At 37.2% G+C, this 57671-nt stretch carries 52 protein-coding genes, 2 pseudogenes and 1 riboswitch (2 of these 55 cut by a window edge); of the genes and pseudogenes, 24 read left to right on the top strand and 30 right to left on the bottom strand.

Annotated features, from left to right (window positions below; all coding sequences use genetic code 11):
- Together BAQ49_RS01545 and speD are read left to right on the top strand one after the other, a co-directional pair.
- Nucleotides 1-952 carry part of the coding region annotated (locus tag BAQ49_RS01545) for a polyamine aminopropyltransferase (protein WP_071743928.1) on the top strand (this coding region is incomplete at its 5' end). 160 nt of the annotated region lie to the left of the window's left edge, so 952 of the 1112 annotated nt are shown.
- 18 nt (nt 953-970) lie between these two features.
- Nucleotides 971-1342: an adenosylmethionine decarboxylase gene (gene speD / locus BAQ49_RS01540; RefSeq protein ID WP_071743927.1), complete on the top strand. Its 372-nt coding sequence runs from the start codon at nt 971-973 to the stop codon at nt 1340-1342.
- A gap of 352 nt (nt 1343-1694) precedes the next feature.
- On the opposite strand, the gene BAQ49_RS01530 is transcribed toward speD, so the two are convergent.
- Genes BAQ49_RS01530 through BAQ49_RS01520 form a run of 3 tightly spaced genes read right to left on the bottom strand, consistent with a single transcriptional unit; the run spans nt 1695 to nt 3640 of the window.
- Nucleotides 1695-2012, bottom strand: coding sequence for a PTS sugar transporter subunit IIA (locus BAQ49_RS01530; protein WP_000379630.1), 318 nt, complete (start codon nt 2010-2012; stop codon nt 1695-1697).
- A 9-nt stretch (nt 2013-2021) separates the two neighbouring features.
- A complete protein-coding gene (gene celB, locus BAQ49_RS01525; protein ID WP_071743926.1) occupies nt 2022-3323 on the bottom strand; it encodes a PTS cellobiose transporter subunit IIC in 1302 nt (433 codons plus the stop codon).
- A 14-nt stretch (nt 3324-3337) separates the two neighbouring features.
- A complete protein-coding gene (locus BAQ49_RS01520; RefSeq protein ID WP_071743925.1) occupies nt 3338-3640 on the bottom strand; it encodes a PTS sugar transporter subunit IIB in 303 nt (100 codons plus the stop codon).
- A gap of 225 nt (nt 3641-3865) precedes the next feature.
- Here BAQ49_RS01520 and BAQ49_RS01515 point away from each other — a divergent pair, with 225 nt between their 5' ends.
- The 3 genes from BAQ49_RS01515 (at nt 3866) to BAQ49_RS01505 (ending at nt 6891) form a co-directional block, all read left to right on the top strand.
- Nucleotides 3866-5083: a dicarboxylate/amino acid:cation symporter gene (locus tag BAQ49_RS01515; protein WP_000649358.1), complete on the top strand. Its 1218-nt coding sequence runs from the start codon at nt 3866-3868 to the stop codon at nt 5081-5083.
- Nucleotides 5084-5311: 228 nt separating this feature from the next.
- A complete protein-coding gene (locus BAQ49_RS01510; RefSeq protein WP_071743924.1) occupies nt 5312-6469 on the top strand; it encodes an acyltransferase in 1158 nt (385 codons plus the stop codon).
- Nucleotides 6470-6510: 41 nt separating this feature from the next.
- Complete coding sequence (locus BAQ49_RS01505; RefSeq protein WP_071743923.1) at nt 6511-6891, top strand: VOC family protein; 381 nt, start codon at nt 6511-6513, stop codon at nt 6889-6891.
- Nucleotides 6892-6930: 39 nt separating this feature from the next.
- On the opposite strand, the gene BAQ49_RS01500 is transcribed toward BAQ49_RS01505, so the two are convergent.
- A complete protein-coding gene (locus tag BAQ49_RS01500) occupies nt 6931-8931 on the bottom strand; it encodes a YhgE/Pip domain-containing protein (RefSeq protein ID WP_071743922.1) in 2001 nt (666 codons plus the stop codon).
- A gap of 135 nt (nt 8932-9066) precedes the next feature.
- Between BAQ49_RS01500 and BAQ49_RS01495 the strand changes: the two genes are divergently transcribed.
- Nucleotides 9067-9951 (top strand): LysR family transcriptional regulator, encoded by an 885-nt coding sequence (locus BAQ49_RS01495; RefSeq protein ID WP_071743921.1) that lies wholly within the window; start codon nt 9067-9069, stop codon nt 9949-9951.
- A gap of 66 nt (nt 9952-10017) precedes the next feature.
- Here BAQ49_RS01495 and BAQ49_RS01490 read toward each other — a convergent pair whose 3' ends face one another.
- The gene (locus tag BAQ49_RS01490) at nt 10018-11103 is read right to left on the bottom strand and encodes a transcriptional regulator (RefSeq protein ID WP_071743920.1); all 1086 of its coding nucleotides are present in this window, start codon (nt 11101-11103) and stop codon (nt 10018-10020) included.
- A gap of 90 nt (nt 11104-11193) precedes the next feature.
- Nucleotides 11194-11343: a hypothetical protein gene (locus tag BAQ49_RS32700; protein ID WP_000283176.1), complete on the bottom strand. Its 150-nt coding sequence runs from the start codon at nt 11341-11343 to the stop codon at nt 11194-11196.
- Between the two features lie 268 nt (nt 11344-11611).
- Between BAQ49_RS32700 and cydA the strand changes: the two genes are divergently transcribed.
- The 3 genes from cydA (at nt 11612) to BAQ49_RS01470 (ending at nt 15564) form a co-directional block, all read left to right on the top strand.
- The gene (gene cydA / locus BAQ49_RS01480; RefSeq protein WP_071743919.1) at nt 11612-12967 is read left to right on the top strand and encodes a cytochrome ubiquinol oxidase subunit I; all 1356 of its coding nucleotides are present in this window, start codon (nt 11612-11614) and stop codon (nt 12965-12967) included.
- On the top strand, nt 12960-13985 hold the full coding sequence (locus tag BAQ49_RS01475) for a cytochrome d ubiquinol oxidase subunit II (RefSeq protein WP_000544179.1): 1026 nt from the start codon (nt 12960-12962) through the stop codon (nt 13983-13985). The genes cydA and BAQ49_RS01475 overlap by 8 nt, the downstream gene beginning before the upstream one ends.
- Before the next feature lie 220 nt (nt 13986-14205).
- Nucleotides 14206-15564: an arsenic transporter gene (locus BAQ49_RS01470; protein ID WP_071743918.1), complete on the top strand. Its 1359-nt coding sequence runs from the start codon at nt 14206-14208 to the stop codon at nt 15562-15564.
- A 101-nt stretch (nt 15565-15665) separates the two neighbouring features.
- On the opposite strand, the gene thiC is transcribed toward BAQ49_RS01470, so the two are convergent.
- Together thiC and lldP are read right to left on the bottom strand one after the other, a co-directional pair.
- Nucleotides 15666-17426 (bottom strand): phosphomethylpyrimidine synthase ThiC, encoded by a 1761-nt coding sequence (gene thiC, locus BAQ49_RS01465; protein WP_071743917.1) that lies wholly within the window; start codon nt 17424-17426, stop codon nt 15666-15668.
- A gap of 113 nt (nt 17427-17539) precedes the next feature.
- Nucleotides 17540-17655: riboswitch (TPP riboswitch) on the bottom strand.
- 71 nt (nt 17656-17726) lie between these two features.
- Complete coding sequence (gene lldP, locus BAQ49_RS01460) at nt 17727-19385, bottom strand: L-lactate permease (RefSeq protein WP_071743916.1); 1659 nt, start codon at nt 19383-19385, stop codon at nt 17727-17729.
- Between the two features lie 285 nt (nt 19386-19670).
- Here lldP and BAQ49_RS01455 point away from each other — a divergent pair, with 285 nt between their 5' ends.
- Complete coding sequence (locus BAQ49_RS01455) at nt 19671-19988, top strand: magnetosome magnetite crystal formation protein family (protein ID WP_071743915.1); 318 nt, start codon at nt 19671-19673, stop codon at nt 19986-19988.
- Nucleotides 19989-20151: 163 nt separating this feature from the next.
- Here the strand turns inward: BAQ49_RS01455 and BAQ49_RS01450 are convergent, their stop codons facing one another.
- Together BAQ49_RS01450 and BAQ49_RS01445 are read right to left on the bottom strand one after the other, a co-directional pair.
- Nucleotides 20152-20643, bottom strand: coding sequence for a metal-binding protein (locus BAQ49_RS01450; protein WP_071743914.1), 492 nt, complete (start codon nt 20641-20643; stop codon nt 20152-20154).
- 50 nt (nt 20644-20693) lie between these two features.
- Nucleotides 20694-21059 carry a YkvA family protein gene (locus tag BAQ49_RS01445; protein WP_000810366.1) on the bottom strand — a complete coding sequence of 122 codons (366 nt, stop codon included), beginning with the start codon at nt 21057-21059 and terminating at the stop codon, nt 20694-20696.
- 547 nt (nt 21060-21606) lie between these two features.
- Between BAQ49_RS01445 and BAQ49_RS01440 the strand changes: the two genes are divergently transcribed.
- The 6 genes from BAQ49_RS01440 to BAQ49_RS01415 all read left to right on the top strand — a co-directional run bounded on the left by BAQ49_RS01440 (nt 21607) and on the right by BAQ49_RS01415 (nt 30800).
- The gene (locus BAQ49_RS01440) at nt 21607-23535 is read left to right on the top strand and encodes an LTA synthase family protein (protein ID WP_071743913.1); all 1929 of its coding nucleotides are present in this window, start codon (nt 21607-21609) and stop codon (nt 23533-23535) included.
- Between the two features lie 566 nt (nt 23536-24101).
- Nucleotides 24102-24986 carry a D-amino-acid transaminase gene (locus BAQ49_RS01435; RefSeq protein WP_071743912.1) on the top strand — a complete coding sequence of 295 codons (885 nt, stop codon included), beginning with the start codon at nt 24102-24104 and terminating at the stop codon, nt 24984-24986.
- A gap of 210 nt (nt 24987-25196) precedes the next feature.
- Entirely contained in the window at nt 25197-26915 is a 1719-nt protein-coding gene (locus tag BAQ49_RS01430) for a C40 family peptidase (RefSeq protein ID WP_071743911.1), read from the top strand.
- Nucleotides 26916-27278: 363 nt separating this feature from the next.
- The gene (locus BAQ49_RS01425; protein WP_001101995.1) at nt 27279-28490 is read left to right on the top strand and encodes a NupC/NupG family nucleoside CNT transporter; all 1212 of its coding nucleotides are present in this window, start codon (nt 27279-27281) and stop codon (nt 28488-28490) included.
- Between the two features lie 256 nt (nt 28491-28746).
- Nucleotides 28747-29502 (top strand): diguanylate cyclase domain-containing protein, encoded by a 756-nt coding sequence (locus BAQ49_RS01420; protein ID WP_071743910.1) that lies wholly within the window; start codon nt 28747-28749, stop codon nt 29500-29502.
- Entirely contained in the window at nt 29499-30800 is a 1302-nt protein-coding gene (locus BAQ49_RS01415) for a glycosyltransferase family 2 protein (RefSeq protein WP_071743909.1), read from the top strand. The genes BAQ49_RS01420 and BAQ49_RS01415 overlap by 4 nt, the downstream gene beginning before the upstream one ends.
- Before the next feature lie 220 nt (nt 30801-31020).
- On the opposite strand, the gene BAQ49_RS33835 is transcribed toward BAQ49_RS01415, so the two are convergent.
- Nucleotides 31021-31155, bottom strand: a complete 135-nt coding sequence (locus BAQ49_RS33835) for a hypothetical protein (RefSeq protein ID WP_000833065.1) — start codon at nt 31153-31155, stop codon at nt 31021-31023.
- A 248-nt stretch (nt 31156-31403) separates the two neighbouring features.
- The gene (opuD, locus tag BAQ49_RS01405) at nt 31404-32921 is read right to left on the bottom strand and encodes a glycine betaine transporter OpuD (RefSeq protein WP_071743908.1); all 1518 of its coding nucleotides are present in this window, start codon (nt 32919-32921) and stop codon (nt 31404-31406) included.
- 676 nt (nt 32922-33597) lie between these two features.
- Between opuD and BAQ49_RS01395 the strand changes: the two genes are divergently transcribed.
- Nucleotides 33598-34485 (top strand): cell wall-binding protein EntA, encoded by an 888-nt coding sequence (locus tag BAQ49_RS01395; protein ID WP_071743906.1) that lies wholly within the window; start codon nt 33598-33600, stop codon nt 34483-34485.
- 80 nt (nt 34486-34565) lie between these two features.
- Nucleotides 34566-34868, top strand: coding sequence for a DUF3910 family protein (locus BAQ49_RS01390; RefSeq protein ID WP_071743905.1), 303 nt, complete (start codon nt 34566-34568; stop codon nt 34866-34868).
- Nucleotides 34869-35101: 233 nt separating this feature from the next.
- Here BAQ49_RS01390 and BAQ49_RS01385 read toward each other — a convergent pair whose 3' ends face one another.
- The 3 genes and pseudogenes from BAQ49_RS01385 to BAQ49_RS32695 form a co-directional block, all read right to left on the bottom strand.
- Entirely contained in the window at nt 35102-36481 is a 1380-nt protein-coding gene (locus BAQ49_RS01385) for a zinc ribbon domain-containing protein (protein WP_071743904.1), read from the bottom strand.
- A 12-nt stretch (nt 36482-36493) separates the two neighbouring features.
- Nucleotides 36494-36880: pseudogene (locus BAQ49_RS01380) on the bottom strand (zinc ribbon domain-containing protein); the annotation flags it as partial.
- Nucleotides 36838-36969 (bottom strand): annotated as a pseudogene (locus tag BAQ49_RS32695) (zinc ribbon domain-containing protein); the annotation flags it as partial. The pseudogenes BAQ49_RS01380 and BAQ49_RS32695, both read right to left, overlap by 43 nt.
- A gap of 158 nt (nt 36970-37127) precedes the next feature.
- Here BAQ49_RS32695 and BAQ49_RS01375 point away from each other — a divergent pair.
- Both BAQ49_RS01375 and BAQ49_RS01370 read left to right on the top strand, forming a co-directional pair.
- Nucleotides 37128-38747 (top strand): SWIM zinc finger family protein, encoded by a 1620-nt coding sequence (locus BAQ49_RS01375; RefSeq protein WP_071743903.1) that lies wholly within the window; start codon nt 37128-37130, stop codon nt 38745-38747.
- Nucleotides 38731-41487 carry a DEAD/DEAH box helicase gene (locus tag BAQ49_RS01370; protein ID WP_071743902.1) on the top strand — a complete coding sequence of 919 codons (2757 nt, stop codon included), beginning with the start codon at nt 38731-38733 and terminating at the stop codon, nt 41485-41487. The genes BAQ49_RS01375 and BAQ49_RS01370 overlap by 17 nt, the downstream gene beginning before the upstream one ends.
- 29 nt (nt 41488-41516) lie before the next feature.
- Here BAQ49_RS01370 and BAQ49_RS01365 read toward each other — a convergent pair whose 3' ends face one another.
- Entirely contained in the window at nt 41517-42002 is a 486-nt protein-coding gene (locus BAQ49_RS01365) for a VanZ family protein (protein WP_016130893.1), read from the bottom strand.
- A 111-nt stretch (nt 42003-42113) separates the two neighbouring features.
- On the opposite strand from BAQ49_RS01365, the gene BAQ49_RS01360 reads away from it, so the two are divergent.
- Nucleotides 42114-42338, top strand: coding sequence for a DUF1659 domain-containing protein (locus BAQ49_RS01360; RefSeq protein ID WP_000257694.1), 225 nt, complete (start codon nt 42114-42116; stop codon nt 42336-42338).
- 97 nt (nt 42339-42435) lie between these two features.
- Complete coding sequence (locus tag BAQ49_RS01355) at nt 42436-42651, top strand: DUF2922 domain-containing protein (protein WP_071743901.1); 216 nt, start codon at nt 42436-42438, stop codon at nt 42649-42651.
- Nucleotides 42652-42671: 20 nt separating this feature from the next.
- Here the strand turns inward: BAQ49_RS01355 and BAQ49_RS01350 are convergent, their stop codons facing one another.
- Nucleotides 42672-43070 (bottom strand): DUF4359 domain-containing protein, encoded by a 399-nt coding sequence (locus BAQ49_RS01350; RefSeq protein WP_002191205.1) that lies wholly within the window; start codon nt 43068-43070, stop codon nt 42672-42674.
- Between the two features lie 190 nt (nt 43071-43260).
- On the opposite strand from BAQ49_RS01350, the gene BAQ49_RS01345 reads away from it, so the two are divergent.
- On the top strand, nt 43261-43767 hold the full coding sequence (locus BAQ49_RS01345) for a competence protein ComK (RefSeq protein ID WP_071743900.1): 507 nt from the start codon (nt 43261-43263) through the stop codon (nt 43765-43767).
- A 54-nt stretch (nt 43768-43821) separates the two neighbouring features.
- Here the strand turns inward: BAQ49_RS01345 and BAQ49_RS01340 are convergent, their stop codons facing one another.
- From BAQ49_RS01340 to BAQ49_RS01320, 5 genes are all read right to left on the bottom strand, one after another.
- Nucleotides 43822-44292 (bottom strand): sigma-70 family RNA polymerase sigma factor, encoded by a 471-nt coding sequence (locus tag BAQ49_RS01340; protein WP_071743899.1) that lies wholly within the window; start codon nt 44290-44292, stop codon nt 43822-43824.
- Between the two features lie 217 nt (nt 44293-44509).
- Entirely contained in the window at nt 44510-45190 is a 681-nt protein-coding gene (yknW, locus tag BAQ49_RS01335) for a YknW family membrane protein (protein WP_000425723.1), read from the bottom strand.
- A 127-nt stretch (nt 45191-45317) separates the two neighbouring features.
- Complete coding sequence (locus tag BAQ49_RS01330; RefSeq protein ID WP_071743898.1) at nt 45318-46520, bottom strand: ABC transporter permease; 1203 nt, start codon at nt 46518-46520, stop codon at nt 45318-45320.
- Nucleotides 46517-47197 (bottom strand): ABC transporter ATP-binding protein, encoded by a 681-nt coding sequence (locus tag BAQ49_RS01325; protein WP_000631628.1) that lies wholly within the window; start codon nt 47195-47197, stop codon nt 46517-46519. Before BAQ49_RS01325 ends, BAQ49_RS01330 begins: the two co-directional genes overlap by 4 nt.
- Entirely contained in the window at nt 47194-48384 is a 1191-nt protein-coding gene (locus tag BAQ49_RS01320; RefSeq protein WP_016130899.1) for an efflux RND transporter periplasmic adaptor subunit, read from the bottom strand. The genes BAQ49_RS01325 and BAQ49_RS01320 overlap by 4 nt, the downstream gene beginning before the upstream one ends.
- 762 nt (nt 48385-49146) lie before the next feature.
- Between BAQ49_RS01320 and BAQ49_RS32635 the strand changes: the two genes are divergently transcribed.
- Nucleotides 49147-49413 (top strand): hypothetical protein, encoded by a 267-nt coding sequence (locus BAQ49_RS32635; protein ID WP_131802703.1) that lies wholly within the window; start codon nt 49147-49149, stop codon nt 49411-49413.
- A gap of 310 nt (nt 49414-49723) precedes the next feature.
- Here BAQ49_RS32635 and pgtP read toward each other — a convergent pair whose 3' ends face one another.
- From pgtP to tagU, 8 genes are all read right to left on the bottom strand, one after another.
- Nucleotides 49724-51058 carry an MFS transporter gene (pgtP, locus tag BAQ49_RS01315; protein ID WP_016130900.1) on the bottom strand — a complete coding sequence of 445 codons (1335 nt, stop codon included), beginning with the start codon at nt 51056-51058 and terminating at the stop codon, nt 49724-49726.
- A gap of 19 nt (nt 51059-51077) precedes the next feature.
- Nucleotides 51078-52112 (bottom strand): ABC transporter substrate-binding protein, encoded by a 1035-nt coding sequence (locus tag BAQ49_RS01310; RefSeq protein ID WP_071743897.1) that lies wholly within the window; start codon nt 52110-52112, stop codon nt 51078-51080.
- The gene (locus BAQ49_RS01305; protein WP_016130902.1) at nt 52109-52891 is read right to left on the bottom strand and encodes a DUF3919 family protein; all 783 of its coding nucleotides are present in this window, start codon (nt 52889-52891) and stop codon (nt 52109-52111) included. Before BAQ49_RS01305 ends, BAQ49_RS01310 begins: the two co-directional genes overlap by 4 nt.
- A gap of 66 nt (nt 52892-52957) precedes the next feature.
- Complete coding sequence (locus tag BAQ49_RS01300) at nt 52958-54388, bottom strand: HAMP domain-containing sensor histidine kinase (RefSeq protein WP_070145540.1); 1431 nt, start codon at nt 54386-54388, stop codon at nt 52958-52960.
- A gap of 11 nt (nt 54389-54399) precedes the next feature.
- A complete protein-coding gene (locus BAQ49_RS01295; RefSeq protein WP_002184613.1) occupies nt 54400-55071 on the bottom strand; it encodes a response regulator transcription factor in 672 nt (223 codons plus the stop codon).
- A 120-nt stretch (nt 55072-55191) separates the two neighbouring features.
- Nucleotides 55192-56184: a UDP-glucose 4-epimerase GalE gene (galE, locus tag BAQ49_RS01290; RefSeq protein ID WP_071743896.1), complete on the bottom strand. Its 993-nt coding sequence runs from the start codon at nt 56182-56184 to the stop codon at nt 55192-55194.
- Nucleotides 56185-56258: 74 nt separating this feature from the next.
- Complete coding sequence (locus BAQ49_RS01285) at nt 56259-57062, bottom strand: SGNH/GDSL hydrolase family protein (protein WP_071743895.1); 804 nt, start codon at nt 57060-57062, stop codon at nt 56259-56261.
- A 95-nt stretch (nt 57063-57157) separates the two neighbouring features.
- Nucleotides 57158-57671, bottom strand: the 3' portion of a protein-coding gene (gene tagU, locus BAQ49_RS01280) for a polyisoprenyl-teichoic acid--peptidoglycan teichoic acid transferase TagU (protein ID WP_071743894.1). Its footprint extends 392 nt past the window's final position; the window shows 514 of its 906 coding nt (coding positions 393-906); its start codon lies beyond the right edge, outside the window — the gene reads right to left on this strand; the stop codon is at nt 57158-57160.

The raw sequence follows: 57671 nt of genomic DNA, 5'->3' as shown, positions 1-57671 counted from the left end.
ACAAGACAAACAGGATAAGCAAGTACAATCGGAAAATGTAATGATAGTACCCACAGATTCGCACAGCTTAGATATATGGGATGAAATTTCGCTAAAAGAAATACAAGCTGGCGAACATACAAGTTTACTTGAAAAAAAAAGTAATTATCAAAACATTAATTTACTCCAAGTAAGCGACATTCGTCTATATTTGGATAAGCAACTACAATTTAGTTCCGTCGATGAGCAAATCTATCATGAAGCACTTGTTCATCCAATTATGTCAAAAGTAATAGATCCAAAACGCGTTCTCATCTTAGGCGGTGGCGATGGTCTTGCTTTAAGAGAGGTTTTAAAATATGAAACGGTTACCCATGTAGACCTCGTCGACTTAGACGAAGAAATGATTACGATGGCTCGCAATGTTCCAGAATTAGTTTCTTTAAACCAACGTGCATTTTTTGATGATCGTGCAAATGTACATGTATGTGACGCGAAAGAATTTCTGAAATCTCCTTCCTCTTTATATGATGTAATTATTATTGATTTTCCTGATCCAGCGACAGAGGTGCTAAGCACTTTATATACAAGTGAACTTTTTGCCCTTATAGCTACATTCCTAACTGAAGATGGAGCATTTGTCTGCCAATCTAATTCACCTGCTGATGCACCTCTTGTATATTGGAGCATCGGTAATACAATTGAAAATGCCGGATTAATTGTAAAAAGCTATCATACAATTGTTCCTTCTTTCGGAACTGACTGGGGATTTCATATTGCTGCTAACTCCTCGCTTGTACTCAATCAAATCGAACAATTTTACGTAGTACCATCCCCTCGAACATTGCCTTCTCTTCTTACTCCTTTATTTCAATTTAAAGAAGAACAGTTAGAGCACCGTAATAATGCCGTTTTAAATTTAGAATCTGATCTTACCCTACATCATTGCTATCAAATAGAAATGGAGTTTTAACAAGGAGGCTACAAATATATGAACTATTCTACATTTGGGCGTCATATAATAGTAGATTTATGGGGCGTAGATTTTTCTCTATTAAATGATATTCATTTTTTAGAGCATCATTTAATTGCTGCTGCGAATCGCTCTGGTGCTCACGTTTTAAATGTAAGTAACAAAGAATTCCACCCATATGGAGTGACGGTATTAATTTTATTATCAGAAAGCCATCTCTCTATTCACACTTATCCTGAAAAGGAATTTGCAGCCATTGATTGTTATACTTGCGGCACATCTGTTGATCCTCAAAAAGCCATTGATTCTATAATAAGCGTTTTAAAACCAGACCGTATGCATATAAAAAAATTAATTCGTGGTGTAGGAGAATTTGTTACTATCGATTAGTTATCACCCCCATTTATCCATGAAAAAGGAGGCTTGTTAATATAAAAATACCATCAGTGGAAATTATAACACTCCACTGATGGTAAGCACACATACATAGTTTATTCACCCCGCTATTCGCCGGGCAGTAAAACCCCCACTGATTAAAGTTTCACTTTATCTTAATTGATGATTTAATTTTGCTATTTTTCGTTTCCAATATAAAGTCATCATAAACCATATAATGAAGCTCACTTTACCCTTTCATTTTTACATAAACCTGGAAATAACACATGCAATCCTGCGTAAGTGGCCCTCTTATTGTCATAACTGTCTCTTTTAAAAACATAAAAAAACCTTGCATAAGCAAGGTTCATTCAGCTACTGACATCTTCCTATATAATTCTACAAACTCACTCGCCAATTCCTTCACTGTAATTGCGTTCATTAAATGATCTTGTGCATGCACCATCAGCAGGGTAACTTCGGTTTTTTCCCCGGCAGCCTCTTTCTGTATGAGCTCTGTTTGTAAGCGGTGCGCCTCTTGCAGTTCATTTAAAGCTTCTTGTAGTTTCGCTTCTGCTTCCTGAAATTCACCGCGCTTTGCGCAATCAATTGCTTCCATTGAACAGCTTCTCGCATTACCACCATGCAAAATCAAGTGAAAAGCTTTCGTCTCTATCGTATCCATTTTAGTTCTTTACTCCCCCTTTTCTTCCGCTACTTTTTGGTTATCCCATATTTTTAAGAATGGAAAATAAATAAGAAATGCAAGTGCAAAGTTAACGACCTGCAAAACAACCCCTGAAATTTTTCCGCCTGATCCTAAATATCCACTAAAAAGAATAGGTGTAGTCCAAGGTACAGCAGCTCCGCTCGGACGTGCAACCCATCCCCATTCCATTGCAAAATAAGAAACAACCGTTAACACGACTGGCACCAATATAAATGGAATAAGTAAAAGTGGGTTCATTACAATCGGCATACCGAAAGTCACCATTTCATTAATATTAAAAATACCTGGCGCAATCGATAATCGTCCGATACTTTTTAATTGCTGACTTCGTGCAAATAATAACATTCCTACAACTAAAGCAAGTGTTGCACCAGAACCGCCCATATAAATCCATAAGTCAAAGAACTGTGCAGTAATCGTATTCGGTACGTCTTGCCCAGCCTGAAAAGCAATTCGATTTTGGTCCATTAACGACAACCAAATCGGACTCATTACACCACCAACAATTGCAGCTCCATGAATTCCACACGCCCAAAGTACATGGACAATGATAACTGCGATTACCGCACCCCAAAGGCTAGCCCCAAGTACACTAAGAGGCTCCTGTAAAAGCTTTCCTATAACATTATGGATGCTACCGAAAGTCGTATGTTCAAAAATTAATCTAATGATCCAAACAACCGTCACAACAATAAAGCCTGGAATAAGCGCAGCAAATGAACGCGTTACTGCTGGCGGAACTGTCTCTGGCATCTTTATAATCATCTTTTTCTGTACAACAAATCGATAAATTTCAGTAGATATAATTGCAATAATCATCGCTACAAACAACCCTTGACTTCCCATTAACGCAGCTGGTATTGCTCCATCTATCAGTATACTTTCTTTCGTACTTGGTACGATATATGCAACTTGAAATGGCGTTGCAAGTAAAAATGTCACAAGTGATAATGCACCAGATGCTAACGAATCTACTTTATAGTATTCACCCAATCTGTAAGCGATTCCAAAAACAGCTATCAAAGACATTATATTAAAAGTAGCCCCCACTGGGTACCCTAATGCTACATTCCAATTCTTTCCGAAGATTCCTGCCATAAAATCATTATACCCGGGTATCGGAAGAGCACTAATAATTAGAAAAAAAGATCCAATAATCAAGAAAGGCATCGTTAAAACAATTCCATCACGAATCGCTTGCAAATGTCTCTGTTCTGCAACCTTTCCTGCCACTGGCATCACATATTTCTCTAAAAACCGTATCATCTATCCCACTCTCCTCATGGTTTCATTGACAAAGCTGCTTGTAAGATAGCTTCTCCATTACAAAGCCCGTAATGGACGGATTGAATTACATCAACAGGTATTCCCTTCTCTTTACATAATTCTTTCATTTTCGGTAATAAATAGCGCACTTGCGGCCCAAGTAAAAGTACATCTGCATCATCAATATGATTTCGTACTTCTGAACCTGATACAGCCCAAATCTTTACCTCTATCCCCTTTGCCCCTGCTGCTTTCTCCATTTTTGTAACTATCAAACTGGAAGACATTCCCGCTGCACAGCAAAGTAAAATATTCATCTCGCTTCCCTCCCCCTTTTTCTACACCTAATTTATGGTGCAGCCCTTGCCACCACTAGGTTACAAATATATATGTCTAGATTTCTAACTGTATGCCGAGCTTAAAAATAAAAATTTCTTGGTTTTCACGCTATTCCATCTATCGTATTTTCCTAGTAAAGACGTCTCTAACTCGCTATAATGATTCAGTATGATTTTTTTTATAATCGATAGGAGGGTTTATTTATGAAGGCATATCGCTTTCCACTTATTTTATTATCTTCTATCCTAATTGGTGGTTTCATTGGTTATTTCATGGGTGCCGATGCAGTTGCTTTAAAGCCGCTTGGTGACATTTTCTTAAACTTAATGTTTACGATTGTTGTACCTTTAGTATTCTTTAGCATCGCGTCATCTATTGCTAATATGGATGGATTAAAACGTTTCGGTAAAATTATGTCTAGTATGGCTGGAACTTTCTTATTTACAAGTATTTTAGCTGCTATTTTTATGATTATTATCGTGAAAGTATTCCCGCCAGCACAAGGTGTTGTATTAGAACTAACACAGCCTGATAAAGCTGAAAAAGCAGTTAGTGTTGCGGATCAAATCGTCGGTATCTTAACAGTATCTGACTTCTCGAAGTTACTATCTCGTGAAAATATGTTAGCCCTTATTTTCTTCTCTATCTTAATGGGGATTGCAACTTCAGCAGTTGGTGAAAAAGGTAAACCGTTCGCTACATTCCTACAAGCTGGTGCAGAAATTTCAATGAAAGTCGTATCTTTCATTATGTACTACGCTCCAATCGGACTTGCTGCTTACTTCGCAGCATTAGTTGGTGAATTCGGGCCACAACTTCTTGGAACTTACTTCCGAGCAGCAATGGTATACTATCCTGCATCTCTAATTTACTTCTTTGTATTCTTTACGTTCTATGCATACCTTGCAGGTCGCAAGCAAGGTGTTCAAATATTTTGGAAGAACATGGTCTCTCCTACAGTTACATCACTTGCAACTTGTAGTAGCGCCGCAAGTATTCCAGCGAACTTAGAAGCAACGAAGAAAATGGGTATTTCTTCAGACGTTCGTGAAACAGTTGTCCTTCTTGGGTCTACACTTCATAAAGACGGATCTGTTTTAGGCGGCGTACTAAAAATTGCTTTCTTATTCGGTATTTTCAACATGGAATTCGAAGGACCGAAAACATTGGCAATCGCACTTGTCGTTTCTCTATTAGTAGGAACTGTAATGGGTGCTATTCCAGGCGGCGGTATGATTGGTGAAATGTTAATCGTTTCTCTATACGGATTCCCGCCAGAAGCATTGCCGATTATCGCGGCAATTAGTACAATTATTGATCCTCCTGCAACGATGTTAAACGTAACAGCAGATAACGCTTGTGCCGTAATGACAGCTCGCCTTGTAGAAGGTAAAAACTGGATCAAAAATAAATTTGCTTAATATATAGAAAGAGGGTGCTCGTTTGGAGCATCCTCTTTTTGTCGTTATTTGTCAGTGAATCAATATATTTGGAAAATCGTTGATACATTTCAAGTTACGATAGATAGATTAGCAAAAACGTTAATATAATCCCATTCCGCCACAAATTTGTTATAATCTTCACAAATATTCCACACCTATCATCCATTCTCCGTACTATAATCATGTATGGAAAAGGAGATGGACACAATGACACAAAGCGCACCAGAATTTAAAGTTTTGCAAAGCATTGCATTTCTTGCTGTCGTTTTGCAAAGTTCCTTATTATATACAATGAATCAAGGAAATGTTTTACTCGAGCAATCCCTCATTATGGGCATGCTATTTAATCTTGCAAAATTTTCAGCACCTGCATTCATATTTATCGTCGGCTTCCATTTAATTCGGCTATATACGAAGCAACTCGTTTACAGAGAATATATTTATGAAAAAGCCGCACATTTACTCATTCCTTATTTCTTCTGGTCTATTCTTTATCTATTAACAACAAACGATGTCATTACACTACAAGACGGAATAAAAAGTTTATTACTCGGAACGGCTGCACCTCATCTTTGGTACGTTATTATGATGTTCCAAATTCACTTATTGTTCCCTTTACTATGCACACTATTTTATTGGTTTCAAAAACGAACAGAAAATAAAAAAGACATCTACAAATATATGACCATTTTCGCTTGCCTATATTTCCTTTTAATGTGGTACTCTTCTCACTACATTTTTAATGGAGAGAAATTGACGAGCTCAACCATTTTACATTATACAGATCGTTCCTTCTTCTTCTACTCATTCTATTTCGTCATGGGAGGAATAGCTGCTGTAGCATTAAAAACTTGGCGTTTATTCGTCATGAAACATATCCCGCTTATAACAATCTTATTCTTTATTTTATTTTTATTTATCAATTATGAGTTATTTAGTTTTTACGGCGTGAACTCTATTCATTTAACTGTTTCTACTTACTTAAAACCATCTATGTTTCTATATATCGTATGCGAAATTATCATACTATACGTGCTATCTATTACAATTGTACAGCGACGCGGTTTCTTATATAAAGCTTTACGATTTATCGGAAATTACACGTATGGTGCTTATTTAGCTCATTTTTTCTTCTTACAACTATGTACAAAATTTCTTTCTTTATTCACATTGCAAGAAAACACAATATTATATAGCCTATTATTATTTATACTAACAGCCACAATCTCTATTTCAGCAATGGTCATTTGCAGCATACTACCCTTTCATACTTGGATTACAGGGCCTTCCCCTACGACAAATATGAAATGGGCTAAGATTGCCATTCGGAAGAATCATGAAAAAGTATTTAAACCATATATTTGATATAATAATACCTATATAAAAAAAGAAAGCAGGCGACACCTATGATTACTCAAATCGGACAAATTATGTTATATGTAAATAACCAAGATGAATCAGTGCAATTCTGGACAGAAACAGTAGGATTCCAAATCGTTGCGGAAGAAAATAACGGACAAGGATTTCGCTGGATTGAAATTGCGCCGGCAAAAGAAGCTGGGACAAGCATCATCCTTCACGATAAAGCGTTAATTGCGAAGATGCAGCCTGAATTAAATCTTAATACACCTTCACTTATGTTCTTCTCAAATGACTTAGACCGTCTATATAAAGACCTATCTGAGAAAAACGTTACAGTTGGACAAGTTGTAGATTTACCTACTGGTAGAGCATTCAATTTTGCTGATAATGAAAATAATTACTTTGCGGTTATGGAAAAAAAATAAGAAAAAGCTATCCGGAAAAATCGGATAGCTTCTTTTATTTTAAGAAACTTGTTCTGCACTTTTTTCTCTATGCTGTATATGACTCGTGATCCAAGCAATCCCTCCAGCAACAACGAGGTAGCATAACAATATTAAAATTTGCATTTGTAATTGCGACCAATCTCCTAAAGAGATAACATCTTGTAATCCTCTAAGGGAATGAGACATTGGGAGAAACTGTCCAATTTTGCTAAGAACAGCTACGTTTAATTCTCCTGGGAAAGTCCCCCCACTCGTCGCTAATTGCAGGACAAGGAGCGTTACCGCTGCGAACTTCCCAACAAGACCAAATACCGTTACTAACATAAGAATAAACGTCATGAACGTAAAGGGAATAACAATACTTGATAAAACAAAGAGTGGCACACTGGCAACTTCTAATTTCATAACGCCTAGCACAACTACATCTACAAGTAGCGCTTGAATAAGTCCAATTAAATATACCAATCCTAGTTTATTAACAAAGTGTACCGTTCCACTTACCTTCATATTTTGTCTACGGCCAAGCGGTAAAATATTCGATGCCATAATTCCGCCAACATAAAATGCAAGTGATAAGAAATATGGTGCAATACCTGAACCGTAGTTAGGCACGTCAGAAACTGTTGACTTCACTAATTGAACTGGTTCTGCAAACATCGTATTGCGTGCATCATCATTGCGAACATCTGCTATCTTCTCTGCGCCCTCTCCCAATTTCGTGGAGAGTTCTTTCGCACCCTCGTCAAGTTTAACAAGTCCGTTCGTTAACTTCTCAGCACCGTTATTTAGCTCCGTTCCACCACTCGCAAGCTGATTTACACCTTCTTGTAGAGAAGTAAATCCATTCCCCCACTTCGCAAATCCATCAGCTAAATTCGAAGTGCCATCTGCTATCTTTTTCGTTCCAGCAATAGCTTCACTTAACTTAACTCCGAATGTATTCATGCCTTCTTCAACCTTATGCTGACCGTCAGCAAGCTTCTTCGCGCCTTGTGTCAATTGTTGTTGGCTATTATTCAAAGTATTTGTTGCTTTAGCTAATCCATTAGAAGTAGCAACGATTTTTTGAAAAGCAGGATCTTGCTGTGCTTCTGGATGACTTTTCATGTACTCCTCTAATTGCTTCTTCATACTACTTGCCGCATCATCCGCTTTTACTTGTCCCTCAGCAAGTTTCTCACTTCCGTTCACCCATTCATTTGTACCGGCACTTAATTCACTAACTCCTGATTGTAAAGTTTTTTCACCTTGCGCTAGTAACTCCATACCACTATGAAGTGATGTCGCTCCTTGACTAAGCTCATTTGCTCCCCCTGTTAACGCCGATTGGCTAGAGGCAAGCTTACCACTTCCTTCTTCCAACTTCACTGTCCCGTCACTTAAACGATTAATACCATCTGCAAGCTGATTCGCCCCATTTTTCGCATCCGTCGTTCCTTCATGTAACTTCCCAGCACCGTTACTTGCATCACTCAACCCTTGTGCCAAATCTTGAAACTTTGAAAAGACACCTTCTGTATAAGATTTCGTAATACTATTTGAGATTTTTGTTTTCATATTTTCAACAGCTGTCGTTCCAATTTGAGCTGCTACAAAGTTTTTACCCGGATTTACTTTGTACTGCAACTTTGCCGGCTCTGGTTTCTCATCCATAAGTGTACTTACCTTTTTAGAGAAATCCTCTGGAATCGTAACAACCATATAATACTTATCTTCTTTTAGCCCTTCATCAGCATTTTTTTCTGATACGAAATGAAAAGCCAGTTCCTTATTCTCTTTTAAATTTTTAACAAAATCGTCTCCTGCATGAATTGTTTTTTCATCCATCGCAGCACCCTTATCTAGGTTCACAACTGCAACAGGTAATTTATCTAATCGTCCGTATGGATCCCAATATCCAGCTATGAAAAATCCTGAATAAATTAAAGGAACGATTAACAAAAAAATTAAAGCGATACGTCCATGTTTATGGTTCCACATCGCCTTCCAATCTTTAAATATAAGTTGAATTCCCTTCATAAAACATACTCCTTCTCCTAATTTAACACCCTTCGAATGGTTTAACAGATTCACTATACACGTCACTTTCCATACTGTATAATACATCTTTAATTATAAATTCATTCCTTTTGGTCTATAGAAAGGAGATTCGAAATGGAACTTCTTCAATTAAAATACTTTCAGACAGTCGCACGACTAGAACATATGACAAAAGCAGCTGAAGAATTGCATATCGCGCAGCCTTCACTCAGCAAAACAATTGCTAGACTAGAAAAGGACTTAGGCGTCCCATTATTTGATCGCCAAGGTCGACAGATTACATTAAACTCTTTCGGAAAAGTATTTTTAAAACGAGTAGAACGTATTCTTCATGAATTAAGTGAAGGAGAACGAGAAATTAAAGATTTAGCTGAATTACAACAAGGCTCTATTACACTTGCAGTTTCTATTCCGAGAATATTACCCGAGCTACTCGGTTCTTTTTTACTAGAACATCCTAATGTTCGATTCCAGCAATTTCTCGCATCTACTCCTTCTATGAAAAGACAACTAGATAATATGGAAATCGACTTTTGTATCTCATCTGTGCCAATTGAAGGAGAGGAAATAGTTTGGGAACCACTTATCACAGAAGAAATTTTCTTAGTCGTTCCTTCAGGCCATCGGTTATCAAACCGTGAAAGTATTCATCTACATGAAGTAAAAGACGAACCGTTCATTAGTATGAACACTGGTTACGGATTTCGGCACTTAACAGATGAATTTTGTAAAGAAGCTGGTTTCACTCCGCATATCGCTTTTGAAGTAGATGAACCAACCGTGATTAGCGACCTCATTAAGCAAGGTCTTGGCATCGCATTTGTTCCAAGCTTAACTTTATTAAAAAACTCTACTTTAGCACCAAATAAGTTACGTATTATTGAACCTAATTGCGAGCGGACCATTGGCTTAAGTTGGTCGAAGAATCGTTACTTATCAAAAACTGCCCAGCAATTTCGTGAATTCGTGATTGATTACTTCTCCAATATTAGGGCGTAAAATTATATCGCTTTACAAACAAATAACGACACAAATAGAAGGTGCCACCCTATAGGATGGCACCTTCTATCTCTTGCTCTTCTCTAATTCCATTTCAGCTAAAAGTGGTAATACATTATCGAAAATATGTGTATTATTATTCTCACCTGTTACATATCCACCATAATATCTACTAAATACATTATCATTTCGGAATGTAGTCATCCGGTCATACAATTCCTTCGCAAACTTTGTATCACCTGTTTGTAATACGTACAAAATTGTTAATCCATAAGATGCTGGTGATTCATAGTTTACAGTTTGTTTTCCCGTTTCTAGGTTATAACGACCGTATAACTTTCCGTCCTCATGAATTTTTTTCTTTATAAATTCCAAATAAGCATCTGATGAAAGACCACCTAAGCTACGATGATACGCAACGTAGGATTGATCAATAAGATTCACTTCTTTATCGTATATAAATGTACCATCTTCTTTATACTCTTTCGGAAACGCCCAACCCTCTCTCGGATAATCTGCTAAAAACTGAACTACTTCCTGATACTGCTGTACAGAAATTCTTCCGTACTTTTTCATATACGAGAATGCATGAGGATTTATGTAAGATGTTGTTGTAAATTTATTTTGTTTACCTGCATCTGCATCATAATAATCCACGTAATAATTATCTTTTTTATTATAACGAAGTACAGCATTGCTCAATTGATCAGCAAGGTTTTTATAGCGCTCTTCCTTATATATTTCATAAGCACGATATAATTGTTCAATAATACGAAGATCATCTATAAGTGCATTGGTGGCTGACTGCATTTCTCCCTTTTCAGAGATTTTCCATACAACGATGTGATCCTTATGTACAAAATTATTTTGAATAACCTTTACTTGTTCATCGAATAGCAACTGATCATCTTTATCAAGCGTATATTGTAACCATAGTCCTGCCGATTCTGATAAAGCTTCACGGCCCTTCGCCTCACCTGTTCCTGCCTTTGTATCTGCTAAACGGTAGGTTGCAAGTGTTCCATTTTCATTTACCATATGCCTTAAAATAAAATGCTCCGTACGGTTTCCTTGTAAAGCTGACCAAAATACAATTCCGCCTAAAGCGATTAACAGAATAACCCCAATCCCTATATATAAACGTTTTCGCAAACTTTTCACCTCTTTAGTAAGGCTAACCTTAATTTTATCAGAACATACGCGAATATAAAAAAGACAATCCTTTAGATTGTCTTTTTCGCATTACCCCTCACAAACCTCTTTAGAAGGTCTATATAGCGATTCCACAAGTCGATCATATTCACGACGCGTAATTTCTTTATTATATAACTTTAATAATAAATCTCTATGCTCTTTTGAAAATGCCATCTTTTTAATGACTTCAGGATACATAAGACACCCTCTCCATTTCACATAAACTTCTTCATTTCATAAACGTAACACGCTGAATCAGAACTTATGTTCGCATAAAAGATTATAAAATATTCTTCTTTAAAAAACAAACAAAATATTACCTAATATACATTTCTTTCTTTTTCGAATATTCAAAACTATATTAACACATTCTCTTTTTTTAATGCATATATATTTTTGGCATTTTATTGAATAAATCTTCCAATTCAATCAGAAAATAATGGCAAAAAAGAAGAGGAGTATACATATGGATACCGTAACATTAGCAAGAGCATTTTTTGGTTCTTCACTAGCATTCCACATTATCTTTGCAACACTTGGAGTCGGGCTTTCATTGATGATTTTTATAAGTGAAATACTCTATCACTGGAAGAAAGATTCCGACTATGCCATTATGGCAAAAAGATGGACGAAGGCTTTTGCTATCCTTCTCGGTGTAGCAATTCCAACTGGAACAATTGTTGGTGTACAAATTTCACTTCTTTGGCCTGGTTTCGCTAAAATTGTTGGCCAAGTTATTTCCGTTCCGTTTCAAATTGAGATTTTCGCCTTCTTTTTAGAGGCTTTATTCATGTCTATTTATGTATATGCAGCTGATAAATTACCTCCATTTATGAGGTTAATCTCGTTATTTTTCGTTATGATTGGCGCCACTGCATCCGCCGTGCTTATTACATCAGCAAACACATGGATGAATACACCTGCGGGCTTTTCAATGGGACCAGATGGCTCAGTTTTTAACGTTGATCCGTGGAAAGCTTTCTTTAATCCAAGCTTTGGCACAAGTGCATTCCACGTCGTTATTACAGCTTATGCAGCCGGAGCAGCCGTCATCGCTTCCATCGCTGGATTTAAATTATTAAAGAAAAATTTAAGTGCGCGTGAAATTGCTTATCATAAAAAAGGATTACTGTTAGGGCTTGTCGTTACATTTATCACAGGTGCTACGATGTGGATTTCAGGACACGAATCAGCTATTGCCTTACATAAACATTCACCTGAAAAACTAGCATCTGCTGAAGCTTTGTTTGAAACGACATCACACGCCCCTTTATCGATTGGCGGGGTTGTGGATCCTAATACACTTGAACTAAACTATGCACTCGAAATTCCGAACATGCTCAGCTTACTAGTAGGACTCGATCCTAGCACTGTTGTAAAAGGGCTAAATGAATTTCCACAAGAAACGTGGCCACCATTTTATACACATACACTTTTCAATTTAATGGTCGGAGCTGCTGCCTTTACCTTTGCTGTCGCAGCTGTGGCTCTCTTATATTGGTACTTTGTTTATCGAAAAAAAGGGGCGGAGTTACCGAAGTGGCTTCTTTGGGGCACTGCAGCATGCGGACCAGTTATGATGCTCGGTATTGAATTTGGATGGATTTTCAGTTGTAGTGGTCGTCAACCATGGACAATTTATGGCATGCAACGCACAATAGATGCTTCTACACGCGCTGATTTCGTCGGACCTTTATTTGTTCTATTCATCATTTTATATATCGGACTCGCTATTTTAACAGTCTTTGTACTACGGACATTCTTTAAGAAACATCCGTTAAAGAATGACTTACATCACCAAGGAGGCGATTCTCGTGCATGAGGAAAGCATTGCAATCATCATCTTATGGGCTCTTATTTTCGTATATAGCATACTAGGGTCCATTGATTTTGGAGCTGGTTTTTGGGGCATGGTATACGCTAAACATCCGACGCTCGCTGCGAAGCTTGCTAATCGGTACTTATCACCAACTTGGGAAGTAACAAATACGTTTCTTGTCTTTGTCGTTGTCGCTTTTCTCGGTTTCTTTCCAAAAGCGGCCTTTACCCTTGCAACCGTTATGTTTGTACCTGTTATGTTAATTTTAGTACTCGTTGCGATTCGCAGTACATTTATGGTATTTGCTTACTCCCTGCCGAAGTACCAACACCTTCTTCGGATTATTTCAGGTATTACTGGGCTCTTAATCCCAGCTCTATTAATTACCGTTCTACCGGTTACAGAAGGTGCCTATATTACGATGTCTGAAGGAAAAGAAGTGCTCCTTTACGGAAAACTTCTTTCTAGTCCTGTTATTTATTGTTATATGCTCTTTGGACTAACTTCGGAACTATTTCTATCATCTCTCTTTCTTGCTGATTTTGCGAGAGAACAAGGTTCAGAAGATGCATATAGAATTTATAGAAGAAATGCCATCATACTTGGTCCAGCAACGCTCGTTACTGCTATTATCGCTCTCGTTGTAATGGACCCTGAAACACACTGGCTTATGCAAGGATTAATAAAGCAATTCCCATGGTTTACAGTCTCTATCGTTTTATTTGTTATCGGGTATTCCTCCCTTTGGTGGACAAATAAGAAGTATGGCACACTAGGATTTCCTCGCATTGCAGTTTTAGCTGTCGTCGCTCAATATGCATTTGCAAGCTACGCTTACGGCGTCGCCCATTTACCGTATATCATTTACCCGGACGTAACTGTATTTACAAGCTTTACGACGGTCGAAACATTCTATGCACTTCTTATTCTTTACGCAATCGGAATTGCAATTTTACTACCCGGATTCATTTTCTTCTGGAATTTATTCTTGAAGGATCGAACTTTTTTGAAGGAAAAATAATAAATGAGGGGCATTCGTACATAGAATGCCCCTCATTTATTAGACGTCTATCTTAATAGTTATTACACTACCACTTATACTTGTCCTATAGCTCCAAAAACACATATTCACTCCATCCCATTATATGTCTAGTTCCTCTTATTCCCTGCTGAATATACTATCAATATAAACTTGAGACAAACTACATCTGTTCAAGGAAAAATAGAAAGGTAGGCAGAATATGAGCATTGAAATATGGATTACTATTATTGTATTCTTCTTAACGATGATTGTTATTTTTTGGCGACCTCGTGGTTTAAATGAGGCGTGGCCGGCAGCAATTGGCGCTGGCATTATCTTGATTACTGGACTTGTATCAAAACCAGACGTCATGGACATTATCAGTAAAATTGGCGGTGCCTCCATAACAATATTAGCGACCATCGTTATGGCGGTTATATTAGAAAGCTTCGGCTTCTTCCACTGGTCCGCAGCGAAACTTGCAAATTTAGCAAAGGGCTCCGGTCACCGTTTATACTGGTATATTCAATTACTTTGTTTTCTTATGACTCTTTTATTCAATAACGACGGTAGTATTTTAATTACAACACCAATCCTAATTTTACTACTAAGAAACCTTAAATTAAAACCTCATCAACAAATCCCTTATTTATTAAGCGGTGCTTTAATTGCCACTGCATCTAGTGCACCAATTGGTGTAAGTAATATCGTAAACTTAATCGCATTAAATATTGTTCATATGACTCTTTATATGCATACAGCTATGATGTTTGTACCTGCAACATTAGGATTATTATTTATGTCATGGCTCATGTATACAGTTTTAAAGAAAAAACTTCCGAAAAAATTACCTGTTTCTTCATATGATATCGAAGAAATTTTCTTCACGAAAAACTTCCATCCGTTAAAAGGAAAAAATTCTGTTGATACAAAACAAAAACGTACAAAATTCATGTTAAAAGTATTAGGCTTCGTCTTCCTTATGCGCTGTCTTCTATTCGTTGCATCCTTCTTATCGATTCCAATCGAAATTGTTGCCGTACTCGGTTCACTCGTTCTTCTCATCTGGAGATGGTACTACTTACGAACAAACCCAGTCGATATTTTGAAAAAAACACCGTGGCACATTTTAATTTTCGCTTTCTCTATGTATGTAATTATTTACGGGCTTCACAACGCAGGGTTAACAACGGCACTTGTAAATTGGCTTGAGCCAGTTGTAAGTCAGCATCTACTCTATGCTAGCTTTGCAATGGGTGGGCTTGTATCTATCCTCTCTAACATATTCAATAATCACCCTGCACTTATGATTGGTACCATTACGTTAACGGAAATGGGCCTAGATCCAGTCACATTAAAAACTATCTATCTCGCAAATATCATTGGTAGTGACATCGGTTCACTATTATTACCAATCGGTACGCTAGCTTCCCTCATTTGGATGTATATCCTAAGACAAAATAAAATTAAAGTGAAATGGAAAGATTATTTAAGCGTATCTCTCATCGTAATCCCACTCACAACAGCCGTCACATTATTCCTCTTATACTACTGGGTACAATTATTCTTCGCCTTATAGACAATAGAAGCCCCCTTTGCTACCGTCTTAGCAAAGGAGGCTTCTTCTATAATTAAGTTAGGTACTACAATGTGATCAATCAAGTAAAGAGGTGTAACGTGTTATTGGTATAAATGACTACCAGTGTCTTTAAATTCTTTCGCTTTCTCTTTCATACCTTTTTCAATTGCTTCTGTCGTTTCTAAATCATTTTCTTTCGCATATTCACGAATATCATGCGAAATTCTCATACTACAAAACTTCGGTCCACACATCGAACAGAAATGAGCTGTTTTCGCTCCTTCTGCTGGCAACGTTTCATCGTGATACTCCATCGCGCGCTCAGGATCTAAAGATAAATTAAATTGATCGCGCCAGCGGAATTCAAATCGTGCTTTCGAAAGTGCATCATCACGCTGATGAGCCGTTTTATGCCCTTTCGCAAGATCAGCTGCATGTGCAGCGATTTTGTACGTAATAACACCTTCGCGAACATCATCTTTATTCGGTAAACCTAAATGTTCTTTCGGTGTTACATAACAAAGCATCGCCGTTCCAAACCAGCCAATCATCGCAGCACCAATCGCTGATGTAATATGGTCATAACCTGGTGCAATATCTGTCGTTAACGGCCCAAGTGTGTAGAACGGCGCACCCTGACAAATATCAAGTTCTTTCTCCATATTTTCTTTAATTAAATGCATCGGTACATGCCCAGGTCCTTCAATCATAACTTGCACATCATGTTTCCAAGCAATTTTCGTTAATTCACCAAGTGTCTCAAGCTCAGAGAACTGCGCTTCATCATTTGCATCTGCAATCGACCCTGGACGTAATCCATCTCCAAGAGAGAACGAAACATCGTACTGCTTCATAATTTCACAAATCTCTTCAAAATGAGTATATAGGAAGTTTTCTTTATGATGGAATAAACACCATTGTGCCATAATCGAACCACCACGAGAAACGATACCTGTCGTACGCTTTGCAGTAATTGGAATGTAACGAAGTAATACACCAGCGTGAATCGTAAAGTAATCCACGCCTTGCTCCGCTTGCTCAATTAACGTGTCACGATACACTTCCCACGTTAAATCCTCTGCTATTCCATTTACCTTTTCAAGCGCTTGATAAATCGGCACTGTTCCAACTGGTACCGGAGCATTACGAATAATCCACTCACGCGTCGTATGAATATTTTTACCTGTAGATAAATCCATAATCGTATCTGCACCCCAGCGTGTTGCCCACGTCATCTTCTCTACTTCTTCTGCAATAGAAGAAGATACGGCAGAGTTTCCAATATTCGCATTTACCTTCACATGGAAATTACGTCCGATAATCATCGGTTCTGCTTCCGGATGGTTAATATTCGCTGGTAAAATCGCGCGACCTTCCGCAATTTCCTTACGAACAAATTCAGGCTCTACCCCTTCACGAATCGCAACATATTCCATCTCAGACGTAATAATACCATTACGCGCATAATGCATTTGCGAAACATTTGCACCTTGCTTCGCCCTAAGCGGCTTGCGATCCATTTGCGGGAAAACAGGTGTATGTTTTGAAGCCACCTTGACACCGTCATCCTCTGGTTTTACTTCGCGCCCTTCGTATGCCTCTACATCCTCGCGCTCCATGATCCAAGAATGGCGCGGCGTTGGAATCCCCTTTTCCAGCTCCACTTTATACGCAGGATCTGTGTAAGGGCCACTCGTATCATACACACGAATCGGCTTGTTTGGAACACCATTTGTATCGCTTTGTTCAATCTCACGCATCGGCACTTTCATACCTTCACGTGGTCCATCCACATATACTTTCTTACTTCCTGGTAAACTCGATTTCAATTCAATTTGCTCAGCTGAAACAGATTGTTTCATAACCTTTGTTGCCCCCCTGTTCGTGACAAGGACGAGATATGGCCAGCGCATGCCAAAATAAAAAGAGCCAGGTCCATAAAAAAATAAGGACCTGGCTCATAAAAGGCATCATTATGTAAAGCCGTTAACTTCCCTACGCTGGTACGAGCCAGATCAGGTCCAAAGGGTTAAGAAGTTCACGCGCTTCTCTCTCAGCCTACGCATACGTTAGGCACCCCTAGTTTATCACTGATTTAATTTTCAATACTTTCCCATCATACACGATAATCTGAAAAATGCAAAGTCTATTTCTTTTGCTGTTTAAGGAATCATCCAAGTTAAGTAATAAGCCTGTACATAAGTCATAATCCCAACAATAATTACGAAGAATAAACTATGCTTCACTGTAAAGCGGAACAGATCTGATTCTTTCCCAGCAAGACCAACTGCCGCACAAGCGATTGCAATCGATTGCGGAGAAATCATTTTACCTGTTACACCGCCCGTTGTATTTGCTGCAACGAGAAGCACTTCAGGCACGCCAATTTGCTGTGCTGTAATTGCTTGTAAATTCGAGAACAGTGCGTTCGCTGACGTATCTGATCCTGTTAAGAATACGCCGATCCAGCCTAGGAATGGTGAGAAGAACGGGAATAACCCGCCAGTTCCTGCTAGTGCTAACGCTAATGTAGAAGATAAACCCGAATAGTTTGCGATAAATGCGAATCCTAATACGAATCCGATAGATAGAATTGGCATTTTTAGTTCGTTTAACGTTTCTTTAAATGTTGCTACTGCATCTTTTGCACTCATTTTTAAAATAAAGATAGAAATGATACATGCAATTAAAATCGCTGTTCCAGTTGCTGATAAAATATCTAATTTCAGGACTGCTTCATAAGGCGTTGGCTTATTTACTATCGGCTCTGCTTTCATTACTAAATTGTGCAATCCTGGAATTTCAAACTTAACTACAAGGCTTTCTAAAGCCCCTCCTGGAGCGAATAACGCCTTAAAGAAACTTTGGCTCCAAATCACAACCATCACCGTTAAAATAATGAACGGAGACCATGCTTTTACTACTTTTCCTACTGTTAGTTTCGGCATAGATGTCGCAGCCGTTGCTGCTACTTCACTATTTGCTTGTTTAGACTGATAGATTTCTTTCGGCTGCCAAACTTTTAAGAAGAGCGATAAACTTACTAAACTTACAAGTGCCGATGTAATATCCGGAAGTTCTGGCCCTAAGAATGTCGCTGTAATAAACTGCGTAATTGCAAATGAACTACCCGCTACAAATAGAGCAGGCCATGTTTGTCTTATCCCTTTAAATCCATCCATTAAAAATACGATAAAGAACGGAACAAATAATGATAAGAACGGTAATTGATGTCCAGCCATTTGTCCGATTTTATGCGGATCAATACCAGTTACTTGTCCAGCTACTGTAATCGGAATTCCCATCGCTCCGAATGCTACTGGTGCAGTATTTGCGATCAAACAAAGACCAGCCGCATATAAAGGATTTAAGCCAAGACCTGCAAGAAGCGCTGCCGTAATCGCTACTGGTGCACCAAATCCTGCTGCTCCTTCTAAAAATGCTCCAAATGAAAAACCGATCAAAATAACAAGTAAACGATGGTCATTCGTAATTGATAATACAGATGCACGAATAACATCAAATTGACCTGTTTTCACGGAAATTTTATATAAAAATACTGACATAATAATAATCCACGCAATTGGCCATAATCCGTATAAGAAACCGTATCCGGTCGCTGCCATTGCCATTGTGAATGGCATTTTATAAGCGAATAAAGCCACTAAAATTGTAAGTACAACTGTAATAAATCCTGCCACATACCCCTTCATGCGGAAAACTGCTAAAGCTAAGAAAAAAAAGATAATCGGAATAAGTGCGACCGCTGCAGAAACCCAAATATTCCCGAACGGATCATAAACTTGTGTCCATGTGTTCATTGTTCTCTCCCCCTCAATAATCCCCTTTTAAATAAACATAACCCCATCAATAGACTATCAGGTCATCATACCTTTAAGTCTAAAATAAAAAACGTTTAAGAAAACGTTTTCATTAATTTTATCACAACAATTTTCATTTAAAAAGATTTTTTTGAAAATTTTATCATTTAAAACAGAAATCTTACAAAAGAGTCACGTTCTTGTAATGTTAATCGATAGGAAGCTCGCCAAATTTACTGCATACTAAAGGTATAAACAACGGACATTACTTATGAGGTGATATATATGAACGGAAACAAAATATTAGCAGCTTTATCATACTTTAGTGTACTATTCGCGCCTATCTTATTCCCTATTATCGTGTGGATTGTAGGCGATTCGGAAACAAAACCACATGCAAAACGTGCTCTATGGACACATATCATTCCAAGCATCGCTTCATTTATTGGATTAGTTATTTTAGGAATTATGGGCATCGGATCTGATCAGCCAGATGTAACTCTTGGAATCGGAGCAATGATTGTTCTATGTATTTGCGGAATCATTAGCTTATACTACTTCATTTGGAATATCGTAAAAGGTGTTAAAGTACTGAAAGCTTAACTTTAAACAAACGTTTGATTAAAAAGAAACTGTCGCATGATGATAAATGAAATTTTATTAGCGATTCGACAAGGAATATCGACTTAACTACAAAATGCGACAAGCATAACCTTACCTATTAATAAGAAAAAACCGTCCCAAAATACCTTTTGGGACGGTTTCTTTATCTTCTGCGTTTCTTCTTTTTTCTCATCATTTTCTTTCGGCGTGTGTTCACTTTATCCGCTATAATGTGGAGCGTACTCGCCACTACAATGCCCATTACGAACGTTACAATTTCAACCTCATATTTCTTCGCAATTTCTATTAAATTCCCATCGAGTGCGATTACATTTAATAGGAATAAAAACGGAGAAAATACGATTAACATGTATGCGATACGAATAATATCACCAATTATAATCGTATGTGTGAAGAAGGAACGATGGGGCATTACGCTCCTATATGGATACCAAAAAATACGGAGTAACCCCCATTTATTATACGCATTACTATACGTATCTAAATCAGGTGTTAAAAATGAAGTACCTACTAAAAATCCGATTGCAAAAGTTAATAAAAAATCAAAATTTGTTAATCCATACGAAAAGAGCATAAACAAAACAACCGGAAGGGATATTAAGTTTATTTTCGTATGCGTTCTTCCTGATGGCATAATGCACTTCCTCGCTTACGTTCGCCCTGTCACTCTATGACAGTTCTCACCTATTGATCTAATTTCTGATCGATAAATGATGTGTCTATATCCGAACCAAACCATTCTGCCAACTTCACTCGTGCCTTATCTTTCACATCTTCATTAACGTATAACGACGCTTGTAATAATGCAGCCGTTAACGCCCCTAAATCATCCGTATAACCAACTCCAGCAATGAAATCTGGAATGGCATCAATCGGTGCAATGAAATAAGCAAGTGCTCCAATTACAATAATTTTCACTCGTTTTGGAACATCAGGTCTTTGCAAAACGTAAAACAACAATAAACTCGCATAAATTACCGACTGCCCTGCCTGCTTCGCAACATGTTTTATTTTTTTCCAAAACGCTTCAACTGAAAATTTTTGTTTCATTTAAAAGCCTCCCTATTTTTCAAAAAAAATAAGCTACAATATGTTATCAGTAAAAGTTCATCAAAATTACACATAATCTATCAATGAAATTTCATTGTAACAAACAAAACCAAGAAGAACAAGTGTTCGTTGATTTTTCTGCATTTTCCTTCATATAATAGTTTTCTAGACACCGATTTTAAAGTTTCTATTCCATATTTCTCAACCAAAAAACTTTCAATTTCACTTAACATTCTTTTCTATTTTTGTTATATTTTCTAGTTGACGGGTATATAAACGAATGTTAAAGTTTTCTCTGGTAGTGACAAATCACATACAAAAAATGTAAAATGTTATAGTGTTTCTCAGAAATGAATTTTGTTGTATAATACAGAAATGACGTTATGCTTATGAGCAGCAAAAGAAACCAGAAAAGGGTATGCATAGTTAAAGTCGTATATGGGTGAATATAGAAGCTCTAATTATGGCAAAAGAAACTATGTATTTTTTATTTTAACATTTTTCGCTCCAAAATCGACCAAGCCTGATAGAGAAAGGGTGGAAATGAATGAAAGAAACCTTGAAATCACAATTTCAAAATGTGCGTTTCACTTTATTCGTAGCTTTGGCCGTATGGCTAAAAACCTACATCATTACACGCACTAGCTTTGATTTAAAACTTGAATCTTTCATGCAAGAATTCATTTTATTCATTAGTCCATTAGCAGCATCATTACTGTTTGTGGGACTTGCGTTATTTGCAAAAGGTAAAAAACGTAACTATATAGCACTAGGAATTAACTTTATCTTAACGTTCATTCTCGTTGGTAACGTAATGTTCTACGGATTCTACAATGACTTCGTTACTTTACCAGTACTAGGACAAACGTCTAATTTCGGAAGTTTAGGTTCTAGTGTGAAAGAATTATTTAACTACAAAATCATCCTTGCATTTGCGGATATTATCGTATTCTTCGTTCTATTGAAGAAGAAGAAAAATTTTGCACCGACAGAGCGTGTAGCACGTCCGATGCGTTCCCTATACTTCGTGTCAACAATTGCTATTTTCTTCGTAAACCTAGGATTTGCAGAAGCTGAGCGTCCAGAACTATTAACACGTTCATTCGACCGCGTTATGCTTGTTAAAAACTTAGGATTATATGTACACCAAGCATACGATCTTGGCTTACAAGCAAAATCAAGTTCGCAAAAAGCATTTGCCGACGGTAGTAAGTTACAAGAAACAGAAAACTATGTAAAAACAACACAAAGTAAACCAGATCCAAATATGTTCGGTACTGCAAAAGGGAAAAACGTAATTGTTGTCTCTCTTGAGTCATTACAAACATTCTTAATTGGTGCAACAGTTAACGGACAAGAAGTTACACCATTCTTAAACCAATTTGCGAAAGAAAGTTATTACTTCGATAACTTCTTCCATCAAACTGGTCAAGGGAAAACATCTGATGCTGAGTTCTTAGTAGATACTTCGTTATATCCGCTAGACCGTGGCGCTGTATTCTTCACACACGGTAACAACGAATATACAGCAACTCCAGAAATTTTACGTCAGCAAGGGTACCACACATCGGTATTCCACGCAAACAACGCAACATTCTGGAACCGTAACATTATGTATCCGGCACTTGGTTATGATCGTTACTACAACGAGCTTGACTACAAGATTACGCCAGAAACAAAATTAAACTGGGGATTAAAAGATATCGAATACTTTGATCAGTCTATCGATATGTTAAAAGAAGTGAAGCAACCATTCTATACTCGCTTCCTTACTTTAACAAACCATTACCCATTCACTTATGATGACAGTACGAAATTAATCGACGAATACAATTCAGGTGATGGCGTATTTGACCGTTACATGGTAACTGCTCGTTATTTAGACGAAGCAATGAAACACTTTATTGAGCGTCTAAAAGCTGAAGGCATCTACGACAACTCTGTGATCGTATTCTACGGTGACCATTATGGTATTTCTGAAAACCATAACCGTGCAATGGCACAGTTCTTAGGAAAAGAAGAAATTACTGCATTTGACCATATGAACTTACAAAAAACACCGATGTTTATTCACGTTCCAGGTCAAAAAGAAGGTAAAACAATTTCAAAACCAACTGGTGAAATTGACATTAAACCAACTATTCTAAACTTACTTGGTGTAGATTCTACGGATCAAATTCAATTCGGTCACGACGTATTCTCACCAGACAATAAAGGATTCGTTGTTCTTCGTGACGGTAGTTTCATTACGGATAAGTACATGTACACGAACAGTACATTCTACGACCGTAACACTGGTGAAGTTGTACAATTACCGAAAGAAGAATCTCAACCACTAATTGATCGTGCCCAAAATGAATTGAACATGTCAGACAAACTCATTGAAGGTGACTTACTTCGCTTCTCTGAAAGTAACAAGATTAAAACTGGTGAAGTAAAAACAGCTATTAAAGAAGAAAAGAAGAGCGCTGAGTAATCTCAGCCTCTTTTTTTATTTTCTGCTATCCTTCCTCTCCTATTCAATAACTTTAAAATTACATAACCTTCACCGAATATTTACACTACATTAATGAAGTATCTTTATAATAAAATATGCAAACGAGGTTTCACATATTTCTTATCTCTCATCTGTAATAAGATCCCTTAGAGGAATATGTGCACCATTTGTTTTCAACTTTCTTATGATTGTCTTACTAAAACTTTTAATAAGACAATGTCCCTACGAAAGATAGCTACCCTCCTTGTGCAGCATTCAATACGAATGTTGCTTTTTTTATTTCAAAAAGCAGGATTCTCATTTACTATTTTCGAATTTGTATATACAAAATGCTATAAAGTGAAACTTTAATCAGTGGGGGGGTGTTCATCTCCCACTTAACTTCTTTGCTCCAGCCGAATTTTGAGGTGGGAGTTTTACTGCCCGTTAACGCGGGGTAAATCACCACTACTTCTCTATAATTTATAAATACATATACGTCATATGAAGAGAATTGCTCACATAAAAATAACTAGAGTGCTTTTTATTCATGTACTAACGAAAGGATGGGACGAAAATTGGCATACGAAAAATTTGTACTATGGAATGATGCAGTTATTGATACAACAAAACATAGCGCGTACATAGAACTTGAAGAAAGAGGCTTGCAGTTTGGAGATGGTGTCTATGAAGTTATTCGCCTATATAAAGGGAACTTTCACTTATTAGATCCGCATATCACAAGGTTATATCGCTCCATGGAAGAAATAGAATTATCACTTCCTTTCTCAAAAGCAGAGCTTATTATCCTACTTTACAAACTAATTGAAAGTAATAATTTCCACGAAGATGGTACTATTTATTTGCAAGTATCTCGTGGTGTACAAGCCCGTACCCATACATTCTCATATGACGTCCCTCCGACAATCTATGCCTATATTACAAAGAAGGAAAGACCAGCTTTGTGGATTGAATATGGTGTACGTGCTATATCAGAACCAGATACGCGCTGGCTACGCTGTGATATCAAATCTTTAAATTTATTACCCAATGTATTAGCTGCTACGAAAGCTGAACGCAAAGGTTGTAAAGAAGCACTTTTCGTACGAAACGGTACTGTAACTGAGGGGAGCTGTTCTAATTTCTTTCTCATAAAAAATGGAACTCTTTACACACATCCAGCCAATCACCTTATTTTAAATGGCATTATTCGTCAATATGTCCTTTCCTTAGCGAAAACCCTTCGCATTCCTGTACAAGAAGAACTGTTCAGCATTCGCGATGTTTATCAAGCAGATGAATGCTTCTTTACGGGAACGACTATTGAAATTTTACCGATGACCCATCTCGATGGAACTGCGATTCAAGATGGGCAAGTTGGGCCTATTACAAAATTACTACAAAGTTCATTTTCTCAAAGCCTTTTAAAATCTAACAGCACATCTTACTAAATACGAATAATCTTCTCATTTTCTACATCAAATATATGTATTCAAATGGAAATCAAGGTGTAGATTTATACCTTGATTTTTTCTTGTAATCTTTTTGTCATATTCAGATTCCCGCATAAGTCTTGACAGTAATCGACATGCTCTTTAGAATTTTTAACAGTTGGTAAATATTTCTTAACTACATTACAGACAGAAAGGAATCGACAAATTATGAAAAAATACCTTGCCGGTCTTGCGGCAGTGTCTGTAGCAGGAGGAGCAGCACCTACACTTGATAGCGTTCAAGCTGCCCCTGAACAAAACACACAAAAAGCTGCTACACAAACTGTCCAAGCTTCCGCATCAAACAGTTCATCTTATACGGTGAATGCTAGCGTGCTACATGTTCGTGCAGGATCAAGTACTTCTCACGACATCATCTCTCGCGTTTATAATGGTCAAACATTAAACGTAATTGGAGAAGAAAATGGTTGGTTCAAAATTAACCATAATGGGAAAACAGGTTATGTGAGTGGTGAATTTGTATCAAAAAATGGAGAAAAAACAAATAACAATGTAAGTACAGGTGGAAACAATAAAGTTACTGCTGATATATTACGTGTACGTACCGCTCCTAACACTTCTAGTTCTGTTTCAGGACGTGTATATGAAGGACAAACATTAAACGTAATTGGTCAAGAAAATGGTTGGGTGAAAATCAACCATAATGGACAAGTTGGCTATGTAAGTGGCGAATTCGTATCTGGTGTTTCTTCTAATGCAGGTTCTTCAAACAACAATACGAATAATACTGTAAAACCAGCAAGCGGAAACTATACAGTAAACGTATCTTCCCTTCGCGTTCGTACAGGTCCTAGCACTTCTCATACAACTATAGGTTCTGTGAAAAAAGGACAAGTCGTACAAGTCGTTGGTGAAGTTCAAGATTGGTTCAAAATCAATTATGCAGGACAAACAGCTTACTTAAGCAAAGACTACGTAACAAAAGGCGGTTCTAACGAAAACGCCACGCAAGGTAGCAACCAGGAACAAAACAATAATGTAACTGTTCAAACTGGTGGCACTTACGTTGTTAACGCAACATCACTACGTGTTCGTACAGGCCCTGCTACTTACCATAGCGTAATTGGTGGCGTATTAAATGGTACGAAATTAAACGTAGTTGGATCTGAAGGTAGCTGGTTTAAAGTTAATTATCAGGGAAAAACAGGCTACGTTAGCAGCGAATTCGTAAAATTCGTTAAAGGTGGCACTACTACTCCTGAACAACCTGAGCAACCTAACCAAGGTGCAATTGGCGACTACTACATTAATGCTTCTGCACTAAACGTACGTAGCGGCGAAGGTACAAATTATAGAATCATAGGCGCACTTCCACAAGGACAGAAGGTTCAAGTAATCTCTGAAAACTCTGGATGGAGCAAAATTAACTACAATGGTCAAACTGGTTACATCGGAACACGTTTCCTATCTAAAACACCAGTTGGGGGCGCAGTAGATAATAAGCCTAACGACAACCAAAATAACAATCAAAACAATAACAACAATAATACAAACAATAATAGCGGTGACACTTCTTCTCTACTTGCATACGCGAAATCTATGCAAGGTGTACCATACGTTTGGGGCGGTACTTCTGCTAATGGTGTTGACTGCAGTGGTTACATCTATCACGTATTTAAAAAATTTGGTCATAACATTAGCCGCCAAAGTGTTGCAGGATATTGGAGCAGCTTACCACAAACTTCAAGTCCACAACCAGGTGACTTAATTTATTTCAAAGACACTTATAAAGCAGGTCCTTCTCACATGGGTATCTACCTTGGCGGCGGATCGTTTATCCAATCTGGAGATAAAGGTGTAGCAATCGTTTCATTAAACAACTCTTATTGGAAAAGCCATTTCTTAGGGTATACAAAAGCACCTTAAGTGATAGTTTCAGAGCCTTCTAGTTTACTAGAAGGCTCTTTTTTAAAGGGCTCAATATAGTAATCCCCTTTCATTCTCTCTACGCAAAAATTATGCGTTCATTCTCCTATTTCATACACTATATTCTATAAAATTTTTCCGAAACGTATCACAATGCATATATTTCTACAAAAAAACATAACCTATTTCATGTCGATTCATTTTATATGTGTTTTTTCAAAGAATTTTCTTTTTATTTAAACTTTTCGTTAGACGTTTGACCTCCGATGTCCATTATGATAAGTTACTTAAGATGTTATATTCGCAAAAGTATAGACAACTGGTTTATACACTTTTTTACTATGAGGAAGGAGCATACACTGCATGAATGTTTTATGGGGAATTGGCGGCGTGATTGGAGTATTAGCAATTGCTTTCTTATTATCTTCCAACCGCAAAGCTATTAATTGGCGCACAATTTTAATCGCGCTAGCATTACAAATGTCATTTTCATTTATCGTATTACGATGGGATGCTGGAAAAGCAGTTTTAAAACACGCTGCTGACGGTGTTCAAGGATTAATTAATTTCTCTTACGAGGGAATTAGGTTCGTTGCTGGGGATTTGGTCAACGCAAAAGGACCTTGGGGATTTATCTTCGTGATTCAAGCACTACTTCCAATTGTATTTATTAGTTCATTAGTTGCAATCTTATATCATTTCGGTATTATGCAGAAATTTGTTAGTATTGTTGGTGGCGCATTAAGTAAACTTCTTGGAACTTCGAAAGCAGAAAGTTTAAACTCAGTAACAACTGTATTTTTAGGACAAACTGAGGCACCAATTTTAATTAAACCATACTTAGCACGTTTAACTAACAGTGAATTCTTCACTATTATGGTAAGTGGTATGACAGCTGTTGCCGGATCAGTTCTTGTCGGCTATGCAGCAATGGGAATTCCGTTAGAACACTTATTAGCAGCAGCAATTATGGCAGCTCCATCAAGTTTATTAATTGCAAAACTAATTATGCCAGAAACAGAAAAAGTAGATAATAACGTTGAACTTTCTACAGAACGTGAAGACGCAAACGTTATCGACGCAGCTGCACGTGGTGCATCTGAAGGTATGCAACTTGTTATTAACGTAGCAGCAATGTTAATGGCTTTCATCGCATTAATCGCTTTATTAAATGGCTTATTAGGATGGGTTGGTTCTTGGTTCGATATTAAACTTAGCCTTGATTTAATCTTCGGTTACTTACTATCACCATTTGCAATCTTAATCGGGGTTTCACCGGGTGAAGCTATACAAGCAGCAAGCTTTATCGGTCAAAAACTTGCAATCAACGAATTTGTTGCATACGCAAACTTAGGACCTCACATGGCAGAGTTCTCTGCAAAAACAAATCTGATTTTAACATTCGCAATCTGTGGTTTTGCAAACTTCTCTTCTATCGCAATTCAATTAGGTGTAACAGGAACATTAGCTCCTACTCGCCGTAAACAAATTGCACAATTAGGGATTAAAGCAGTTATCGCTGGTACACTAGCGAACTTCTTAAACGCAGCAGTTGCAGGTATGATGTTCCTATAATATACAAAAAAGTCTCCTCTTTTAAAGAGGAGACTTTTTTTGTATACCATAAATATATTTTCCGGATATACTAAACGATTAATATTTAGATTATATGTTACAACAATTAGTATGTCTGTTTATCTTTTCTTGCAACGAAAGGAATACTATTTGATGTCACACTCTAAAAAAAGAATTCCAGCTACACGGTCCATTTATTAATAATTGTGCATACTACAAATATCCTGCATGAATCATCTTTAAGGAGGAAAGTTTCGTGAAAGATAAATCCTATAAAGTCCTTTCTATGTGGATTTTGCAAATTTTATTTTATTTTACTACTGTACATGTGACGAAATATGAGCACGCGCTCATTTTTACAATTATATATGTCATCATAAATGTACTATTCCTACTTTTAGCTGATAAAACAGCATTTATTTTCTTTATACTGGGAACGATTATTTCAGTATTTTATTTATTTTATGAAGCGTGGCTTTACTTATGGAGTACATCAGATCAATGGGAATACATCATTACCCACTTCCTGATGGCAGCTAACTTCTTCCTTGTTTATATTTCAACCCACTTATTAAAAAAGGTTATCCTTAAAAATAGAGAGCTAACTGAGCGAGTGCGGGTGCTTGAGCAATACATTGGAGAATCCAAATTATTAACAAGACAAGAATTCGAAAGACGACAAGCATTATTAAAGACCGCGATGAATCGCCGCAATGAAACAGGCATTATTATTTTCTTTGATTTCACCTCCTTTAGTAAATATACGAAGGAAAGTGTCATGGATCGTGTAGCTTCATTATTAGTTGATACAGTAAGAACTAACTTTGACCTTGCTGCTGAATATGACAGCAACACATTAGTCATTTTATTACAAAACACAAATGAAACTGGTGCTGATATTGTAATGAACCGTCTACAACCAAAAATGGAGCAATGGCTTGCCGCTGAAGCAATTCAAGATATTAAAATAAAACGAGAACAAATCAACACAAAAGGACAAACACCATTATGATGACACTCGTTATACTCCTTTTATTCCTTCTGTTCTGCGTACTCGTATTTTGGATTAGCATCACATTTTCAATTAAATATGTACTTATTTTTACTGCCTTTCTATTCTCAGGCCTACTCGTTTACTACTCTCTCTTAACACTCGCGGGCTTAATTCATCGAAATAGTAAACGAAAAGATCGTACGCTAGAACATTATCCAAGTGTAGATATTTTAATACCCGCCCATAATGAGGGCGTCGTTATTAAAGATACATTAGAAGCGATGGCAAAGATTGAATACCCAGGCAAACTAAACGTTTATTTATTAAACGATAACTCTCAAGATGAAACACCTGAAATTGGCGATGATTTCGACAAAGCATATGCTCATATTCATCACATTCGTGTACCACCTGGCGAACCGAAAGGAAAATCGCGTGTATTGAACTACGGTCTTAGCATTTCAGATGGTGAATATTTCTGTGTTTACGATGCAGATAATCAACCTGAACCACATGCACTGCGAATGCTCGTAGAACATGCCGAAACCATCCAGGATGCCGTTGGAGCAGTTGGACACGTTCGTACAGTAAATGAAAAGAGAAATTGGCTTACACGAATGATTTCATTAGAATTTCAGATTTTCCAGCTCCTTATGCAATCTGGACGCTGGCTATTATTCCAAACAGGCTCACTGACCGGAACAAACATGCTCCTTCGTCGTTCCGCATTAGAAGAACTTGGCGGCTATGATCCTTATGCAATTGCAGAGGATGCCGAATTAACATTGAGAATTACCCAAAAAGGCTATCTCTTACCAATCGTCCCGGAATCGATTACATGGGAACAAGAACCTGAACATTTAAAAATTCTTATTAAACAGCGTACACGTTGGCTTCAAGGAAACTTATATATTTTAGAAAAAATGTTTTCTTCGCTAAGCTTCTTTAAAGGAAAGTTACTCGTCCATTCCTTACAGCAAGTTTTAGTATATGTCGTATTTTGGCTATTCTTAATCATTTCAAACGTTTGGTTTGTAATTGGACTGCTCGGGATATTCCAAATTCAATACAGCATTCCATTACTATTTATATGGTATGTCGCATATATTACATATGTTTCTCAATTATTTAGTGCCCAGAGCGTCGAACGAACCTTTACACCAACCAACATTTTCATAAGCGTCATTATGTACTTTACGTACGCACAGCTCTTTACGTATTTGTTTATTCGCAGTCTCATTCTTTACTTACGTGCAAAGAGCAAGAAACAAGTAATTGGCTGGGATAAAACAGTGCGATTTAAAAAGGAAAAATAAAGTGAAACTTTAATCAGTGGGAGTTATTCATTTCCCACTGATTATTAGCCCTCACCAATCGGGCTTTTACGGAATAAAAAATAAGCACAGAGCGCCGTAAGCTCTGTGCTTATTTTTTACCGTAATACTATATATCAGACAATACCCCTTAGCTGAAAGTAATTTCACGTCCATCCCCCAACGAACGATCGACCTTCATTTATATACGAAAAAGTGATTGCTATTTTTGTAGAACCAGTTGCTTTTCTTGCTGCTCTTTGCGCGTTTCAGTCTTAGGTTCCGTGCTTTCTTGGACATTGCGATGTGCCACACGTTTCAAACAAATATGCTTCCACTTTCTTTCGTAACGTTTCATTATTCTAGATGTCCCCCTTGAATGCGATTTAAAACTATTTGAAATCGCTTACAGGAAATAATATAGCACATATACATAAAAGTGACAACACATTTCCGACATATTTTTGTCAAAAATATGAACATAATTTACACAATATCGAATATTGTCGAAACATATCGATTTTCCTTTTCGAACTACTGATATCACCCTTTTCCTAATAGATGCATTAAAAAGGAGCTGATATAAAATCAGCCCCTTTCCTTCTATTATTTATGTTGCTTCATACGCCCTTCTTTTTGCAACTCTTTAAATAGTGCTGCAATCATAAAGAAAATAACAAATACAAATGGGAATGCCGCGATAATCGACGCAGTTTGTAGCGCCTCTAATCCACCAACATACAATAAGATCGAAGCTAACGCTGCTAGAACAATACCCCAAACCATTTTGATACGATTTGGTGGGTTTAAACTACCATGTGTCGTTAACATCCCTAGAACAAACGTAGCAGAATCTGCTGATGTAATAAAGAATGTTGAAATAAGTAAAATAGCTAACACACATAAAGCCGATCCCATGCTACCCATTTGGTCTAACATAGCAAACAATCCTACTTCTGTGCCCATCTCTTTAATTTGGTCATATATATTCGCTCCGTCGAACAATTCCATGTGAATACCTGTTCCTCCAAAAACAGAGAACCAAAGTGCACCGATTATTGTTGGTACAAGTAGCACACCGATCACAAACTCACGAATTGTACGTCCACGTGATACACGAGCAATAAACGTACCTACGAATGGTGACCATGCAATCCACCATGCCCAGTAGAAAATTGTCCATGACTGAATCCACTGATTTCCGCCTTCATTTAATGGACTTAAACGGAAACTCATGCTTGGCAATTCTTGAATGTATGATCCGATTGTTGAAGTGAAATAATTCATAATAAAGTTTGTTGGACCTGCAAATAATACAATTATCATAAGTGCAAACGCTAAAATAATATTCGCATTACTTAAATATTTAATTCCTTTATCGAGTCCCGTTTGTGCAGATAACATATAAAGAACAGTTACGATTCCTATGATTACTAGCTGTGTCGGTAGTGAGTTCGGAATGGATGTTAAATAACTAACACCACCTGCAATTTGCTTCGCCCCAAGTCCTAATGATGTTGCCACACCAAATACTGTCGCAAATACAGCTAGAACATCAAACGTATGTGCAATACGGCCATGTTCACCGCCTTTAAATAGTGGACCCACTGTCGCACTAATTGTACTCGCTCTTCCTTTTCTAAATGTAAAATACGCAATACATAATGCTACAAGTGCATATAATCCCCACGGATGTAATCCCCAATGGAAAAATGAGAAACGAAGTGCAAGACGTGCACTCTCTTCAGTCGCACCCTCTCCAAACGGAGGTGTGTATAAATGATTCAACGGTTCTGCAACGCCCCAGAAAACCAAACCGATTCCCATGCCGGCACTAAATAACATAGCAAACCATGTCATATAACTATAATCAGGTTCATCATCATCTTTACCTAAACGAATCGAACCGTACTTAGAAACAATTAAGAAAATAGTAATTCCTAAGAAAATAGAAACGGAAATAATATAGAACCAACCAAACTTACTAACTAACGCAGCTTGAATTGCCGTCGTTACATTTCCTAAGCTACCTTTTCCAATAATAGATTCGGGAATAATCCCCCAAAGTGTAAATACAATACATAATGTTAATGAGACAATAAATGTTTTCGTCAGTTTCCTCATCAAATCCCCCTTCGTATGTTTCATTTCTTGTAAATGACATAAATTCCGATGTGTTAAATCGGATAGAAAACTATAGTTTTGCGGTGATTTTCTTTCGGCGCTCTTAGTTTTGCCTTCACCAATTAGAATTCTTATGGACAGCCTTACCTTCCGTATAACCTTTTCACTCTGCAAGAGCTATAAGATAGGAATACTACTGTCAAATTGCGTGAGAAAAATGCGGATGGGAAGAGATTTTCCCAAAAAAGGATGTGTTACAGATGTAAAAAAGGGCAGATTTGTTCTTTACAACCCTTTCTTCTTGTAACAATTATGCGGTTTTTTTGCTAGTATATAGCGCATGTTTATAACTTCACAAACGAGATGTTTATGTTTATATAACTATATTACCCATAAAACGGTAAAATACTCAAGGAATGTAACTGTATAGTAATCATTATGTAACACCTCTGTAATATTTTTATTTGCGTCGAAAAAAATATGTTGCATTAAATATTTTGAATATAACTAGAAACCTAATAATGATATGGAATGAAAAACGCTTCCTTCTAATTCTAGCTATATTACAAAGTGTTAACGACTTATTACGAATGGTTTGTAATTGTGTGTTTTCCCAAAATCCGAAAAAATCTGTTGCTATAATGAGGACACGAAAACAAACGCAATGGAGGCTATCATGAAAAAATTAATTGGTATAGCAACAGCAGCAGTTTTTGGTCTTGGGATTTTCACATCATCTGCTAGCGCAGAAACTGTTGTAACAACAGACGTACTAAACGTACGCGAAAACCCTACTACTGAATCAAAAGTTGTCGGTAAATTACTAAACGGTAATAAAATAGAAGTTCTAAATACAGAAAACGGATGGTCACAAATCAAATTAGATGGTAAAGACGCATTCGTAAGTACAGAGTTTACAAAAAGCTCTTACTATGTAACAGCTAACGTATTAAATGTACGTGCTGAAGCAAACACAAACTCAGAAATTCTTGGAACGCTTAAGAAAGATGATATGATCGAAACAACGAACCAAGTACAAAATGAGTGGTTACAATTTGAATATAACGGGAAAACAGCTTACGTTCATGTTCCTTTCTTAACAGGTACAGCACCTGTTATTGAGAAACAAGAAACGCCTGCTCCTGCTAAAGCTGCAGCACCTGCACCAGCTCAAGCTCAAGCTCAAGCACCTGCACCAGTAAAAACGGCTACTAAGCCTGCTGTGAAAGCTGCTGAAACTAGCGAACCTTCTGGTGGTCGTGAGTTAACAGTTGAAGCTACAGCATATACAGCTCACCCGAGCGAAAATGGCGGCACATATGGTGGCCGTGTATTAACTGCAATGGGTCATGACCTAACAGCGAACCCAAACATGAAAATGATCGCTGTTGACCCGAAAGTAATCCCATTAGGATCTAAAGTATGGGTAGAAGGTTATGGAGAAGCTATCGCTGGTGATACTGGCGGTGCAATTAAAGGTAACCGTATCGACGTTCTACTTGGATCAGATAGCGCTTCTCAAAAATGGGGACGCAAAACTGTTAAAGTGAAAATTTTAAAATAACCAATGACTGCTAAAGCCGGTTCTCTTTGTTGAGAGCTGGCTTTTATTTTTTATATAATACATATAAGGAGGCTATGCCCATGAATGTACAAGCAAAAGTAGATTGGATTGGTACACCCAAACCGTACATATACAAAGATGAAGTGACATATGACGCTACTTCAATTGATTTCTCACTCGCAAACAATGACAATCGCTATAAATTAATTGTGCTCAGCCATGAAGAAAATACACATTACAAAATTGTGCAATATGGAATAAAACCAGGCTCTCAAAAGCCATTCCCTATTGATATTCCATTCGAGCAAGGAATGCTACCGCTCATAGAACAAATATTAAATGATCCATATGTACAGGCGATATTAAAGCAAACACGATCCTAATTGCAAAAAAGGGTATCACCTAGTAGAATTTTCCGACTAAGTGATATCCTTTTTATTTTTCCTTAGTAAACACGAGTAGAGAAAATTATATCAATGATTTTTTCGAATATATCTATCATAACTTACAATATATCAACGGTTCGACATGAAATATCGATTTACCGACAAAGATTGAAAATAGCGGCGCTACATAAAAAAGAGACTGTTCAAAATTGAACAGCCTCTCTCTTATATTAACGAGTCGGACCAGATACTTCTTCTGACTTCAGCGTATTATTCGCTCCAAGAGAATGGTACAATATCTTTCCATTTCCATTAACAGTAACGATATGGTCATTATTAAAGCTTTTGAATTTTACAGAGCCATCACCATAACGAATATGATATTCTTCATATGTCGTTACTTTATATTTCGTTTCACTTTGACGCTCTACATTACGAATTTCCATTGTTAATAAATCTTCTGTAATTCCTTTTTTGTGTAGATATTGCAAGTAATCACGGTCTTCCTTATACGATTTCCCGCTCTTATCATAATCATTTTCAATTAAGCTAAAATCATTTAATGCAATTGCACGCACGTTATTATAAATATGATTTTGTACAAAGTCACCAACTGCTGATCTTGAAGCTTCTTTCGGGAACTTTAAATAATATGTACTTTGGTCTCCAACTTTGATGCTTTCAGATTTAATGACACCAAAATCAGTGTTTTTCTCTAAATGTACTTCTACCGTTTCATCTGTCGGTACAGGACCAAGTTTATAGCTACCGTAACTTAATTTTCCGCGTTTCTTACCATTAACAAAAACAGTTGCGTCGCTTTCATCGGAAGAAATGGTTACATAATTTCCTTCAAGCGACAAATTCACTTCTACTGTCCCATTCTTTTCGTCTGCTAGATCTACTTCTTTTTCTGTCTCCAATTCAGTAAGTTCTGTCTTCGCCTTCGCCTTGACAACATAAGCACCTGGGAAGTATGGACCTAATTCTTTTGAGGTTTTATCACTAGAAAGCTCTGTTTCTTTTTTATCATTTACATATATTTCAGCATTCTTTGTAGTTGTGCTAACACTCATGTAATAAGATTTCATGCTGAACTTATACTTCGGATATAAGAACCACTCTTTCCCGTCTTCTATAATTTGCCCATCTTTAAAAGATGCATTATCACTTGCTAACTTTTGATTTACTGTTTCTTTTTGTAAATAAGACAGTAATGCTTTATTGTACGAAGGATTATCCTTTAAATAACGTATGTAAGCTTTAATATCTTCTGTCTTCACTTTTAAGCTTGGATCGTCTACTTTCAAAAACTCATCGATTGCATTCACATCTTTCTTTTGGAATGCTTCGATCATTGCATTTACTTGCTTTTCCTTCGAAAACTTGCTTGCACCGAATTTATATGTGCCAAACAAAATAGCAACAACAATGACAAAACCTATAAGTAAAAACATGTTTTTCTTACTTTTCACTCGCTTTGTTTCTCTACGCATTTCTGAATGAGAAGAAGCTGTTTGATCAGCAATTCCTTCTACTTTACTTCCACACTCAGGACAAAAGTTCAAATGGTCTGCAAGCTGATTTTTACAAGTTCCACAAAACTTCAATATGCTCTCCCCCTATTTCTTAGCTAATTTCATTCCAGCGAACGCCGCTACATATGTCACAATGAAACTAAACAAAGTTAAATATATAAATGAATTTTGCATAGATAGCACCGTGCCACTTGCCTCGAATAAATTCATTACATTTCCAAATACATCAATTCGGAACTTAGAAATTATGTTCATTACAATCATCATAATTGTGTAAGAGCCACTGCATACCGCTAGTGTAATATACATATTAGTAGTCGGTAATTCTGCTAACTTTCTACCTGCGCTAAACATAAGGAATAACGGAATCACAAGTAATAATAAACCATAATGGAATCCATCATTTACTTCATCAACCTCTGCGATATCTGCATTTGCACTTGCATTCCCTTTTTCAATTGAGCAATTTCTTGTGCAATTTGCAACTTCTGCTTTCCTTGTTCTATTCCCTCTTGTAACTTATTCATTCCACTACCTAATTTCGTCTGTAAATCTGACAAGCTAACTCTCTCCCTATAAATATATAGTAATATACAAAATTAACTTCATATATATTACCATGATTTTCTAATTGTGTAATTAGAATTTCATTTTTTCTGTTTTGAGCATTTTTTGTTTATAATGGTAAAGGAAAGAAATCTGTGTACGGAGGAATATTATGCTGCAACACTCAATTACGAAAGATGAAATTATGATGATTGCGAATGAGTTCGTTCAAGGACTTGATCCGCAGCAAGTTGCTGATCAGGAGCATGTCGCTACAGCTCGGCACCTATATCGTAGTGGTGTTGTCTATAACGTTGACTTTGATGGCTATACGCTATCAGGAACTGTAGATGCTGAAGGCAGTGTATATAGCGTTCACATCCCGATTCGTAATGTCGCTGAAAGCTATTGCGATTGCTTCGCGCCAACGCAATGTGAGCATATGCTTGCTGTGTTACTATCTGCAGCTTCAAGTTTTGGGCAGGTAGGAGACGTATTAACTTTATTTAAAAATAATACGAAACCTTCCCTTCCTCCTATTCGAACTGCAAGACAAGTATTGCAATCATCAGCTTTTGAAGAAATGAATTATAAAAGTTGGCACACATACTTTGAAAATGAATTTGAATCATTTAAAAAGGAACAGGCTCGGCTCACTTATAAACAAATGTATTTTCTTATGAGTCTTTTTACAGACTTCTATACAAAATTAGAACGGAAAGCTCCGCGCGTCATTGCGATTCATGAATTATTTAAATTGCACGCGGCACTTTATTGCTTTCAAAAATTATTAGAAGAAATTCAAGAATTTGAAGCAAACAAACTATACTCTTATCACCAACCAGTTAACGTCGTTCGCCTATTCGTTGATAAAGTTGAATCTATCGTTCGGGACCTAAAAACAGAAGCGATTCCGGCAGAATCCGAACCGATTTTACAAGAAACAGCTAGGCTCACGCATGAAGTATTCTTCTCTACCGATGCCTATACACAAGAACGATTTTTCATTTATCGTCACATATGGGGTGAATTGTTAAGAACAGAAGAACAGCTAAAAGAAGAAGAAACACGGATTGATACTAAAATGAATCCACTTTCCAAGGCGTTAGCCTCTTCTCATCTGCTCTTTTTAAATAATGAAGATGCATCGGCAATGAAATTGCTCGAAAAACAACCTGCTTCTGTCGTAAGCCTTTATTTTTATTGGTTAGAAGAATTATTAAGTGCGATGCAATGGGATCGCGGGAAAAACTGGCTTTCCTTTACGTATAAACAAGTAAAGAAAACAATACTCGAACAAGAGAATACCGTCTTCATACAAGATATCGTTCGGTTATTTGTAATGATGTATGAAACGTATGCAACACACACGAATGAACAAGCGGGATTAGAAATGATTTTGCAAGAGCTATTACCTTATAGTTTCACAAATTATGAACAATACGTACTTGCGAAGAAACAATACCGCGCTTGGTCGGAACTTCAACTCTTGTTTGGATTTGAAGCAATCGAACTTTTGAAAGAACCATTGAAAGATATTGAAAAAGAAGCGCCTGAAGCAGCACTTCCTCTTTATCACCTTGCCGCAACAGCAGCAATTGAAGAACGCAATCGCAAATCATATAGACGTGCCGTTCGTTACTTAAAGAAATTACGTATGCTTTATAAACGACTGAAACGAACTGATGAATGGGATGCCTTCATTATTCACATTGCTAATTTACATTCACGTCTGCGCGCACTACAAGAGGAATTACGGAAAGGAAAATTAATCGATGATCATACAAACTGAAGTAACAATTAGGCTCCAGCACGTTAGTCAAGGTTGGTTCCTTTGGGGAGAAGATGATAGCGGTGCTCCCTTATCCGTAGCAATTTGGAAACAAAATGCATTCACATGGCACTCTACTTCCTTCTACGGTACGTTTCTAAAAGAAGCAACGTATGAAGGAAAACAAGGTGTTATGCTAACAAACGTGCAAGCATTTGAATACATCGCAAATAAACCGATGAACTCATTTGCAAATATGCAAATGAACGGTCCTATTACAGCACTTACAAAGGATGCAAATGAATTATGGGACGCTTTCGTAAGTGGAAGCTTCGTACCCGATATGGAGCGTTGGTCTCATCAGCCATCTTGGAAAGTTCAGAATACCCCAATTGAAGATGACACGTTAGCATCTCTTTTCACTTCAGCGGTAAACGAAAGCATTTTGCAAGATAGTCGCTCAAATGATGGCTGGGAAGATGCAAAGAGACTATATGAACATTACGACTTTACGAAAAGACAATTGGAAGCAGCACTACATGAAGAAGATTGGCTTCGAAAAATTGGTTACATTGAAGATGACCTTCCATTTATAGTTGGATTAAGACTTCAAGAACCACAAGAAGAATTTGAAATGTGGAAGCTCGAAACAATCGTTACACCAAAACGTGGTGCGCATCGCATATATGTATATGAGAATATTGATTCCTTGCCAAAAAGATGGCACGATTACGAAGAACGTATTCTTGAAACACAAGAAGGATTCAGTAGGCTCGTACCGTGGCTAAAAGAGGACGACAAGTTCAGGGAAGAACTCTTTGAAACAGAAGCTTGGAACTTCTTAACCGAAGCAAGTAACGAGTTACTTGCAGCAGGTATTACAATTTTACTACCATCATGGTGGCAAAATTTAAAAGCAACAAAACCGAAGTTACGTGTACAGCTGAAGCAAAGTACAGCACAAACACAATCTTTCTTCGGCATGAATACGCTCGTTAATTTCGACTGGCGCATTTCAACGGACGGAATTGATTTATCAGAAAGCGAATTTTTTGAACTTGTTGAGCAGAACAAACGCCTTTTCAATTTAAATGGTCAATGGATGAGACTTGATCCTGCCTTTATTGAAGAAGTAAAAAAACTAATGAACCGTGCAGATAAATATGGACTAGAAATGAAAGACGTGTTGCAGCAACATTTATCTAACACCGCGGAAACAGAAATTGTAGAAGACGATAGTCCGTTTACCGATATTGAAATTGAACTAGATGGATATTATGAAGAGCTTTTCCAAAAACTTCTGCACATTGGAGATATTCCAAAAGTAGATGTACCCTCTTCGCTACAAGCAACACTCCGTCCATATCAACAACACGGTATTGAATGGTTGCTATACTTACGAAAGCTTGGATTTGGAGCATTATTAGCCGATGATATGGGACTTGGAAAAAGTATTCAAACGATAACTTACTTACTATACGCTAAAGAAAATAATCTCCAAACAGGACCTGCATTAATTGTTGCACCAACATCAGTCCTTGGAAATTGGCAAAAAGAATTTGAGCGTTTCGCACCAAATTTACGTGTTCAGTTACATTACGGGGGTAACCGAGCTAAGGATGAGTCATTTAAAGACTTCCTTCAATCAGCAGATGTTGTATTAACTTCTTATGCATTAGCTCAGCTTGATGAAGAAGAACTTAGTACCTTATGCTGGGATGCTGTTATTTTAGATGAAGCACAAAATATAAAAAACCCGCATACGAAACAGTCGAAAGCAGTAAGAAACCTACAAGCAAATCACAAAATTGCTTTAACCGGTACACCAATGGAAAACCGCCTTGCTGAGCTTTGGTCTATTTTCGACTTTATCAATCATGGGTATCTCGGAAGCTTAGGACAATTCCAGCGCCGCTTCGTCACGCCGATTGAAAAGGACCGTGATGAAGGAAAAATCCAGCAAGTACAACGATTTATCTCGCCATTTTTACTGCGTCGTACGAAAAAAGATCAAACAGTCGCATTAAACTTGCCAGATAAACAAGAACAAAAAGCTTATTGTCCACTAACTGGTGAACAGGCTTCCTTATATGAACAACTTGTTCAAGATACATTACAAAATGTAGAAGGATTAAGCGGAATTGAAAGACGTGGATTTATATTACTTATGCTGAACAAGCTAAAACAAATTTGTAATCATCCAGCCCTTTATTTGAAAGAAGAAGAACCACAAGATATCATCGAACGCTCTATGAAAACAAAAACGTTAATGGAGCTCATCGAAAATATAAAAGACCAAAATGAAAGTTGCCTAATCTTCACTCAATACATTGGCATGGGGAACATGCTAAAACGTGTGCTAGAAGAAACTTTCGGTCAGCGTGTCCTCTTCTTAAACGGGAGTGTGCCGAAGAAAGAACGTGACAAGATGATCGAGCAGTTCCAAAACGGAACGTATGACATCTTCATCTTATCGTTAAAGGCCGGCGGAACAGGATTGAACTTAACTGCTGCCAACCATGTCATTCACTATGACCGTTGGTGGAATCCAGCTGTAGAAAACCAAGCAACAGACCGTGCATATCGTATTGGTCAAAAACGCTTCGTTCACGTTCATAAACTCATTACAACAGGAACGCTTGAAGAGAAAATTGATGAAATGTTAGAAAGAAAACAATCATTAAACAACGCCGTCATTACAAGCGATAGTTGGATGACCGAACTATCAACAGACGAACTAAAAGAATTACTTGGCGTATAAATCAAAAAGGAGCAAATCTCTAAATGAGATTAGCTCCTTTTTCTATGCCAAAACCAATTGCTTATTATAATTCCTGTTAACCCACCGCACGTATCAAGCAATGAATCTTGCCACATCGGTGTACGATCTCCTGTAAACCATTGATGAATTTCATCAAATGTTGCATACCCTGCAACGAAAAGGAGGGCGTATACAAAGCATCTTTTTCTCGAATAACCCGATCGATGAAAAGCGTAATACGTCAATGAACCGAGCATAAAGAACACCATAAAATGAGCACCTTTACGAAGGAAAAACTCAACAAATCCACTTACACCTTTATTTGCGATGCTAACAGGTGTACCTCCGCCATAATCGATAGATACCCATGAAAAATGCTCTTTCACAAACTCAGCATTTACATATTGCTCAATATCTGAGCGCATATCCTGTTTTTTATATGGCTGTGCTGAGGAATAGAAAATAATCCCCATCCATAGTAATACAGGAATCCAAAATAACCATTTACGATTCATTCTCCCGAAAGCTCCTCTCTTAGTCTTTTAAGAGTAACAAAAAAAAGAAAAAATTTCACGCCAAAACATGACATTTACCCCCTATTTATAAAGTGAAAGGGGGTGATAAACATGGCAGTTGAAACAATCGTAATGGATTTAACTTTACGCCTTGTATTAAACGGAGGATTAGACAAAAACGGTAAAACAGTTTTAAAGAACAAACAATTCAAACGTGTGAAAACAAATGCAGATTTAGGCAAAGTGCATGAAGTAGCACGTGCTCTTGCTTCACTACAACAATCATCACTTCAAGCTGTACAACTTGTAAGCACGTCAGATCTTTCTAACCTGTAAAGTGAAACTTTAATCAGTGGGGGGGTGCTTACCCCACTGATTATTAGCCCACACCAAACGGGCGGTTGCGGGATAAATAAAAAGGAGGGAATGAAACATGCAAGTACTAGAGTTAATTTTCGTGAAAGAAGATGGAAAAACAGTAGCCTTTTCTATCGAAAATCCCATCACACCAGTAAATGAACTAGTCGTAAATCAAGTGATGGATACCATTATTTCTTCATCTGTATTTTCATCAATTGGTGAAAATGCTCGTAAAAAAGGAGCTCGCCTCATAGAAAAAAACATATCTGAAGTTCAGATTACTCCGTAAATCAAAAAGACGAATCTGCATTATTTTGCAGATTCGTCTTTTTTCTTCGGCATTTCAATCGGGATAAAGATGTTTGAAAAACCAACGCAAACATACTTATAATTCTCTCCGCCTACATCAAACTCTGTCTTATATGTCGAGAAGAAAATATAATCATTTCGCTTTGTATAATGATCGATTAATAATCCAACTTGTGGCTCAACATACTTATTTGCCAATTTCTTTCCCGCCGATGCTATATCGCCAAGTATACCCTCTTTGTTTTCTTTCTCAACCTCGTCTAGCTTCTTACTCACATCATTACGCTTCATAAATTGTTTTGCTGCCCAATCCGTATATTCTCCCTTACCCGGATTACTATTTGCTAAATAAACTAAGAGAACAACAGCTAGAACCATAATAATATACTTTTTCTTCATGCTATATCACCGCCTACTCTTTTCTATTTTCATATATATGTACAAGCAATACAAATTAGAAAGACTATCATCTATTGATTGTAAACGAACAGTAAAAATTTACAATACGCAACAGAAGATTAATAGTAACTTTACATAATTCGTATATAATTATATATGAATTAAACTCTATGAGGGAGGATTAAGAATCATGGATAATGAAAATGATGTTTTTATTTCTCGTTCTACAATGATGCTCGAACCTTGCAAACACCCTTATTACCGGACAACAATTATTGACAGTAGCGGTGCCCCCCTGCACTCTTGCCAAACAGCTACCCAATTTATAAAGAAATCTTGTCTAACAAATGTTCATTCTACTTATCAAGGTAGACGGCATGTAGTCCAAGCAAACTTTAATTTCAAACGAAATGTTCCGATTCCAATTAATCATAGAGAATATATTTGCGTTTTCCCAACAGAATCCCCTTCTTCTCCAAACTGTATTTGGTTGTTCTATAACCATATAGATGATATAGAGTTTTTTAGGAAAACTAAAACATCGATTATTCATTTTTCAAATGGAACTACCGTAACAATACTAATCAGCCCTCATAAGTTGCAGCAACAATTCTTGAAAGCTGGGCATGTATTATCCCGAATGAACATGAAAGATTCACTACACGTAAAAAACCTCTTGCCACATTTACTGTATTAAAGCAAATAGAATGGAACGCAATATTTCCCTTGCCTTCCATTCTATTTATTATTCTTATTCCCTTACACTATCTCGCATTTTCTCAAGCGCTTGTCGATATAACCATCTCACTTGATAATACGTCATCCCTATTTCATTGGCTATCTCCCCCATATTTTTCCCTACAAAGAACCGCTCTGAAATGATGTGCTTCTCCCTATCATCTAACACACTCATAAAGTCCTTCGCTCTCGTTCCTACATCTTCACACTCAAATCGTTCCTCATACTGATCAGTGCATACATACCTCTCTTGCACTACACATTCTTTCTTCAACCTCTCCAATATATAACCACGTACCGTTACAACCGCATAAGCAGGAAAACTACCTTTCTCCTCCTCATATCTTTCATAAGCATGCCAAAGGCCAATTAAACCACATTGATAATACTCTTCATAATCTTGGTAAATATTTAACCTCTTTATTTGATTTACAATCATACCTTCATACAAAACAACCGTATCTGCAAAAGTCTCTGGCTTCACAAAGTACCCGTTTCTAAAAGGTATACCTCTTCAGTATTCCGCGGTACCTCTACAATATAAAATAAAAAAAGAAATTTCATTGTGAGTAATTTCAAATACTGCTGACGGAACTTGAAGTTATACTAGGCAGTATTTGAAATTCTGATGGGGGTATTTGAAATAGGGGTAAAAATAAAAAAGGTGACTCTCGAGAGAGTCACCTTTTTAAAATAATATGTTATGCACCAAAATCAGAGAACATGCCACCTAACATACTAAACCCAATTGTAAGGATAAAGAATATAGAAATTAAAATTATTGCTTGTTTTTTACTTAAACCAGCAACGATATGCAAGCCTAAGCCAGTTAAAATTAAGCTCCAAATGTTAAAGACTTCAAATGCAGAACCAATGCCATATGCAATTGTTCCCTGTTCAAATAAAGGCCCTAAACTTGTATATTTATCAGCGCCATTCCCACCAAGAATATATCCTAAAGCTACATTGAGAAGACTACCAACATAAAAGACCACATTGGCATATATATAAATAGATAATATCTTCATATATGGAGTATCATTGCTCATAAACATCATAATAACTTTATAAAATCCTGCTACCACAAAAAGACCAACAGCTGTTCCAACTAGACCTCCAATAGATCCAAATCCAAGTGTAGTCCACTTCATTATCCCCGTCGTATCATCCTTAACCAACTTCGCTAGCTCCGGAGTATTAAGTAACCCTAAATAAGCTACCGCTGCTGATAAGATTGTCCCCATTAAAAGAAATAAGAAAAATCCTCCCCAGACTGGGCTTTTCGTCTTCATTCTCTCAAACTGTAAGCCTGGAGAAGTAACCATTCCAAATAATGACGGCTTCTTCGCACCTTCATCTTGCGTATTAATATTCATTTCCATTATAACGCCTCCTTCTATTTATATAACCCGTTCTAACGGGCGGTTCACATCCTCATTTAGAGGCTACGAACCGCCCACTAGAACGGTAATGTGTAGTAGAGAACCCTTTCTCTACTACACCAATAATTTATTCATAACGAAGTGCTTCAATTGGATCTAATTTCGCAGCTTTGTTCGCTGGAATTAATCCGAAAATAATACCTAGTGTCATAGAGAACAGTACGCCTCCAACGACAACTTCCCATGAAACGAGCGGTGGCCATTTTGCGAATGTAGAAACGATATATGCCCCGCCATATCCAAGACCAATTCCGATTAAACCACCTAAAAGCGTTAACATAACGGCTTCAATTAAAAACTGTAATAAAATTTTACTACGTGTTGCTCCAAGTGCTTTACGTATCCCAATTTCACGCGTACGCTCCGTTACAGATACGAGCATGATGTTCATAACTCCAATACCACCAACGACTAATGAAATACCAGCGATACCGCCGATGATCATCGTCATGATATTAGTAACTTTAGAAACATTTTCTTGGAATTCTTTTAAATTCACCAGTTCATATTTACCTGGAATTTCACTTGGCTTACGACTATTTAATACATCAACAGCTTGTTTCCCAGCGGATTCTAAATCGTCTACATTTTTAGCTTGAATTGCGATATTTTGAATATCATCTGTTCCGTATAAAACAGGCCATAACGTAAGGGGGATTAACGCTTCTTCCATTTCAAATCCCATAAACTCATTATCGGATCTATACACACCAATAATTTGCATTGGCTGCCCCTTCATCTCAATAATTTGTCCAACTGGGTTTACGTCCTTAAATAAAGTCTCTTCTGTTTTTGTACTAATCATCACAACGTTATTTGCATGAGAAATATCTGATTCATTTAAAGTACGTCCCTTTACGACCTTTACTTTATTAACTGCAAAATATTCATTATCAAGACCAATAATATTCAGATTTGCTTTTTTATCATTTACATCAAGCACCTCTGAATTCTGGTTTGTCGTAATAACGTGTGAAACATCTTTCACTTGTTTTACTTCCAAAATATCCTCTTCAGTTAACTTTGGTATTTCAAATCCACCCATAGCAAACTCATCATTAATATCTGGTTTAAATTGAATTGGCATAAGGTTATTACCGCCAGAACCTGCGAATTTCGACTTCAGCATTGCTTCCCCGCCTTGCCCAATTGCAACGACAGTAATAATAGAACCAACACCGATAATAATACCGAGCATCGTCAGAGCAGAACGCAGTTTATGAGCTAGAATAGAAGATAAGGCGATTTTTATACTATCTAGTAAACTCATACCGCACACCTTCTATCTTCTGTAATTTTCCCATCCCTCAGTACAATACGGCGAGAAGAATAAGCCGCAACCTCTTCTTCATGCGTAACCATAACAATCGTCGTACCTTCTGCATTGAGCTTCGTGAAAATGTCCATAACTTGCTCACCAGACTTCGTATCAAGCGCACCTGTTGGCTCATCGGCCATAATGAACGTTGGATTATTCGCAATCGACCTCGCAATAGCGACACGCTGCTTCTGTCCACCTGATAACTCATTCGGCAAATGATGAACTCTGTCGGACAAACCAACTTTACCAAGTGCTTCCAGAGCTCTTTGACGACGCTCTGCTTTCTTCACGCCACCATATACGAGCGGAAGTTCAACATTTTCTACTGCTGAAAGACGTGGCAGCAAATTAAAATGCTGAAAAACAAAACCGATATATTCATTACGAATTAAAGCAAGCTTTGACTCGTCTGCTGTTAAGATATTCACATCATTCAGCATATATTCACCTTCTGTTGGACGATCTAAACAACCGATAATATTCATAAGCGTTGATTTGCCAGAACCAGACGGCCCCATAATCGAAACAAATTCACCGCTCTGAATCGTTAAACTAATACCGTGCAAAATCGGCACTGCCAATTTCCCTTGATAATACGTTTTAGCAATATTATTTAACGTAATCATTTCTCTTTCACTTCCATTCCGTCATACACGTCGTCGGAAGGATTTTTAACCACCTTTTGCCCCACTTTTGCGCCTTCAACAATCTCTGTCCAATCTCCATCAGTAGAACCTTTTTTCACATTTTGTTTACGAAGCTTTCCTTTATCCTCAACATAAACAAATGCATCATCGCCTTTTTCTACAATGCTCTTACTTGGAACAGCAATCATCGTCTTATTCTCTAAATTTACTTGCAATGAAACGTGATAACCTGGAGATAAACCATCTTGGCTATCAAGGCTTGCCTTATATGTATATTGAGACATATTTTGAGTCGCTTCGCCTACACCACCAGCTTGAGCCATCTCTGCACTCGTTGGGAATTCACTTACCTCTGTAATCTTACCTGTCCACTTCTTCTTATTATTTGCTTTCGCAGTTACAGTAAATGTTTGATCCTTTTGAATTTGTGACTTTTGAAGCTCAGTTAACGTACCTTGAACCTGGAACGGATCTTTAGAAGCAACTTGTAAAAACGCCTTTCCTTGTCCACCTAACGCTTGAGATGAACTTTGTGCCGCATCTTTATCTAACTTTTGAACAACACCAGTAAAATTACTATAAATCGTAAGCTCTTTCTGCTTTTTATTTAACTCTTCTTTCTGTAACTTCCCTTTCTCTTTCTCAAGGTCAGTTGTTTTTTGCGCTATTTCTAACTCACTTACTTGCTCTTCCATTGGGTCTGTTACTTCTTTCCCAGCCCCACTATCTTTTGCCTTCTTAATTTCTTTCTTCAACGAATCAATCTTCTTTTTCCCTTGATCATAACGCATATCAGCCATCTTCTGATCAAGCTCAGCTTGCTTCATCTGTAGATTAATTTCTTCATTATCATAAGAGAAGAGTTTCGTTCCTTTTTCTACCTCTTGCCCTTCTTTCACCGCAATATCTTTCACTTTTCCTTTAGTTGGATCCGCATAGAAGCTTTCAATATTCCCCGGCTTCACCTGACCCGAAATTAACTTCGTATTATTAAGTTTACGCTCCGTTACTTTCTCAAAACTTACAGCATCTGTCTTCGCCGTACCTTTCTTCTTACCTTGCATAACAAAAATATTCACTGCTGCTACAATAACAATTAGTGCAATAACCCCGACAATAATCCATTTCTTCTTCTTGTTTGGAGTACGAACCGTATTTGGTAACATATTCTCTCTCCTTTTATAACTTAATAGTTTAATAAACAGTCGAATTGTATAAAACTTTCTGAAAAACAATTACATAATATTACATTACTTTTACAAAGTTTTACACATTCGATTATATTGTAACAAAAATACCAATGATTAGAAATATGACATCTTATCTTTTAAGATAGTTTTAAGGAGAAGATTACCTTATATAAATAAGGCTATCCAAAATAATCTTTGGGTAGCTTTTCTAACCATTACGCTACTTTTGTACCTTTTCTCTCGTGCCCACGTTGAACGATGAACAAGAAGATTGTTGATAAAATGCCACCTGCTAATAGCAACAGGAAGCAGCCGTTCCAACCAAGGTGATCAATGAATAAACCATATAAGCATAAGTCCTACACTTTAGTATTAAAAAGTCTACGTTTATAGGTTCATCTCCCCTATACTAAAGTTTCACCCGAATAAAAACATGCGACAATAGTCTCAAAAAAAATGTCTCGAAAAGTAGACGTTTTTTTGAGACTATATTCTTTTTGTCTACAAATATTGACTTATAGCTATTCCGAACAAAAGAAAATCATACGTGTCTACAAAATCTTTTAAAAATAAGTAGACAACTGTCTCACTGTATTACAAGCAGAGAAACATTTCCTCCATAGACAGCGGATAAAAACAAAGACCTTATGGTATAATAAAAAGATTATCTTATTTAAAATAACACTCTGCTAGTCAAAGCTGATATCATCATAGACGAAGCTGAATGTTCGACTGTCAATGCTGAAGTTATTATTAACGAAGCTGAATGTTCGACTGTCAATGCTGAAGTTATTATTAACGAAGCTGAATGTTCGACTGTCAATGCTGAGGTTATTATTAACGAAGCTGAATGTTCAACTGTCAATGCTGAGGTTATTATTAACGGAGCTGAATGTTCGACTGTCAATGCTGAAGTTATTATTAACGGAGCTGAATGTTCGACTGTCAATGCTGAAGTTATCATTAACGGAGCTGAATGTTTCACTGTCGGAGTTTATATTATAATAACGTTTATAAAATCTTAAAAGATGTGATTTTTGTATTCTATATGGTATAGCGTATTGTTCTCCTCTTATGCTTTTTACAAACATTATCGGTTATCCTGAAGCCATTTATACATGATGATACTTTATAGTAAACTTATATATATTATTACACCCACTTTATAACGTTTTACACAATCAATTATATTGCAACAAAACTTCTAATGATCGGAAATATGACACCTTATCCTTTCAGATAGTTTTAAGGGATTGTTATTTTATACAAATAAAGCTATCCAAAATAATCTTTGGATAGCTTTTCTAACTAACTATTACGCTACTTTTGTATCTTTTCTCTCGTGCCCACGTTGAACGATGAACAAGAAGATTGTTGATAAAACGGCACCTGTTAATAGTAAGATGAAGCAACCGTCCCAGCCAGAACGATCAACAATAACACCGATTGCTGCGTTTGCTACAAGACTTCCGCCCACATAACCGAACAGACCACACATACCAACTGTCGTACCTACTGCAAATTTCGGTACTAATTCCATCGCACTTAAACCGATTAAGAACTGTGGTACGTAAATTAAACATCCGATAATCGAAACGGCAATACTTACAACAAGTACGCTAGTTGCTTGCCAATATACAAACGTACCAATAACAACTCCAACCATACTAATAATACACAATGGCATACGTTTCCCTTTAAATAATTTATCACTTAAAAGACCAACAATTAATGAACTTGGAATTGCCATACCTTCAAAGATTGCGTATGCTGCATGTGCTTCATTTTTTGAAAAACCTTTAACTGTCGTTAAATAAAGTGGGACCCAGTTAATAACACCGAAACGAATTAAATAAACAAATGCATTCGCAATACATAAGAACCATACAAATTTATTTTTCACTACGTATTTCATTAAAATTTCTTTTGGTGACATCTTGTTAGCATTATCTGCTTTTTCAAGATTTTCATAGTCATTACGATACTCATCAATTGGAGGAAGACCTTCAGACTCTGGTGTATCCTTCGCATTGATCCAAACAAGAACTGAAATTACCATTGCGATAATCGCTGGGAAAATAAACACGCCGCCTTGCCAATGACTTTCACCGAAAATGCCTACACCGATTCCGACAAGTGGTGGCACAAGCATTCCGCCAACGTTATGTGAAATATTCCAAATGCCTGTTTTCGTACCACGTTCTTTCTTTGAGAACCATTTCGTCATAACGATACTACAAGGTGGTGCTCCCATACCTTGTACAATACCGTTCAGGACAAGTAATGTAACAATCATTCCAAAAGAAGATGCAAACCCGAAACAAATATTTACAAGCCCTGATAAGAATAATCCGACTGCGATAAAGCGCTGGGCAAAAGCTTTATCTGATAAATTCCCCATAAAGAACTTACTAAATCCATAAACAATCGCCATTACTGAACCTAGTAGTCCAATTTCAGCTGTACTAAAACCATATTCTTGTACTAAATACGTACTTGATAACGTAAAATTACTGCGAACTAAATAATAAGCAGCATATCCAACTGAGATTCCGATTAGCACACGAATACGTAGTAATGTATATACTTTAGCGATCATATCCGCTGGTAATCTCTCAATTGCAGGTGCTGGCTTAAGCCATTTAAACATATACTCTCGTCTCCTTTTCTCACTTTTGAGAGAGACGCTGTCTATTCCATATCTCGATTATTCCACTATTTGATATATTTTGGTTCGTCCTTCTAACCGGCTGTCCTTCTATTTCTTTCTCATTCTTCGCAAACATCGTTGGTACGCCAAACGAAACTTTTTCTAAAATGTGACCCGCTTCTTCTGATAAACAATAATCAATAAATAAATCCGCAATAATACCACTCGGTGCACGTTTTAGTTTTGAAATCGCATTGACAGACAAACCTGTTTGCTCAGGTTCGTTACTTAAAATAGGAAATCCTCGTTTTTGAAGCATTCTCTGATCTCCCATAAAATTGATGCCTATCATATATTCACCACTTGCCACAAGTTCTGCTGGTATGTAACCATTCACGGTTACTTCTCCAACCTGTCCTGCAAGATGCCTCACATACGCCTTCGCTTCCTCTTCACCTAAAGTATCAATAAGTGATTGAAAAAACGTATATGCAGTACCCGAAACATTTGGATCTGGCATAACAATCTTTCCAGTGTACGCAGAGTTTAATAAATCTTGCCACCTGGATGGATACGGTAGACCGAGCGGTGCTATTTCTTCGTTCCACCGCTCTTTATTAATTGCGATTGCCAATTTCTCTACTTCGTAACCGTACCAATAACCATCTTTATCTTTAACAGTTTTTGAAATACGATTCGCATGCTGGCTCGTCACAGGAATAGACAGATCTTTTTGCTTCATCATTTGATGTGCATCTACTGTACCGCCAATAATAATATCCGCTTTCGGATTTCCAGATTCCTCTTCCACTCTTCGAAGAAGTTCTTCTGTCGAAAGACGAATAAATTCATACGTACATCCTCGCGGTTTACAAAATGATGAAAGCAATGCCTCACCAACTTCCTCGCGGGCCGCTACATATGCAACAAGATGACGATCCTCCAAAATAGGGAGACCACTTTTATTATATTTAATAGAGGTTGTATCTCGAGAGCAACTAGACATCGCTCCTCCAATTACTAGCAAAAAGAAGAAAAAGGCTATCTTTCTCATGACGCATTCTCCTTTACGAATAACTCTGCTAGAGAGCCTTTCATATACATGACATTCCCGTTATTATCACCGAGATATTGCACAACAAAGTACGATGGATACACAGAAATCGTAAGAATATCCTCTCGCTCATTCTTTACACGCTTGCCTGTTTTATAGGCAGTAATATAAGCAGTCGGTTCATTCTGTGATTGTAATAATTTCTGAATTTCTCCGTAATCTGTAATTTGCTTTGCGTATCGAATAGAATCAAATATTTGCGTAAGATCTATAGTACGTATTACATCCCCTTGCCTCACTACAACTTCCTTTGCCTCCGCAAAGAAATTACTAATGCGCTCTGGTGTATAATACAGACTTAACAAATACGTTTGCAATACTGAGATCATCGGATCCGTACCATTCTTTCCGTATACATTAGCCTCATACTGGAACAAGTCACCTACTGCAAAAGTACGTTTATGTCCATTCAAGTACGTTACTTCTCCAGTAAATACTTGTTCTTGATTCCTCGCTTCTCTCGGTTCTACTCGAATTCGGTCAAAGAATGAAACAATCGTATGCAAACGAACTTCATCCGTTACAACAATTTCTCCCCACTTCTCATGCCTTACTTTCACTTCAGTAGGAAGGGATTCATTCACTCTTTGTAAAACGGCTTGTTTGTCATCCACAATCGTGATTCGATTATATATTTGCTTCTCAATAACATAAAACAAAATAAGAGAAACGATCATACAAAAGACAAACACAAGAATTTGAAATGATAGCCTTTTCATTTCTGCCTACCTCCAAGATAAAAAAACGTTGTTTCGAAAATACCGCATAATTGTTTCATAAATGTATCATTTAACCGCTTTCAAGTTTTTTATGTCTTCCATCCGTCTTGGGAGTAAAAATGTCATACATATTGTAGTTCCCATTTCTTCACTACTCTCAATTCGCATACTCCCGCCTTGCTTCTTCATAATCTCCTGACAAATGTATAAACCATAGCCATTCCCGTAACTAGAAGGAAGCACCTTACCTTCCGGAGACTCATTCCACTCTGCAAGCACACCTTCATCCATACCAATACCATCATCATGAACAAAAACCTTTGCTTCCTGCTCATTTATAATTACATTCATACGAACTCGCGTAGCATCACTATATTTAATCGCATTATCAAGCACATTCAAGAAAATTTGCTTCGTCTTATCAAAATCCGCAACGACGTGTACTTCCATTAACTCATTCATAACTTCAATTTCAAACTGCCGCAACCTGAGTTTCACAATCGAAACTGCTTCTTCCGCCAATTCCTTTATATTCACGACTGTAGGTGACACTTCAAACGTACTCTTCCCGTACTTTGAAGACTTAAGTAATTCCTCTACAAGTGATAATAGACGCTCACTTTCTACAGCCACATAACGGAGACTCTCCTGCACATCCTCCTTAGATTGTAACTTCGGAATTAAATCTACATAACCGATAATCGCTGTTAACGGTGTTTTCAACTCATGCGTAATTCGATCTAAGAAATCTTTCTGCTTCTCTTTCTCTTCCTTCAACTGTTTAATATGTAGTTCAATTCCGTCAGCCATCGCATTAAAGGACGCTGAAAGCTGCGCAATTTCCACATACTCATTTAACTCAATCTTACTTTCATAATCTCCATTCGCAAGCCGATGCGCCATTTGCCTTAACTGATCAATTGGTTTATGAAGAGACTTCGCCAAACGAATCGCAAAGAAAATACCGGCGGCCACTAAGCAAAGAGATGTCATTAAAAACGTCCAACTCACATTCGTTAAAACTTCCTTCTCATCCGTTAGCTCATTTATGAAACGAATGCTTCCAATGACATCGTTTCCATAATAAACCGGACTTGAAAACAAAAGAATTGGAGCGGGGTCTCCCTCCTCAAAAACATAAGACTTCTTTCCCTTCAAAGAACTCTCAATGTCGATATTTCGATGAAGTAATGCTCCCTTTTGTGTATCTGCAACAACATCTCCATTCTTCCCAATCATCTGTACCCGGACATCCATTCGCTTCGCTAAATAAGAAGCGATTAAAAGTGAATTAGGACCTAGCGTCTCTACTTCTGCTTCCTTCTCTAAATAATTCATCGTATAAATTTGCGCTTCCACACTTAACTTTTCTAAGGAATCTGCCGCATTATGATACACATTCTTCTCCAGTGCAATATAAACAACCGCATACAAAAGAACAAGAATTGGAATCAACAATCCAACTATTCCAAACACCATATTTCGTTTTAAAGACATATCATCACCTTTTAGCAATCAAGCTTATATCCAACACCATAAATCGTCTTAATATGCTCCCCACTATTCCCGAGTTTCTTTCGAAGTCTTTGCACCATAATATCAACCGCTCTCGTATTTCCGATATACTCAAATCCCCATACTTTCTCAAGCAACTCATCTCTCATGAACACACGCTGAGGATTCGAAACAAACAACTGACATAAATTAAACTCTCGATACGTTAACTGAATTTCTTGCCCACTCACATGTACCTTTCTTTCCTTTGGACAAATTACCAATTCCCCTGCTCGGATCACCTCATGAGTAGAAGACACTTCCTCCTTCCTCACACGCCGACTCATATTTTTCACACGAAGAATAAGCTCCGCATAATTAAAAGGCTTCGTCACATAATCGTCCGCACCAAGCTGCAAGCCAAGCAATTTATCATTCATCTGACTCTTTGCTGTCAGCATAAGCACTGGGATATCACGATCCTTCTCTCGGAATAAACGTAATAACTCATACCCATCCGTATCAGGAAGCATCACATCTAAAATGAGTACATCCGGCTGCTCATTCCATCTCTCTAAAGCTTCTCTCCCATCAGCTGCCGTCAATACTTCATATCCTTCCATCTCTAACTGCATCCGAATTAAATTGCGGATACTCGATTCATCATCAACTACAAGTATTTTCATCATCATCCTCCTTCCATCCCGTATTATAGTACAGTTTAGTATAGCAAAAATCATACAGAAAAAGAGAGGGTATTGTCGAACATATGTTGAACGACGATACCCTCGCTTTTCCATTTCTACTTACTTCTCATAGCCATGAGGTTTCTTCTGATGCCAATTCCAAGCGTGTTCAATAATTGTTTTAACCTCTACATACTGTGGATTCCATCCTAATTTCTCTTTCGCCTTTTGTGAAGAAGCAACTAGACGTGCAGGATCTCCCGTTCTTCTTGGTGCTACTTCTGCTGGGATTTCATGATTCGTAACTTCACGAACAGCTTCAACAATTTCCTTTACACTAAAGCCATTACCATTTCCTAAGTTATAGAAATCACTTTCCCCGCCGTTTTGTAAATCTTTCAGACCAAGGAAATGGGCTGCTACTAAATCTTCCACATGAATATAATCGCGAATACAAGTACCATCTGGTGTATTATAATCATCACCAAACATCATAATCCTCTCACGTTGACCTAATGCCACTTGTAAAACAAGGGGAATTAAATGTGTCTCTGGACGGTGATCTTCCCCAATAATACCACTTGGGGTTGCACCAGCCACATTAAAATATCTAAAAATCTTATATCTCAAATTAGAAGCTTGGCTATACCAATGAAGCATCTTCTCAATTGCTAGCTTCGTCTCTCCGTATGTATTCGTCGGATTCGTCATCGTTTTCTCAGTAATAAGATCTACATCTACTTCACCATAAGTCGCCGCAGTAGAAGAGAGAATAAACTTATCTACTTTAAACTCATCCATTACTTCTAGCAAGCAAAGTGCACCATAAACATTGTTATTATAATATTGAAGAGGCTTCTCCATACTAACTCCCACTAAGGAATCTGCTGCAAAATGCATAACCGCCTCGATACTTTCTTGTTTAAAAACATCTCTTAAAAATGCTTTATCACGAAGGTCACCATTATAAAATTTTGCACCTTCCTTAATTGCATCTTCATGACCAGTTTGTAAGTTATCTACTACTACCACAGATAGGCCTTCATCTATTAATTTTTTTACAGCGTGAGAACCGATGTAACCAGCTCCACCGCAGATTAAAATTGAATTCATCTTTCTTCCTCCTACATATTATCTCCCTAATATAAAGGGTATGCGATTAATCGCATACCTTTTACATAAACAAATTACTTAGCTACAAAATAATTTGTCACATATTGCGCCCAAACGTCATATCCTTTAGCATTTGGGAAACTGAATTCCTCTTGTAAATACGGTAAAATCTCTTTCGTAGTTGCATTTGGCCATGCTTCCCAATGGTCAACATATGCATAACCATTTTGCTTTAATGCTTGAACTGCTTTCGGATAATTTTCCGCACCATATACTGGGTTTGGTGGTTGAATCATAATCGTAGCATCTTTCGCACTGCTCGAAAGTTCTCCAACAAACTTTTGCGTATTAACAACAGAGTTTCCATTACCCCTTTTATTATTGTCTGTAATGAACGGTGCTTCAAATAAAATAACATCTGGTTTTGCTTTCCCAATATCTTGAGCACGTTTATTTGCAATTAGCTCCTCGGTGCTTTCATTCTTATATTCCTTAACCGTCACATTCCATAAACCTTTACCGTAACTTGCATCCAAGTTAGATACAAACTTAGATAACCAAGCGTCTTTTGCAGGTGAAGAAGCCTCATCACCAACAATAACAAGATTCACTGCCTTTTTATCTTCAGCAGCTTTCTTTAACTTCTCTTTCACTGCATCTGGTAAATTCTTTGCGTATGCTTCATTAAAAGATACCTTTGCATCTTGTTTCTCTTCTTTGTTCGTCTTATTGTTCTCTACTTTAGTCTTTGTCGTTTTTACCTCATTTGTTTGTGCTGTTGCATTCGCAACTTTCTTACTCCAGTGTATCTTATCATTTACAATAGCAGCTACAAACAATACTAACATAACAAGGACCGTTATTGCTTTCTTGCTCATCGATTCACTTCGTCTAATAGTCTTACATCATATAATACTAATATAAAAATAAACCCAACTCTTTCCAAAAGAGTTGGGTTTATCCGTATTATTACTTATTTTAGCTCAAGATTTGCTTTTAATTTATTTGTTAAATCTTGCTTCGCTGCGTCTGGAACATAGTAATACCAAATACCGTCAGCTGCTTTATGTCCGTCACCTGGGATTTGAATATCTTCACTATTTTGCAAGCAATTCTTATAATTCTTTTGCATATCAAACATTTGATCCTGTGTTAAGTTTGTTTTCACGTTCTTTTGGATTGCTGTAAGTACATCTCCATAATTTGCTAAAGAAGATAAGTTCGCACCTTTTTTAATAACTGCTTGCATCACTTGGCGTTGACGCATTTGACGACCGAAGTCACCACGTGGATCTTCTTTACGCATACGAGTATACGCTAAAGCTTGATCACCTGTTAAATGAATATTCCCTTTTTGGAAGTGCTTTCCTTCAAGAGAGAATTCTAAATCATTATTTACATCAACACCGCCCACAGCATCAACAATATCCTTAAATCCTTCCATATTAACTTCTATGTAGTAATTGATAGGCACACCTAAGAATTTT

Source organism: Bacillus proteolyticus, assembly GCF_001884065.1.
Taxonomy (GTDB): Bacteria; Bacillota; Bacilli; order Bacillales; family Bacillaceae_G; genus Bacillus_A; species Bacillus_A proteolyticus.
The sequence above is the reverse complement of the archived record's forward strand: the minus strand, read 5'-3'. Positions and strand labels throughout refer to the sequence as shown.

What these genes read in the sequence shown, in the direction of transcription:
- speD (WP_071743927.1), top strand. Translation starts at nt 971, where the DNA reads ATGAACTATTCTACATTTGGGCGTCATATAATAGTAGATTTATGGGGC.
- BAQ49_RS01530 (WP_000379630.1), bottom strand. Translation starts at nt 2,012, where the DNA reads ATGGATACGATAGAGACGAAAGCTTTTCACTTGATTTTGCATGGTGGT.
- celB (WP_071743926.1), bottom strand. Translation starts at nt 3,323, where the DNA reads ATGATACGGTTTTTAGAGAAATATGTGATGCCAGTGGCAGGAAAGGTT.
- BAQ49_RS01520 (WP_071743925.1), bottom strand. Translation starts at nt 3,640, where the DNA reads ATGAATATTTTACTTTGCTGTGCAGCGGGAATGTCTTCCAGTTTGATA.
- BAQ49_RS01515 (WP_000649358.1), top strand. Translation starts at nt 3,866, where the DNA reads ATGAAGGCATATCGCTTTCCACTTATTTTATTATCTTCTATCCTAATT.
- BAQ49_RS01510 (WP_071743924.1), top strand. Translation starts at nt 5,312, where the DNA reads ATGACACAAAGCGCACCAGAATTTAAAGTTTTGCAAAGCATTGCATTT.
- BAQ49_RS01505 (WP_071743923.1), top strand. Translation starts at nt 6,511, where the DNA reads ATGATTACTCAAATCGGACAAATTATGTTATATGTAAATAACCAAGAT.
- BAQ49_RS01500 (WP_071743922.1), bottom strand. Translation starts at nt 8,931, where the DNA reads ATGAAGGGAATTCAACTTATATTTAAAGATTGGAAGGCGATGTGGAAC.
- BAQ49_RS01495 (WP_071743921.1), top strand. Translation starts at nt 9,067, where the DNA reads ATGGAACTTCTTCAATTAAAATACTTTCAGACAGTCGCACGACTAGAA.
- BAQ49_RS32700 (WP_000283176.1), bottom strand. Translation starts at nt 11,343, where the DNA reads ATGTATCCTGAAGTCATTAAAAAGATGGCATTTTCAAAAGAGCATAGA.
- cydA (WP_071743919.1), top strand. Translation starts at nt 11,612, where the DNA reads ATGGATACCGTAACATTAGCAAGAGCATTTTTTGGTTCTTCACTAGCA.
- BAQ49_RS01470 (WP_071743918.1), top strand. Translation starts at nt 14,206, where the DNA reads ATGAGCATTGAAATATGGATTACTATTATTGTATTCTTCTTAACGATG.
- thiC (WP_071743917.1), bottom strand. Translation starts at nt 17,426, where the DNA reads ATGAAACAATCTGTTTCAGCTGAGCAAATTGAATTGAAATCGAGTTTA.
- lldP (WP_071743916.1), bottom strand. Translation starts at nt 19,385, where the DNA reads ATGAACACATGGACACAAGTTTATGATCCGTTCGGGAATATTTGGGTT.
- BAQ49_RS01455 (WP_071743915.1), top strand. Translation starts at nt 19,671, where the DNA reads ATGAACGGAAACAAAATATTAGCAGCTTTATCATACTTTAGTGTACTA.
- BAQ49_RS01450 (WP_071743914.1), bottom strand. Translation starts at nt 20,643, where the DNA reads ATGCCATCAGGAAGAACGCATACGAAAATAAACTTAATATCCCTTCCG.
- BAQ49_RS01445 (WP_000810366.1), bottom strand. Translation starts at nt 21,059, where the DNA reads ATGAAACAAAAATTTTCAGTTGAAGCGTTTTGGAAAAAAATAAAACAT.
- BAQ49_RS01440 (WP_071743913.1), top strand. Translation starts at nt 21,607, where the DNA reads ATGAAAGAAACCTTGAAATCACAATTTCAAAATGTGCGTTTCACTTTA.
- BAQ49_RS01435 (WP_071743912.1), top strand. Translation starts at nt 24,102, where the DNA reads ATGGGACGAAAATTGGCATACGAAAAATTTGTACTATGGAATGATGCA.
- BAQ49_RS01430 (WP_071743911.1), top strand. Translation starts at nt 25,197, where the DNA reads ATGAAAAAATACCTTGCCGGTCTTGCGGCAGTGTCTGTAGCAGGAGGA.
- BAQ49_RS01425 (WP_001101995.1), top strand. Translation starts at nt 27,279, where the DNA reads ATGAATGTTTTATGGGGAATTGGCGGCGTGATTGGAGTATTAGCAATT.
- BAQ49_RS01415 (WP_071743909.1), top strand. Translation starts at nt 29,499, where the DNA reads ATGATGACACTCGTTATACTCCTTTTATTCCTTCTGTTCTGCGTACTC.
- BAQ49_RS33835 (WP_000833065.1), bottom strand. Translation starts at nt 31,155, where the DNA reads ATGAAACGTTACGAAAGAAAGTGGAAGCATATTTGTTTGAAACGTGTG.
- opuD (WP_071743908.1), bottom strand. Translation starts at nt 32,921, where the DNA reads ATGAGGAAACTGACGAAAACATTTATTGTCTCATTAACATTATGTATT.
- BAQ49_RS01395 (WP_071743906.1), top strand. Translation starts at nt 33,598, where the DNA reads ATGAAAAAATTAATTGGTATAGCAACAGCAGCAGTTTTTGGTCTTGGG.
- BAQ49_RS01390 (WP_071743905.1), top strand. Translation starts at nt 34,566, where the DNA reads ATGAATGTACAAGCAAAAGTAGATTGGATTGGTACACCCAAACCGTAC.
- BAQ49_RS01375 (WP_071743903.1), top strand. Translation starts at nt 37,128, where the DNA reads ATGCTGCAACACTCAATTACGAAAGATGAAATTATGATGATTGCGAAT.
- BAQ49_RS01370 (WP_071743902.1), top strand. Translation starts at nt 38,731, where the DNA reads ATGATCATACAAACTGAAGTAACAATTAGGCTCCAGCACGTTAGTCAA.
- BAQ49_RS01365 (WP_016130893.1), bottom strand. Translation starts at nt 42,002, where the DNA reads ATGAATCGTAAATGGTTATTTTGGATTCCTGTATTACTATGGATGGGG.
- BAQ49_RS01360 (WP_000257694.1), top strand. Translation starts at nt 42,114, where the DNA reads ATGGCAGTTGAAACAATCGTAATGGATTTAACTTTACGCCTTGTATTA.
- BAQ49_RS01355 (WP_071743901.1), top strand. Translation starts at nt 42,436, where the DNA reads ATGCAAGTACTAGAGTTAATTTTCGTGAAAGAAGATGGAAAAACAGTA.
- BAQ49_RS01350 (WP_002191205.1), bottom strand. Translation starts at nt 43,070, where the DNA reads ATGAAGAAAAAGTATATTATTATGGTTCTAGCTGTTGTTCTCTTAGTT.
- BAQ49_RS01345 (WP_071743900.1), top strand. Translation starts at nt 43,261, where the DNA reads ATGGATAATGAAAATGATGTTTTTATTTCTCGTTCTACAATGATGCTC.
- yknW (WP_000425723.1), bottom strand. Translation starts at nt 45,190, where the DNA reads ATGGAAATGAATATTAATACGCAAGATGAAGGTGCGAAGAAGCCGTCA.
- BAQ49_RS01330 (WP_071743898.1), bottom strand. Translation starts at nt 46,520, where the DNA reads ATGAGTTTACTAGATAGTATAAAAATCGCCTTATCTTCTATTCTAGCT.
- BAQ49_RS01325 (WP_000631628.1), bottom strand. Translation starts at nt 47,197, where the DNA reads ATGATTACGTTAAATAATATTGCTAAAACGTATTATCAAGGGAAATTG.
- BAQ49_RS01320 (WP_016130899.1), bottom strand. Translation starts at nt 48,384, where the DNA reads ATGTTACCAAATACGGTTCGTACTCCAAACAAGAAGAAGAAATGGATT.
- BAQ49_RS32635 (WP_131802703.1), top strand. Translation starts at nt 49,147, where the DNA reads ATGCTGAAGTTATTATTAACGAAGCTGAATGTTCGACTGTCAATGCTG.
- pgtP (WP_016130900.1), bottom strand. Translation starts at nt 51,058, where the DNA reads ATGTTTAAATGGCTTAAGCCAGCACCTGCAATTGAGAGATTACCAGCG.
- BAQ49_RS01310 (WP_071743897.1), bottom strand. Translation starts at nt 52,112, where the DNA reads ATGAGAAAGATAGCCTTTTTCTTCTTTTTGCTAGTAATTGGAGGAGCG.
- BAQ49_RS01305 (WP_016130902.1), bottom strand. Translation starts at nt 52,891, where the DNA reads ATGAAAAGGCTATCATTTCAAATTCTTGTGTTTGTCTTTTGTATGATC.
- BAQ49_RS01300 (WP_070145540.1), bottom strand. Translation starts at nt 54,388, where the DNA reads ATGTCTTTAAAACGAAATATGGTGTTTGGAATAGTTGGATTGTTGATT.
- BAQ49_RS01295 (WP_002184613.1), bottom strand. Translation starts at nt 55,071, where the DNA reads ATGAAAATACTTGTAGTTGATGATGAATCGAGTATCCGCAATTTAATT.
- galE (WP_071743896.1), bottom strand. Translation starts at nt 56,184, where the DNA reads ATGAATTCAATTTTAATCTGCGGTGGAGCTGGTTACATCGGTTCTCAC.
- BAQ49_RS01285 (WP_071743895.1), bottom strand. Translation starts at nt 57,062, where the DNA reads ATGAGCAAGAAAGCAATAACGGTCCTTGTTATGTTAGTATTGTTTGTA.